This is a genomic window from Salibaculum sp. (genome assembly GCF_035270045.1).
GTDB lineage: Bacteria > Pseudomonadota > Alphaproteobacteria > Rhodobacterales > Rhodobacteraceae > Salibaculum.
Map to the genome: position 1 here is coordinate 1 of NZ_DATFIP010000030.1, position 55,118 is coordinate 55,118.

Consider the following 55,118-nt stretch of genomic DNA (forward strand, 5'->3'; position numbering starts at 1 on the left):
TTCTTCGCTTTCGCCGGTGCGGCGGCTGGTCAGTTCGACCACGCCGTTCTTGAGCCCGCGCGGCCCCACGGTGATCCGCCAGGGCAGGCCGATCAGGTCCATCGTGGCGAACTTGCCGCCGGCGCGTTCATTGCGGTCGTCGTAAAGCGGTTCCAGCCCCAGGGCGGTGATGGCGTCATGCAGGCTTTCGCAGGCGGCATCGGCCTCTGCATCCCCCTGCTTGAGGTTGACGATCCCGCAATGGAACGGCGTGACCCCCTCGGGCCAGATGATGCCGTTGTCGTCATGGCTGGCCTCGATGATGGCGCCCAGCAGGCGGCTCACACCGATCCCGTGCGATCCCATGTGCACCGGCACCGGCTTGCCGTCATGGCCCTGCACGGTGGCGCCCATGGGCTCGGAATACTTGGTGCCGAAATAGAAGATCTGGCCGACCTCGATGCCGCGGGCAACGCGGCGGCGCTTTTCGGGGACTTCGGCAAACTTGGTCTCGTCATGGGTTTCGTCGGTGCGCGCATAGCGGCTGGTGAATTCCTCCAGAACCGCGCGGCACTGGGCCTTGTCGTCGTAGTCGATCTCGCGGTTGCCGAACTTCAGCTCGGTGATCTCGCTGTCGTAGAACACCTCCGATTCCCCGGTCTCGGCCAGCACCAGGAATTCATGGGTGTCATCGCCGCCGATCGGGCCGCTGTCCGCACGCATCGGGATCGCCTGAAGGCCCATGCGTTCGTATGTGCGCAGGTAGCTGACCAAATGGCGGTTGTAGGCGTGCAGCGCATCCTCGCGCGTCAGGTCGAAGGTATAGCCGTCCTTCATGTAGAATTCGCGGCCGCGCATGACGCCGAAGCGGGGGCGGACCTCGTCGCGGAACTTCCACTGGATCTGGTAGAGCGTCAGCGGCAGGTCCTTGTAGCTGCTCACGTGCGCGCGGAAGATATCCGTGACCATCTCCTCGGCGGTGGGGGTATAAAGCAGGTCGCGTTCGTGCCGGTCCTGCATCCGCAGCATTTCGCGGCCATAGTCATCGTAGCGTCCGCTTTCGCGCCACAGGTCCGCCGGCTGCAGGATCGGCATCTGCAGCGCGATATGCCCGGCGCGGGCCTGTTCCTCGTGGACGATGTCCTCGATCTTGCGCAGCACCTTGAAGCCCAGCGGCAGCCAGGAATAGATGCCCGCCGCCTGTTGCCGGATCATGCCCGCGCGCAGCATCAGGCGGTGGCTGACGATCTGGGCCTCCGACGGGGTCTCTTTCAGGACGGGCAGGAAATAGCGGGTCAGGCGCATCGGTCTCTCCGGGTCTTGGTCCCTCGCCCATACGCCAAGCGCCAGACCCGGACAAGGGCGGCGGCTTTATCCGGAGCCGGCTTTGGCCCATAGTCGCCCGGACGGGCACAGACCGCGCAAAGGAGGGACATGACAGACAAGACCCCGCCCAAGGACCTGCTCGACTGGCTCGGCGTCACCAATGCGCCACGCTGGACCCGCAGCCGATGGCTCGGAACGGCAACCTCGGTCTTTCTGGCGCTGCTGATCGGCGGCGCGTATCTCGCCGCCCTGGGGCTGATCTACGGCGTCCTGTTCGGCGGGCAAGAAGCCGGCTTCGGCACCGGTACAGTCATCGTCGCCCTGCTCGGCGCGCCGTTTCTGGTCTGGTCCACGCTCATCAAGCAGGAGACGGTGAAATACCAGAAAGAAGGCCACATCACCGAGCGCATCTCGAAGGCGGTGGAGCAACTGGGCGAGGAAAAGACCGTCAAGCGCAACGGGGGCGAGGTCACCGTCCCCAACATCGAGGTGCGCATCGGCGGGCTGCTGTCGCTCGAACGCATCGCCCAGGACAGCACGCAGAACGACAAGGGCCGCGACCACGTGCGGGTGATGGAAGTCCTCTGCGCCTATGTGCGGGAGAACGCCCCGGCGGGCGACGCGCGCGACTTTCCCCTGCCGGAGTGGGAGTCCTTGCCCGACGACGCGACCGAGGCGGCGCGCGCGGTGCATGAGGCATGGCGGAAAACGCGCTTTGGTGATCCAGCCGATCCCTTCACAAACCCCAACGCCCGCGACTGGGCGCAAAGCCTGCCCGGCCCCCGCGCCGATATCGCGCTGGCTCTGCAGATCATCGGCCGCCGCACCCCGGATCAGCGGCAGGTCGAGGCCCGTTGGGGCGCCACCGCCTCGCCAACGGCAGACTGGGTCTTCAACACGCCCTGCCCGGAATTGGCCGAGCCAGAGAACGAAGCCCGCCACGGCAAGGAGACGCTCGACGCCTACATGGCCGAGTTGGCCGCGTGGAAGCGCCAGATCGCCGGCTATCAAGGCTACCAACTCGACCTGCGCGGCACCAACCTGCAAGCCGCCGACCTCCGGGCCCTGGCCCTCTCCGGGGCGAACCTCAGCGAGGCGCGGATGGAGGGGGCGGACCTCTTCCAGGCGCGGATGGAGGGGGCGATCCTCTGGAAGGCGCGGATGGAGGGGGCGGAAAATCTGACCGCAGCCTTGCTGCGCGCCGCTGCGCTCAGGTTTTTCGATTATAGTAGCGTGCCCTTCACGCAAGAGCAGGTCAACGCCATGTTCGGCGATGCCAGCGTGACCCTGCCCGAGGGGATCGCCCGCCCTGACAAATGGCCGGCGTGCGAATTGCCTTGGGGTGGCGAGCACGCCTTCGACACCGAATGGCGCAAGTGGCGGGCCGACCCCGACGGCTACACCCCGCCGCCGTCGCCCGGGGGCTGACGCGGGCGATCACGCGGTCTGACGGCTGCGTGAGCGGGGTGAGCCGGATCGCCGCACCCCGCGTATCCCGGGCGTTGTCACCAAGGCAGCGACCAACCAAAGGGACCGATACCATGACATTCCTCAAGACAACCGCCCTGGGCGCCGTGGCCGCCCTCGGCCTCGCCGCCTCCGCCAGCGCCCAGTCCATCGTCGAGATCGCCGCGGGCGACGACCGCTTTTCCACGCTCGTCGCCGCCGTTCAGGCCGCCGACCTGGCCGAGACGCTCTCGGGCCCCGGCCCCTTCACGGTCTACGCCCCGACCAACGCCGCCTTCGAGGCGCTGCCCGAGGGCACCGTCGAGACCCTGCTGGAGCCCGAGAACAAGGACCAGCTGACCAACGTCCTGCTCTATCATGTCGATGACCGCGACCTGCGCTCCTCGGGCTTCGCGTCCGGGCCGAACTACTACAAGCCGCTGCTGACCTCTCAGCGGCTGTGCATCACCCCCGGCGCCGACGGGGTGACCATCGCCGACGGCACCGGAGAAACGGCAAATGTCGTCACCGCCGACATCGCCGCCGACAACGGCGTGATCCACGTGATCGACAAGGTTTTGCTGCCCGGCACGCGCCCGGCCTGCCACTAGGCGATCAGTCGCCACACCCGGCCCCGGCGCAGCCCCGCGCCGGGGTCTTTTTCTTGCAACGCGCCGCATGAACCGCCAAGTAGTCGGCCAACGACCCAGTGGATCATGATCGGAAGCTGCCATGGCGCTCGCCCCCCGCGAACAGGTAAAGTACTGGAGCATCGCCGCAGCGGTTTTCATCGCCGTCCTGTGGTTTCTTGGCGATGTGCTGCTGCCCTTCGTGCTGGGTGGGGCGGTGGCCTATTGCCTTGACCCCATCGCCGACCGGCTGCAGCGCGCGGGGCTGAGCCGCATCGCCGCGACCATCCTCATCACCCTTGTCGCGTTGATCATCTTCGTGGTCGGCCTTCTGCTGATCCTGCCCTCGCTGATCAACCAGGCCGGGCAGCTGATCCAGCAGATCGGCCAGCTGATCCAGAACGCGCCTCAACTCTTCGACCGATTTGAGGCCTGGCTGACCACTCAGTTCCCCGCCATAGACCTGGAATCCGAGGCCATCCGCAAGCAGCTTGGCAACCTCGGGAACGCTGTGCAGGCCTCGGGCGGGACAGTGCTCAACTCGATCCTGTCATCGGCGCTCAACCTCATCAACCTGGCCGTTCTGGTGGTGATCGTGCCCGTGGTCACATTCTACCTGCTGATGGACTGGGACCGCATGGTGAACCGCATCGACGAGTTGCTGCCGCGCGACCATGCCCCCATGGTGCGCAACCTGGCGGGCGAGATCGACCGCACGCTGGCCTCTTTCATCCGCGGACAGGGCACGGTCTGCCTGGTGCTGGGCACCTACTATGCCGTGGCGCTCATGCTGGCGGGGCTGAACTATGGCCTTATCATCGGTTTCGTGGCCGGGCTCATCTCCTTCATCCCCTACGTCGGCGCGCTGGTCGGCGGAGTGCTGGCCATCGGCGTGGCCCTGATCCAGTGGTGGTCGGGCACCGAGGTCGTGGACGGCGAGACCGTCCAGACCGGGATCAACTGGCTACGCATCGCCATCGTCGGGGCGATCTTCATGTTCGGCCAATTCTTCGAGGGGAATATCCTGACGCCGAACCTGGTCGGCCAGTCCGTGGGTCTGCACCCGGTCTGGCTGATCCTGGCGCTGTCGATCTTCGGATCGCTCTTCGGGTTCGTGGGGATGCTGGTGGCTGTGCCGGTGGCCGCCATGCTGGGCGTTGTCGCGCGCTTCCTGATCGCGGAATACAAGGGCGGGCGGCTCTACCAGGGGCTATCGGGCAGGGACGAGTGATGGCCGAACAGCTTGCCTTCGACTGGCCCCGGCAGGACCGCATGGGGGCCGATACCTTCTTCGTGTCCGAGGCGAATGCCGAGGCCCACGCCCTTGTCACCATGCCCGCCGCCTGGCCCGAGTCCAAGCTGGCCCTGAGCGGCCCGCGCGGGGCGGGCAAGACGCACCTGGCGCGGCTGTTCGCCGATCGCAACGGGGCACCCGTACTGAATGCCCCCGATATCGATCCCGCTGCCCCCTTGCCCGATGGCCCTCTGGTGATCGAGGATGGCGACCGGCTGCCGCAATCCGCCCAGGAGTGGCTGTTTCATACCCACAACCACATGCGCGCCCGCGCCCTGCCGCTCCTGTTGACCGGACAGACACCGCCCAACCGCTGGCCGATCACCCTGCCCGACCTGGCCTCGCGTCTGTCGGCGACCACCTGCGTGGCAATCGCCGACCCGGACGAGCGCCTGCTGGACGCGGTGCTCATGAAGCAGTTCCAGGACCGCCAGATCGCCCCCACGCCCGAGGCCGTGACCCTGCTGCGCAAGCACATCGACCGGTCCTTCCAGGGCGCCATCGAGGCAGTGGCCGCGCTGGACCGGGCCGCAATGGACGAAAGGCGCGCCGTCAACCGGGCACTCGTCCAGCGCATCATGGACATCGCCCCGCGGTCGGGGTGATAGTGTCATCCTTCTGTAACCCCGACCCGTCACAAGGCCCGCATGACTCAGGCAGATTTCCTCCGCTCCGATTTTCCGGCCCCCGTCACCCCAGAAGGCGAGGTGACCGGCCCGGACCGGTTCTACAACCGCGAACTCAGCTGGCTGGGCTTCAACTGGCGGGTGCTGGAAGAGGCCGAGAACCGCCGCGTCCCGCTTCTGGAGCGGCTGCGCTTCCTGTCGATCTCGGCCACCAACCTGGATGAATTCTACACCGTCCGCGTTGCCGGCCTGCGCGAACTGGTGCGCGGTGGGCACCAGACCCCCTCGGTCGACGGGCTCACCCCGACCGAGCAACTGGCCCTGATCGACCTGGACGCGCGCCAGTTGCTGGCTCGCCAGCAGACGGTTCTGGAAGACCTGCGCGCCGAGATGGAAACCGAGAAGATTGCCATACTGGCGCGCAAGGACCTGACCAAGGCCGATCGTGCCTACCTGCGGGATGTCTTCCTGAACAAGGTCTTCCCGGTGCTGTCCCCCCTGGCCATCGACCCCGCGCACCCCTTCCCCTTCCTGCCAAACGAGGGCTTTGCGCTTGCGCTGGAACTGGAACGCGACGCGGACAAGCGTCCGCTGCGCGCGCTGCTGCCCGTGCCGCACCAGATCGACCGGTTCGTGTCCCTGCCCGCCGAGGACGGCCACCGATTCCTGCCGCTCGAAGAGGTGCTGCTGGAAAACCTGGCCAGCCTTTTTCCCGGCTACAGCTTCAAGGGGTCCTGCGCCTTTCGCGTGCTGCGCGACAGCGATCTCGAGGTCGAGGACGAGGCAGAGGACCTGGTGCGCGAATTCGAGGTGGCACTGAAACGCCGCCGCCGCGGCGAGGTGGTGCGCATGAAGATGTCGGCCGGCGCCCCGGCGACGCTGAAATCGCTCATCATGCGCGAGTTGCATGTCACCGAGGGCGAGGTCGTCGAGGTCGACGGCGTCATCGGCATAGGCGACCTGAGCGAACTGGTGCTGGACGAACGCCCCGATCTGCTTTGGAAACCCTTCTCGCCGCGCGTGCCCGAACGGGTGACGGATTTCGACGGCGACATGTTCGCGGCGATCCGGCAGAAGGACATGCTGCTGCACCACCCCTATGAAACCTTCGACATGGTGGTGCGCTTCCTGACGCAGGCCGCGCGCGATCCGGACGTGGTCGCCATCAAGCAGACCCTTTACAGGACCTCGCGAAAATCGCCCATCGTCGAGGCGCTCTGCGAGGCCGCCGAGGACGGCAAGTCGGTCACCGCACTGGTGGAGCTGAAGGCGCGTTTCGACGAGGCCGCGAACATCCGCCAATCGCGCAGGCTGGAACGGGCCGGGGCACACGTCGTCTATGGCTTCCTCGACCTCAAGACCCATGCCAAGATTTCCACCGTTGTCCGGCGCGAGGGCGACCAGCTTGTCACCTATACCCATTACGGCACCGGCAATTACCACCCGATCACCGCCAAGATCTACACCGACCTGAGCCTGTTCACCTGCGATGCCGCGCTGGGGCGCGATGCGACCAAGGTGTTCAATTACCTGTCGGGCTACGTCCAGCCGGAGAACCTGGAAAACCTCGCCATCTCGCCCACGACGCTGAAACCCCGCCTGATCGAGATGATCCGGGCCGAGGCCGAACACGCCCGCAAAGGCAAACCGGCGGCGATCTGGGCCAAGATGAATTCGGTGATCGAGGAGGACGTGATCGATGCACTTTACGAGGCCAGCCAGGCCGGCGTGAAGATCAGCCTTGTCGTGCGCGGCATCTGCGGGCTGCGCCCCGGCATCGAGGGGCTGTCCGAGAACATCCGCGTCAAGTCCATCGTCGGGCGCTTCCTGGAGCATTCCCGGATCGTCTGCTTTGCCAACGGTGCCGGGCTGCCGCATGACAAGGCGCGGGTCTTCATGTCCTCGGCCGACTGGATGGGGCGCAACCTCAATCGCCGGGTCGAGACCCTGGTCGAGATCACGAACCCCACGGTGAAGTCGCAGATCGTCGGCCAGATCATGGCCGCAAACCTGGCCGACATCGCGCAAAGCTGGGTGATGAAGCCCGACGGACACTTCGTACGCGCCGAGAAAACCGAGGGCGCATTCGCCTTCAACTGCCACCGCTTTTTCATGGAGAACCCCTCGCTGTCGGGGCGGGGATCGGCGGGTGCCGGTGACGTGCCGAAACTGACACATGCCGAGGATTGACGCGGAATTCAATTTTTATGTAATTTTATCAAATACTTGATATATACCTCATCCCCGGCCCCCTTGATGATTTCACGGCCGGTACGCAGATTCGAACGGAGGGCGGCGCCCTTCAGGCGCGGCCTAGACGAAAGGAGGTCCGATCATGCTTGGATGGGCCCTTACATTCCTCGTGGTGGCGATTATCGCCGGCGTGCTCGGTTTCGGGGGCGTTGCGGTGGTTTCCGCAGAGATCGCGCAGATCATCTTCGTGGTGTTCCTCGCGCTTTTCATCGTCGCCATGATTTCCCGCGCCGTGCGCGGCCGACCGCCGCTCTAGGCGTTTCACGACACCGCCAATCGAAAACAACGCTCCCGCCAGCGGGAGCGCACCCGAAAGGAGCGAGAAATGGCTTCCAAGGAAGAGCTTGAAGAGCAATTGCAGACTGCGCGCCAAGACATTGCGACCCTGACCGCCATGGCCGGTGAAACCGCCCGGGACCAGGTGCGCAACGGGGCCGACCAGGCCCGCGCGCAGGTCGACGGCCTCTCGGCCGAGACCCGTGCACTGTACGACTCGGCCCGTGGCGAGGGCGCCCGCCTGCGCCGCAATACCGCGGAACAGGTCCAGTCGCATCCGCTCGCCTCGACCGGGCTGGCCTTTGCCGCCGGTGTGGTGGTGGCCGGACTTCTGGCGCGGCGATGACCCCCCTCTCCGAGATGGCCCGCGCCGGGACCGACATAGTCGGCCGTTCGGCGCGCGAGGCGGCCCGTCGCACGGCCATCGCGGCATTTCTCTGGGGGGCGGCATTGGTGATTCTCGCCATCGCCATGGGCTTTGGCGCGATGGGGTTGTTCCTGCTGCTAGAGGCTTGGCACGGTCCGGTCACCTCCGCCTTCGGCGTGGCGACTGCCGGATTGGTGTTGGCCGCACTGCTGGCCTTTTTCGCTGCCAGGCCCCTTCGCGATGCCCCCTCGCGGCAGACACCGTCGCAGCCCCGGAGCCAACCAGAAGCCGAGCCGCGCGGACCCTCTCCCGAGACGACGGCGGCGATGATCGGCGCCGGATTCCTGACAGGGATTTTCACCGGGCGGCCGTGACATGCGCCGGCGGCCGCCCCCCCCGGAGAGATTGACGCTGCCGCCGCGACGGGGTCATAACGGTGTGACGACCAGGCAGGGGGATCCATGGACGGGACATCCGACAACGCGCCCGGCGCCATGGCCGGCGATCACGGCCCCTTCGGGCGACCGCTTTTCGACGATCCCAAGGCGCGGGCCCTGTCCCGCGTGGGTGTGATCGACGTCGGATCGAATTCGGTCCGGCTGGTGGTCTTCGACGGCGCGGCTCGCAGCCCCGCCTATTTCTACAATGAAAAGATCATGGCCGGCCTCGGCGCGGGCATGTCCCGCACCGGCCACCTGAACCCAGAGGGGCGCGAGCGCGCCAAGGCCGCGATTCGCCGCTTCGTGGCGCTGGCCGACGGGCTGGGCATTTCGCCGCTCACGGCCGTCGCCACGGCGGCCGTGCGCGACGCCACCGACGGCCCCGCCTTCCAGGCCGAGATCGAACGTGAAACCGGCCTGAAGCTGTGGGTCATCGACGGCCAGGAAGAGGCGCGCCTGTCCGCGCAGGGCGTGCTGCTGGGCTGGCCCGGCTCTTACGGGCTGGTCTGCGATATCGGCGGGTCGTCGATGGAACTGGCCGACCTGCAGGACGGCCGGGTGGGCCACCGGGTGACCTCGCCGCTGGGGCCGCTGAAACTGCAAGAGGTCAAGGGCGGCAAGAAGGGCCGCAAGGCCTTCATCAAGGACACCGTCAAGGCACTGTTCGAGGACATGGGCGAAAGAACGGGCCAACGCCTGTTCCTGGTGGGCGGGTCCTGGCGGGCCATCGCCCGGATCGACATGGAACGCCGTGGCTATCCCCTGTTCGTGCTGCACGAATACCGCATGACCCCGCGCCGGGTGTCCAAGACGCTGCGATACATCGAGGACAGCGATCTGGACGAATTGCGCGGCCGCTGCGGTATCTCGGGCCGCCGGATGGAGCTTGTCCCTCTGGCCATCCACGTTCTGCGCGAGGTTGTCGCCCGCTTCAAGCCCAAGGACATCGCGGTATCATCTTACGGCATCCGCGAGGGGATGCTCTATGAACAGATGCCGCAGGACCTGCGCGACCGCGATCCGCTGATCGAGGCCTGCCGTTTTGCCGAGGCCAAGGATGCCCGCCTGCCCGGTTACGGCAACACGCTCTACGATTTCGTCATGCCGCTTTTCCCGCGCTGCGGTTGGCAGAGGAAGCGCCTCATCAAGGCCGCCACCCTGCTGCACGATGTCAGCTGGCGCGCGCATCCCGATTACCGGCACGAGGTCGTCTTCGACAATGCCACCCGCGCCAACCTGGGCGGGCTGAAGCATTCCGAACGGGTCTTCCTGGGGCTGGCCCTGCTGCACCGCTACTCCAACAAGCGCGAGGGCACACGGTTCGAACCGTTGTACGGGCTCTTGGACGACCGCGACCGGAGCGATGCAGAGGTCCTGGGCAAGGCCATGCGGTTGGGCGCGATGCTCTGGCTGAAGGATGCCAGCGATCCGCCGGGCACGCTGCGTTTGTCGCCCAAGGGCAAGACGCTGGAACTGGTGCTGGACCCGCAGGCCGGGCCGCTGTTCGGCGAAGTGGCCGCGGCGCGCCTGAAATCCTTGGCCCAATCGCTGGGGGTATCCCATTCCGCCCGGGTCAAGGGCACGCGACGCGACCGCCCTGCAGAGGGCTGACCAGCGACCGCGCGGCGCGCTTCAAAGATCTATTTCGGCGCCCGGTTCATACATGGGGCTGTCAGGGTCATAGGGCGGCGCATCCTCGCGGCGGCGGATGATGATGTCACCGTCGGGGAGAACCTCGGGTGCCGTGTAATGGCGCACGTCGTCCAGCTTGCCCATGAGCTCGATCAGCGCGGGGCCCATTTCGCTCGCAAGCATGTCCAGCGCCGGGCGGATCTTGCGGGCCATGCCCTCGACATCCTCCATCGCCGGTTCCATCTCGCGCAGGATGCCGCGAAACATCAGCCGTGCCCCCTCTTCCATCAGGGAAAAGCCCTCCCCGATCTCGCCTTCGGGGGTGTCGGATTGGGCAGTGACCGTCAGGGGTGTGAGGGCCAGCAGCCCGGCAACAACAATCTGTTTCATGCGAACAATATAGGGATCATCGGCCGATTCCCAAGATCAATCCTTGAAATCCAGCGTCACAGGGAAATGGTCCGAGGCCGTCAGAAGCGCCATTCGCAGCGGAGCGTTGCCATAGCAATCCGGATCGTCGAAGGGATGCCAGATGCACCAGTGCGGGTCGGCCTCGCGCAGTCCTTGCGACACCATTATGTAATCCAGCAGCACCGACAGGAACCGCCCGTCGGGCGGCACCTTGAAACGCGCCGAAACCGGGGCAGCCGCAATGCGCTGCGACAGGACCTGCCGGGCATGCGGATCGAACAGCGGCACGCCGCCATCCTCGCCCAGCACGATCTCGACGCCGGAGCGGCCGAACAGTTTCTCATATTCGTCCAGGCCCGGACCGTCGTTGAAATCGCCCAGCACCACCAGGTCGTCGCCCCGGCCCAGGTGCTCTTCCACGCGATGGCGCAACCAGATGCACTGCGCCAGCTGCTTGCGGCGGTTCTCGATCGACAGGCGCATGATCTCTTCGTGGGTCCGCGCGCCATGCGGCGCCTTGGATTTCGCGTGCACTCCGATAAGCCGCAATCGGCGGCCCCCCTTGGTGTCGAGGGCCACCTCCAGCGGCGGCTTGGACCATCGGATCACCTCGGGCGCGCGGTCCACGTCGAGGTCCAGCTTGAAGGACTTGTCGAAACGCGGCACCGCGTCACTCTCGCGCGGGTCGTGCCTGGCGGTCACGTGGTCGGGGTCATGCAACAGGATGATCTCCTGCTGGGTGTCGTTGACGAAACCGATCAGCGCCTTGCGCGCCCGCAGGCAGAAGCGTTCGGCGAAATGCTCAAGGGCCCTGCCCCCGTCACGGCGCCTGTGGCTGTCGGGGGCCTCGATCACCATGACGGCGTCGGCGTCCAGCGCCTGGAACACAAGGCCAAGTGCCGCGGTCTGCTGAGCGCGTGTAATGTCGCGCCGCCCCGACCAGCCACCATCGTCGAAAAGGACCCCCTGGTCATCGAACAGGTTATCGAACCATTCGACGTTATAGGTCGCCAGCCGCATCAGGCGCGCTCCGATATCTCGTCCCAGGCCTGGTTGATCGCGATCATGCGTTTCTCTGCCAGTTTCACGGCCTCTTCGGGCACGCCGCGGGCCAGCATGGCGTCGGGATGCGTGTCGCGCACCAGCCGGCGCCAATGCTTGCGGATCTCCTCCAGCGGCATGTCGGGATCAACGCCCAGCACCTCGTAGGGGTCGCGGTCGGCGCCGGGCACGAACTGCGCGCGCACATTCTTGAAACGGCGGTCATCCAGCCCGAAGATCTCGGCCACCCTGGACAGGAATTCATCCTCGCGCGGGTGGTACTGCCCATCAGCCATGGCAATGTGGAACAGCCCTTCCAGCAATTCGCACAGCGGCGCCTTCTCGTCGTCGCCGTACATGTTGCGGATCTTCCGGGCATAATCCTCGAAGCCGGCCACGTCCTGCCGGGCCAGGTTGAACAGGCGGGCGGTGTTCTTTTCCTCTCGAGCGGGAATGTGAAAGACCTCTCGGAAGGCGGCCACCTCGTTGCGCGTGACCTGCCCGTCGGCCTTGGCCATCTTGGCGCCCAGGGCGATCACGGCAATGGCAAAGGCCACCGTCCGCTCCGGCGGTGTCCGCAGCTTTCCAAAGACGTCGGACAGGCTGTCGCCCTTGCGCAGCGCGGCGATGGCATCGGATATGCGGGCCCAGATCGACATGCGCCAACCTTACCCGTGACGCCGGGAAATGTCAGAGCCGTTTTTGCATCAGGACAAGGTCCATCCAGCGCTCGAACTTGTAGCCAACCTCGGGCAGGCGCGCCACCTCCGTGTAGCCCAGGGCGCGATGAAAGGCGATCCCGGCCGGATTCTCGCCGCTGACCCCGGCCAGCAGGGAATGCGCCGCCGATCCCCGTGCGCACGCCTCCAGCGCGGTCATCATGGCACGCCCCAGGCCCCGTCCCGTCACGCCCGGGGCAACCAGCACCGTGTGTTCCATCGTGTGGCGATAGCCGACCCCGCCACGAAACTGAAAACAGGTGGCAAATCCGGCAACGCGCCCCTCGGCCCCGGCCACGAGGAAGCAGGGGTTGGCGGCGATCGCGGCGGCGACCTCCTGGCCGGTCTTTTCCACCGAATTGAAGGTGGCCGCGGTTTCGCGGATGTAATTGTTCCAGATCGTGGCGACACCCGCTGCGTCCACCTCCCGGGCCACGCGTGGCGTCACAGGGTGATCTCGCCGCGCGGCGTGTCGAACCGGGCCGACAGTCCCGGCACCGCCCCGGTGCGGTAGGTCACGCCCGGCACCTCGACCCGGTCGGCCAGCGCGCCGGCCTGCGGATGAGTCACCTCCAGCCCCAGGAACCGCACAGCGCTGTCCGGCAGGCTGTCACCCGGGGGCTTGGCGACCTGCCATTGCAGCAGGGTGGGCAAAGCGCCGTCCAGCGGCAGGCTGCCATCCGTGGGAACCGATATCCGCCACCGCAGGGCGTCTCGCGCCAGGTCCACCGCCGCGCCACATTCGGGAAAATCCACCAGCGCCGCGTCCAGATCCGGTACCCGGCAGATCCAGTTTCCAAGTCGCGGGTGCAGGGGCGGCGATTCCAGCCCGAACCAGCGCGGGCCCTCCACCGGGGCGTCCGGGTCCGGTGCGATCACTTCCAGGTAGAGCCCTTCGCCCAACCCCAGCAGCCGGTTGTGCGTGCCAAAGCGCGCGTGCCGCCCGGTCGCGCCAAGCGCGACACCAAGCCGGGCCTCGGCCCAGGCCACGCCGGTGTCGAGGTCGGCGGCACAGATGGCGAGATGGTCAAGCTGCATGGCGTTATTCCTGGTCCGCACTGGCTGCCCTTGAGAGGATGCCTGGGACAGGCGTCGCTTCAGAAGGCGGACGGGAAGGGCAGAACCCCAAAGATGGCAGATGCGGTCTTTTGAAGCAGAGCCTGGGAACGCTCACGGCCCCGTCTACCCCGAGCGACCTTCCAGCGCCTCGATCCGGGCCTTGAGCGCCTCGTTCTCCTCGCGGGCCTTCTGGGCCATGACGCGCACGGCCTCGAATTCCTCGCGCGTGACCAGATCGCGGTCTGCCAGCCAGCGGTCGACCATGGAACTCATCGCGGTCTGCGCTTCGTCCCTGGCGCCTTGGGCAACCCCCATCGCGTTGGTCATGAGTTGCGAAAAGTCGTCGAGCACCTTGTTGCGGGTCTGCATGTCTGCCTCCGATCACGTACATGCAATATATGGGCGGCACCCGCCGGCTTGGCAACCCTGCGCCCGGCTTGACTTCATGCGTTCCGCGCCCCAAGCACAGCCCCATGACCACTGGCATTCCCTTCCCCGACATCAGTCCCGTGATCTTCACGATCGAGTTGTTCGGCGCCAGTTTTGCCCTGCGCTGGTATGCCATGGCCTACATCGTGGGCATCCTGCTGGGCTGGCGCCTGGCGGTGATGGCGGTGACGCGGCCACGGCTCTGGGCCGGGGAAAGCTCGCCCATGACCCGCGATCAGGTCGAGGACCTGCTGACCGCGATCATCCTGGGGGTCATCATCGGCGGCCGGCTAGGCTACGTGCTGTTCTACCGGCCGGGCTACTACCTGCAAAACCCGCTGGAAATCGCGATGCTGTGGCAGGGGGGCATGGCCTTTCACGGCGGGTTCCTCGGCGTCGTCCTGGCGGTCTGGCTGGTGGCACGCAAGCACGGCCTGCGCCTGGGGGATATCGCCAACCTCGTGGCCCTGGCGGCGACGCCGGCCATCTTTCTTGTCCGCATCGCCAATTTCATCAATGCCGAGCTTTGGGGCCGGCCCACCGACCTGCCTTGGGGCGTGATCTTTCCCGGCGCTGCGGCGCAGGAGTGTCCCGGCGTCGAGGGGTTGTGCGCACGCCATCCCAGCCAGCTTTACGAAGCGGGTCTGGAGGGGCTGCTGCTGGGCCTGTTGCTGGTCTGGCTGGCGTTTTCGCGGGGCTGGCTCAAGCGGCGGTGGTCGCTGGCCGGACTGTTCTTTGCGGGTTATGGCGTGGCCCGCTTCCTGGTCGAATTCGTGCGTCAGCCCGATGCGCAATTCGTCGGCCACGGCAACCCGGTCGGCCTGGCATTTCACATCGACGGCGTCGGCCTGACGATGGGCCAGGCCTTGTCGCTGCCGATGATCGCGGTGGGCCTGTTGGTGATGCTCTGGTCTCGGCGCGGCGGCGCGCGGGAGAAGGCATGACGCCGCTGACCGATCTCCTGGTGCGGCGGATCGCGGCCGCCGGGCCGATGCCGCTGTCCGACTACATGACCGACTGCCTGCTGCATCCCGAACACGGCTATTACAGCACCCGTGACCCGCTGGGCAAAGCGGGCGATTTCATCACGGCCCCCGAGGTCAGCCAGATTTTCGGGGAACTGATCGGCCTGGCGCTGGCGCAGGCCTGGCTGGACCAGGGCGCGCCCGCACCGTTCACTCTGGCCGAGCTTGGACCGGGCCGCGGCACGCTGATGGCCGATGCCCTGCGCGCGACGAAGGGGGTGCCGGGGTTCCACGAGGCCGCCCGGGTGACCCTTGTCGAGGCCTCGGCCCCGCTGCGCGCTCTACAGGCCGAGCGGCTGCCCCAGGCCCGGCACATCGACAGCCTTGATGACCTGCCCGAGGCGCCGCTCTTCCTTGTGGCCAACGAATTCTTCGATGCCCTGCCCATACGGCAATTCCAGCGCGATGCGGACGGCTGGCGCGAGGTATTGGTTGGCCTGGACGGCGAGGCGCTGTGCCTTGGCCTGTCGGACCCTGCCCCGCTGGCGGCTCTGGCGAATCGGCTGGCTGACACCACGCCGGGCGACATCGTCGAGACCTGCCCCGCCCTGCCCGGGATCGCGGCGCGGATCGGCGGGCGCATCGCGCGCCACGCCGGCGCCGCGCTGATCGTGGACTACGGCGACTGGCGCGCGCTGGGCGACACTTTTCAGGCGGTTCAGGACCATAGGCCGGCCGATCCGCTTGCCGCGCCGGGCCGCGCCGACCTGACGGCCCATGTCGATTTCGAGGCGCTGGCCGCGGCCGCCGCCCCTGCCGCCCACACGCGGCTAACGCCGCAGGGGGTCTTTCTGGAGCGGCTTGGCATTGCCGATCGCGCCCGCGCACTGGCGCGAGGACTGGACGGCGCCACTCTCGACGCGCACATCGCCGGCCATCGCAGGTTGACGCACCCCGACGAGATGGGTCACCTCTTCAAGGTGATGGGGCTGTTCCCCGAGGGCAGCCCACCGCCACCGGGACTGGAGACATGACCCTCGACATAATCACCGCGCCAGGCCTTGCACCACTGAGCCACGGGTTCTTCACGCGCCGGGGCGGGGCCTCTTCGGGGGTCTTTGCGGGGCTGAACTGCGGCCATGGCAGTTCCGACCAGCACGAGGCGGTGACGATCAACCGCAGCCGCGCGGCCCACGCACTGGGGGTGTCGCCTGAGGCGTTGATCGGCGTGCACCAGGTGCATTCGGCCCGCGCGACCACAGTGACAGAGCCGGGCATGGAACCGGTCAAGGCGGATGCGCTGGTGACCGCCCGGCCCGGGCTTGCGCTGTCGGTGCTGGCCGCCGATTGCCAGCCTGTGCTTTTCGCGGACCACCTGGCCGGCGTCATCGGTGCGGCGCACGCGGGCTGGCGCGGAACGCTGGAGGGGGTCCTCGAAGCCACGCTCGACGGGATGGAGGCGCTTGGCGCCGACCGCGGTTCGACCGTGGCGGTCATCGGACCCTGCATCAGCCAGGGCAACTACGAGGTCGGGCCCGAGTTCCTCGACGATTTCCTGGCCGACGCGCCCGAGAACGCCCGCTTCTTCGCCAACGGCACCGGCGACCGGTATCTCTTCGACCTGCCGGGCTTCGGGCTGCACAGGCTGCGCGCGGCGGGGATCGGCGAGGCGACATGGACGCGCCACTGCACCTACGCCGACCCGGAACGGTTCTTCAGCTATCGCCGCAGCACCCACGAGAGAGAGGCCGACTACGGCCGCTTGATCAGCGCGATCCGCCTTTGAAAACGGCAAGATAACGGCGACGAAGTGCCAGATTTCTGCCGCACAATCCGTGAAACAATCAAAGCTCACACTCCGGGATTGTCGCGATAGCAGCCAAAACCTCATGTTTTGAAGCCCCGCAGTCGGGCAGGCCCCGTGGGTAGACCCTGCCAGGTTTCACGGCCGCTGGGCCACCGTATTTTCCGCAACCGGTCAAACTGATGCCCCTTTGGTCCGTCACAAAAGTGCTCGAGCAGACAAGACACAACGAGTTTGGCGAGGACAGGATCATGGCAATCAAGAAACGCTGGATGGCGGGCATCATCGAGGAAGCCGGGAAATGCACCACGAGAATGCCCTGGGACCGCGGGCTGCGCCGCGAGGCCTTCATCGCCAGCCGCAGGGCGGTCAGCTCCCTGCGCGACCGCGACGTCCGCACCCCGCGCCCTGCCGCCTGAGCACGGATCGGCGCGATTCGCCCGCACAAACGGGCGGAGCCGCCCCCGAATTATGGCAACATCATCCACGCCCGGCGAACAATCGCCGGGCGTTTTCTGTATTGGACACCAAACCGGCACTGATGCGCATGAAATGCATCGAAAGATTGACGGAACCGAGCCGGCAGGACCAGTATACATCTGACCGTAACGTTCCTCAGATGTTGTTCGGTGGGGGCCGACAGATGATGTGACCAACCGCAAGGTGATCGCATGAGACGGACCCCGCTACAGGCTGCTGGTCTCGCAGCCGAACCAATGATCCCCCCGGTTCGTTCGGACCGGGTCGCTCGACCAGAAGGGCAACCTCGGCGCAGATCGCCTCTCATGCGCCGCTACGAGGTTGCCCATCTGCGCCCCAACGGGGACCTGCACGAGTTTCACCGCCTCGCCCCCGCCATTCCGGCCTTCGAGGACGGATTTGCCGCGCTTGCCCGCGGCTGCCTGTTGTCCACCGACCGCGGCACTGTCGCTATCGAGGACATCCTGCCGGGCGACCGGGTTCGAACCATCACCAATGGCTTCCAGACCGTGCTATGGCGCGGCTCGATCACTGTGATGCCCGGCAAGACACCGGATACCAGTGGGGCGGGTCGGCTGGTCCGGGTCTCGTCGGATGCGCTGGGGATCGGACGCCCAATGCCCGACCTTCTGCTTGGGCCCTCGGCGCGGCTCTATTACCGGACCCCCACCATCGCGCATATCACCGGGCACGAGGCGGCCTTTGTGCCGATCACGGATTTCATCGACGGCAATGCCATCTTCGAAGTCACGCCGCCCGGCGCCGTGCCTGTCTACCAGCTGGGTTTCGCCCGGCACGAACGCATACTGGCAAACGGCGTGGAACTGGACAGCCATAACCCGGGCACCCGGCACGAGACCGGCCTGCGCCGCGAAATGCTGGAGCTTTACCTGAGCCTGTTTCCCCATGTGAACCGGCTCGACGATTTCGGCCGGCTCATGCACCCGCGCATGTCTCTGCGCGATATCGATGTTTTCGACGTGGCCTGACGTCTGCGACAGGGCGCCCGTCCGGACCGCAGAGCGCGCGTCAGGCCTCCCTGGCCAAGCGGGCCTCCAGAACCTCGAAGGGCACGCCGGGCTCGTCCTTGGCCCCGCGAATGACCAGCGAGGTCTTGACGCTTGCGACATTGGGTGCCGCCGTAAGGTCCTCGGTCAGGAAAGTCTGGAAAGACCGCAGGTCGGGGGCCACGCACTTGAGGATGAAATCCACCTCGCCGTTGAGCATGTGACACTCGCGCACCAGCGGCCAGCCGGCGCACTTCTCCTCGAAGGCGGTCAGGTCCTTCTCGGCCTGGCTGACCAGCCCGACCATGGCAAAGACCTGGACCTCGAAGCCCAGTTCGCGCGCGTCCACCTCGGCATGATAGCCGCGGATGAAGCCCTGCTCCTCAAGCGTGCGCACCCGCCGCAGACAGGGCGGCGCCGAGATTCCCACGCGCCGTGCCAGTTCAACGTTGGTCATGCGACCGTCCGACTGCAACTGGGCCAGGATCATGCGGTCGATCTCGTCCAATCGGGTGCTGGGCATGGGCGGGCCATCCTTATCCGGGGTGATTTGCGAGACGATACGCTCAAAGCCCTCTGGGCGCAATAATATTTCGCCGTAACGCAAGATCGTTTCACCTGCTTTTTGCGACGATCGGCCCCTTTCGCCCGACGCCCGGCCCCCCTATACCGGGGCGCGTGTCACGTGAAGGGAATAGCGCCATGACTGAGCAACGCCGCTCCAAGGTTTTGATCATCGGCTCGGGTCCGGCGGGCTATACCGCCGCCGTCTACGCCAGCCGCGCCATGCTGAAACCGATCCTGGTGCAGGGCATTGAACCGGGCGGCCAGCTGACCACCACCACAGACGTCGAGAACTGGCCCGGCGAAACGGAAATCCAGGGCCCCGACCTGATGGTCAACATGGAGGCCCATGCCAAGGCGGTCGGAACCGAGATCATCGGCGACATCATCACCTCGATCGATTTCGACACCCGCCCCTTCGTCGCGCAATCCGACAGCGGCACCGAATATGTGGCCGACGCCATCATCCTGGCCACCGGCGCCCGCGCGAAATGGCTGGGCCTGCCGTCGGAAGAGAAATTCAAGGGCTTCGGCGTCTCGGCCTGTGCCACCTGCGACGGGTTCTTCTATCGCGGCCAGGACATCGCGGTGATCGGCGGCGGCAACACCGCCGTGGAAGAGGCGCTGTTCCTGACCAATTTCGCCAGCAAGGTGACGCTGATACACCGCCGTGACGAGCTGCGCGCGGAAAAGATCCTCCAGGACCGGCTTTTCAAGCACCCCAAGGTCGAGATCATGTGGGACCATCAACTTGACGAGGTGCATGGCGCCGACGACCCGTTGGGTGTGGAGGGGATCAAGGTTCGGAACGTGAAAACCGACGCGACGACCGATCTGGCGGTCAAGGGCGTTTTCGTGGCCATAGGGCACGCGCCGGCCAATGAACTGGTCAAGGACGCGCTGGAAACGCACATGGGCGGCTATGTCGTGACCAAGCCCGACAGCACCGAGACCAGTATCCCCGGCATCTATGCCGCCGGCGACCTGACCGATCACAAGTATCGCCAGGCCGTGACCTCGGCGGGCATGGGGTGCATGGCGGCCCTCGAGGCGGAACGCTGGCTGGCCGAACAGGAAGACGCCGGCGAACCGGCCCCCGAGGTCGCCAACGAACCCGAAAGCGCCTGAGTTCAAGCGACCAAGGTGGCCTGACGCGCGCTGATCACGCGGAGCGCTTATGCTCGCCCTTCGCCGGACCGCCCGTCCGGCGCGCAATGGCGCGGCTTTTCGGCAACAGGCCGGCGGGACGGCCCGAACAGGGTTTTTTTCACCTGCAATGCGTGTAATTCGTTCATCCGTGAACAAACCATGAGTCGTGCCGTGCCCACCCAGACGACACCCCCGATGACGGACGAGGAAGACGCGCTCTTCCGGCTGTTACGCCAGGTCGACCTGGCGCCCGACGCCTCGCAGCGCGCGACGGCCGAGGCTGTCGGCATGTCCCTGGGCAGCGTGAACGCCCTGCTCAAGTCGGCGATCAACGCCGGGTTCATCAAAACCGGCGATCCTCCGGGCGGCGACCGGCGCAAACGCGTCTCCTACATGTTGACCCACAAGGGCGCCACGGAACACGCCCGTCTGACGGATCGCTTTCTCGCCCGCAAATTCGCCGAGTATGACGCGCTCCACGCGGAACTCACAGGCTCTACCAGCGGTCACTATCCGCCCAGTACCAGGACTACATTGATGCAAAGCAACCTCGCCCCGATTCCCGAACTATTCGTGTCCTACGACAGCGCTCAGAAGCTCAAGGCCGACGCCGCCGAGTTGACGAGCTGGGACCTCAGCCCACGCCAGATCTGCGATCTTGAGTTGCTTATGAACGGCGGGTTCAACCCCCTCAAGGGGTTCCTGCCGGAAGACGATTACAACAGCGTCGTCGAGACCATGCGCCTGGCAGACGGCACGCTCTGGCCAATGCCGATCACGCTGGACGTGAGCGAGACCTTTGCCGACAGCATAGAGATCGGCCAGGACATCGCGCTGCGAGACCAGGAAGGCGTGATCCTGGGCACCATGACCGTGACCGACCGCTGGACGCCCGACAAGGCGCGCGAAGCCGAGCATGTCTTCGGCGCCGACGACAGCGCCCACCCGGCCGTCAATTACCTGCACAACACCGCCGGCAAAGTCTACCTGGGCGGGCCGGTCACTGGCATCCAGCAGCCGGTCCACTACGATTTCCGCGGCCGCCGCGACACCCCGAACGAGTTGCGCGCGCTCTTTCGCAAGCTGGGTTGGCGCCGCGTCGTGGCCTTCCAGACGCGCAACCCGCTGCACCGCGCGCACCAGGAACTGACCTTCCGCGCCGCAAAGGAGACCCAGGCCAACCTGCTGATCCACCCTGTCGTGGGCCTGACCAAACCCGGCGACGTGGACCATTTCACCCGCGTGCGCTGCTACGAGGCGGTGCTTGACAAGTATCCGCAATCGACCACCACCATGTCGCTGCTCAACCTGGCCATGCGCATGGCCGGCCCGCGCGAGGCTGTCTGGCACGGGATCATCCGGCGCAATCACGGCTGCACGCACATGATCGTGGGCCGCGATCATGCAGGACCGGGCAAGAACAGCCAGGGCGAGGATTTCTACGGCCCCTACGATGCACAGGAGTTGTTCCGCGCGCTCCAGGACGAGATCGGCCTCGAGATGGTCGACTTCAAGCACATGGTCTACGTGCAGGAACGTGCCCAGTACGAGCCGGCTGACGAGATCGCGGACCGCGACAACGTCACCATCCTGAACATCTCGGGCACCGAGCTGCGCCGCCGCCTCGCCGAAGGGCTCGAAATCCCCGATTGGTTCTCGTTTCCCGAAGTCGTGCAGGAGCTGCGCCGCACCCGTCCGCCCCGGTCCAATCAAGGCTTCACCGTCTTCTTCACCGGCCTTTCCGGGTCGGGCAAGTCGACCATCGCCAATGCGCTCATGGTCAAGCTGATGGAGATGGGGGGCCGCCCGGTGACGCTTCTGGACGGGGACATCGTGCGCAAGAACCTGTCCTCGGAACTGGGCTTTTCCAAGGAACACCGCGACCTGAACATTCGCCGGATCGGTTATGTCGCCAGTGAAATCACCAAGAACGGCGGCATCGCCATCTGCGCCCCGATTGCCCCCTACGCGGCCACCCGCCGCGCTGTGCGCGAGGAGATCGAGCAATATGGCGCGTTCCTCGAAGTCCATGTCGCGACCACCCTGGAGGAATGCGAACGCCGCGACCGCAAGGGGCTTTACAAGATGGCGCGCGAGGGAAAGATCAAGGAATTCACCGGGATTTCCGATCCTTACGATGTTCCCGAGAACCCGGAACTGCGTGTCGAAACCGAGAACGTCGACGTCGACAACTGCGCGCACCAGGTGGTCCTGAAGCTGGAAAGCCTGGGGCTGATCGCCGGGAACTGACACCAGACGAAGGACGCGGAACGGTCTTCGCCGGGCATCCTGCGGGAACCGTGGCCGCAACAGTGCCGGGGGGCCTTTGGCCGTCCTGGCGCCGCATTGCGGCTGTGATTGGCGACATCAAACGCTTGTCGGCGCGGGCCGAAACGCAATGCGTTTCGGCCTAGATAATCTCGTCCTCGTCGAAAATGGGCGATGCCTCCAGTTGACTGGACAGTTCTTCGACGGTGTCGGCTGCACGTTCATGAGGGGTATCGGCGATGTGGAATAGCGCGTCACCCTCGTTGACCACCGGCAGCACCGCGCGGCCGACGATGATCCCGCCGCCGGGCGCGAGAACCTCGGTCTCGACCTCGCCGAAGGGGTCGGCAACGGCGGCGATCACCTCGCCCTCTTCCACCACGTCACCATCCGCGCGAAAACTGCGCAGAAGACCGCCCGCCGGCGCGCGCACCCAACTGCTTGAATAGGAAAACAGCGGCTTGCGGCGGGCCTTGGCGATACCCTTGGCCGGCAGCATGTCCATCGCGCGCAGCACCCGCAGGATACCGGCGACCCCAGCGCGCGCGGCCATTTCATCAAAGCGCAGCCCCTCGCCCGCCTCGTAGAGCAGCACGTCGATTCCGGCCCGCTTGGCCTCGGCACGCAATGACCCGTCGCGCAACTCCGAGGTCAGCACCACGGGCGCGCCGAAAGCCTCGGCCATGGCGACCATGCGCTCGTTGCCGCGGTTGATGCGCACCTGCGGCAGATTGGTGCGATGTACCGCCGCCGAATGCAGGTCGATCCCGAGGTCGCAGCGTTTGACCACGGTATCGAGGAATATCTCGGCCAGTCGCGAAGCCAGCGACCCGCGCGCATAGCCCGGAAAACTGCGGTTCAGGTCGCGCCGGTCCGGCAGGTAGCGCGACCTGTTCTGAAAGCCGAAGGAATTGACGATGGGCACGACCAGAAGCGTCCCGCGCAGCCGCGACAGCAGCGGCGATTGCAGCAGCCGGCGACAGATTTCCACGCCCACCACCTCGTCCCCATGGACGGCGGCGCTGACGAAGACCGTGGGGCCCTTGCGACGCCCATGAATGGCATGGACCGAGAGGTTGACCGGCGTGTGATCCGACAAGAGGCTGACAGGCAGTTCCACCGTCGCCCGCGTCCCGGGGGCGATGACATGCCCGTTGAGCTTGAATCCCTTGCGTTTCGCCATGCCGATCCTCTCTCGGTTGGTCCGTCCAGAAAAGGCATATCGGTCGACAAGGCAACCCCTTGCACAGCTTGCACCGGGCTGGAACGCTTGCGCCCATGCTGACGGTGGCGCTTACATCCATTCCCCCGCGCTTTGCCGGGCTGGAGGCGACCTTGGACAGTCTGCTGGTCCAGACGGAGGTGGACAGGGTCGTCCTGACCTTGCCGCGCCATTACACGCGGTTCCCCGGACCGGTGACACCCCCGCACTTGCCGGACGGGATCACCCTGAACTGGACCGATACAGACATCGGCCCTGCCACCAAGGTGCTGCCACTGGCCGCGCGCATGGCCCCGCACGATCCGATCCTGATATGCGACGACGACTGGGCCTACGGACCCGGCTGGGCAGCGGGGTTCGCGGCTGCCCATGCGGCTGACCCGACTGTAGCACTTTCGGCCCAGCCCTTCGAGGCGCACCGCGTCGGACGCCCCCGGGGAACGATCGCACAGGGGTTCGCCGGGCTGCTGTTGACCCCGCGCATGCTGGCGCCTCTCGCGCCGCCGCCCGCGCGTTTCAGGGCGGTCGACGATATCTGGCTGTCCGCGCTGCTGGGCGCCAACAGCGTGGACATCCGCGCCCTGCCCCATTTGCGGCCCCTCGCGCGGCCGACCGGGAACGAGGCTTCGCCGCTTCAGGCCAGCACGGACCGTGCCGCCCTCAACCGGGCCTGCGCGGCCTACTGTGGCGATCGTTTCGGGATCTGGGGCCGGGACCCCACGCTCAGTGCACGGTGACCGGCGTCATGTCGTGCTGCCGTGCCAGCGCGAAAGCCAGCGCGCGATTCGCGACAAGGGCCAATTGCTGGCCATCACTGTCATGGACGGCATAGACATGCTCCATCCCGTCGGAGTGCTCGCGCACCTCGTCGGGCAGATCAGCGACCGCCACCGGCTTGACATAGACAAGCCGATCACCCGGCGCATCGAAATCGTATTTCGTGTTCATGGGTCAGCTCCTGCGGATGTTGATGGTTTGGACAACGCTTTCTGGCACGGACCGGGTCAGGTCCACGTGAAGCAGGCCGTTTTCCATCACGGCCTCCCCCACGTCGACCCCGTCGGCCAGCACGAACGCGCGCTGGAATTGCCGCGCCGCGATCCCGCGGTGCAGAAAGACCCGCCCCGCGCTGTCGTCGGCCTGTTTTCCGCGGATCACCAGCTGGTTGTCTTCCAGCGTGATCGACAGGTCATCCTCGCGGAACCCGGCCACGGCCAGCGTGATCCGGTAGGAGGTCTCCGAGGTCTGTTCGATATTGTACGGAGGATAGCCGTCGTTGCCGGTTTTGGCGGTGCGTTCCACCAACCGCTCCAACTGCTCGAATCCCAAAAGGAACGGATGTGTTCCCATCGCCAGTTTCGTCATGTGACATGCCCTTTTTCTAAGCGACCGTCCATCGCGGGCCCCGCAAAGGCGGCCCGACAGGAAAAACATGGGGGGTCCGAGGGCCCTTGGCAAGACCTCCACCCGCGGGTTTCACTTTGAAAATCGGGGGGCAGCCCTTATCTTGCGGCTACCCTGACACATGGAACGGCGGATTCGCCCATGAACAGTTCTGCCCGCATGGAGGAACGCGACGTCCTGCGCGTCGAACTCGAGGTGCTGCGCCAGGAGCATCGCGACCTCGACGAGGCGATCCGTGCCCTTCAGGAGGACGGCAGGGGTGACATGTTCACGATCAAGCGGCTCAAGAAGCAGAAACTCGGCCTCAAGGACCGTATCGCCCAGATCGAGGATCGGCTGTTTCCCGACATCATCGCCTGATCCGCCCGTGCCGCGTTGCACGGCAGGCTGACATGGCTATAGTGCCGCTTTCCTTGGCATAGGGAACGGATCATGACCCAAGCACGCGTTGGTATCATCATGGGCAGCCAGTCCGACTGGCCCACCCTGCGCGAGGCCGCGGATGTGCTGGCAGATCTGGACGTGGCCTTCGAAAAGAAGATCGTCTCGGCACATCGCACGCCCGACCGGCTGTGGGATTATGGCAAGACGGCGGTCGAGCGCGGCTTGCAGGTCATCATCGCAGGCGCCGGCGGAGCCGCGCATCTGCCTGGCATGATGGCCTCCAAGACCCGCGTGCCGGTGATCGGCGTGCCGGTCCAGACCAAGGCACTGTCCGGTGTCGACAGCCTTTATTCAATCCTGCAAATGCCCCGCGGTTTTCCCGTGGCCACCATGGCGATCGGTGCGGCTGGCGCGAAGAATGCCGGCCTGATGGCTGCGCAGATACTCGCCTTGCAGGACCCCGCCCTCGCCACGCGCCTTGACGATTGGCGCACTGCTCTTTCCGCATCCATCCCCGACGAGCCCAGCGATGACTGACCCCCTGCAAACCGGCGCCACCATCGGCATTCTCGGAGGCGGCCAGCTTGGCCGCATGCTGTCGGTCGCCGCCTCGCGCCTTGGCTTCAAGACCTGCATCTATGACCCCGCCGGCGATTGCCCCGCCAGCCATGTCAGCAATTACCACGTCAAGGCCGCCTACGAGGACGAGGCCGCCCTGCGGGCCTTCTCCGAGGCTGTGGATGTCATCACATACGAATTCGAGAACATTCCCACATCGGCGCTCGACCTGCTGGAGGCAGGCACGCCGATCCGGCCCGGGCGCCGGGTGCTGGCCGTCTCGCAGGACAGGCTGACGGAAAAGGCATTCCTGAGCGAACAGGGCCTGGGCACCGCCCCCTTCGCCGCGGTGGATGACGAGGTCGACCTGGCCGAAGCGATCGAGGAAATCGGCACGCCCGCGATCCTCAAGACCCGGCGTTTCGGCTATGACGGCAAGGGTCAGGCCCGCATCACCTCCCCCGACCGGGCCGGGGCGGCGCTGGAAACCATGGCCGGCGCCCCCGCGATCCTGGAGGGCCAGGTCGATTTCACGCGCGAGGTCTCGGTGATCGCGGCGCGCGGGCTGGATGGTTCGATCGCCTGCTTCGACCCGGGCGAGAACATTCACCGCGACGGTATCCTGCATTCGACGACAGTCCCTGCCGCGCTGTCCCCCGCCCAGCGCAGCGACGCAGTTCTGGCATCGGCGAATATCCTAAACGCACTGCATTACGTGGGCGTCATGGGCGTCGAGATCTTCGTCACCCCGCAGGGTCTGCTGGTCAACGAGATCGCGCCCCGGGTCCACAATTCGGGACACTGGACACAGAACGGCTGCCTAATCGACCAGTTCGAGCAGCACATCCGCGCGATTGCGGGCTGGCCGCTCGGCGACGGGTCGCGCCATGCCAACGTGATGATGGAAAACCTCATCGGCGCGGACCTCTCGCGCGTGCCGGACCTGGCGGGCACCAACACGGCGATTCACCTCTACGGGAAGACCGCGATCAAGCCGGGCCGCAAGATGGGGCACATCAACAGGATCACCGGACCTGCGAGCTGACGGAAACTCCGCGGTTTGCTTCGCCCCGGGTTTTCGGCCGGTCAGTCCAGCCCGAAGAGCACCGCGCGCAGGGTCAGGTCGCGGTCGAACCGCCCGGTGTCCAGGAACGCCTGGACCTGGGCCATGACCAGCGGGTTGGTCATCATGAAGGTATGGGTGACCGGCAAGATGATATGATCGTCCATCCCCTCGATACGGGTGGACTCGACCGAAACCTTGCCGTCATCGGCCCCATCGATGACGTTGGAATAGATCGGGTTCAACGTACGGTCGCCCGCGATCACCCCGAGCTCGAAATCCGGCAGCGGCAGCGCCTCGGGCACGCCATCGGTACCAAGTTGCAGGCCGGCCGGGCCGTTGACCCAGCGAAAGGGTTCGTAGCCGCCAAAGACATCCACCAATTGCGACCCGTGGTTGGGCGGCCCCAACATCACGACGCGGCCAAGGTTCGCCGGCCGCCGATCAGCCAGCCAGGCGCGCACAAGGATGCCGCCCATGGAATGGGTGACGAAATGAACCGTCCTGTCGCCGCACTGAGCCACCTGGCCCGGCAACGTTGCGGCCACGAGATCTCCGATGTTGGCCTTGGTCGAGGGGTAGCCCTCGTTCACGACCATATAGCCCTCGTCCTCGAGGATTTCCTCCAGCGCCAGAAACGAGGTCTCGGTGCGGGCCAGACCGTGCAGCAACACGACACAGTCCGCCCCCCGAGCGGGCAGCGGAGTCAACAGGACCAGGACACTCAGAATCGCGGCTTGCATAGGGCTTCATATAGGCATCGGCACGCCATGCAACAGGTGGCGCTTGCCTTGCCTCGGGTCCCTTGCCAGTCTCGCCCGCATGACACGCCCCGTCCGTCTTGCCGTGCGCGGCCTGCTTATGCAGGGCGACAAGCTGTTGCTGGTCAATGCCTATCCTGGGCGTGGCGACCTGTGGTGCGCGCCGGGTGGCGGCGTGGACCCGCACCAAAGCCTGCCAGAGAACCTGGCCCGCGAGATCTACGAGGAAACCGGTCTGACGGTTGGTGTGAATGCCCCCTGCCTGGTCAATGAATTTCACGACCCCCAAGGCAGCTTTCACCAGGTCGACATCTACTTCCACTGCACGCTGGTTTCAGGGGCCTTGTCGGGCGACTGGCAGGACCCGGAACAGGTCGTCAGCCTGCGTCGCTGGGTCTCACGGTCGGAGTTGGCCGGGCTGCGCGTGAAGCCTGACAGCCTGGCCGCCGTGGCCTGGGGCGACCCGGGTGCCCCCTCCTATGACCCGCTGGAGCCGATCCTGCGCTAGGCGGCCGGGAATCGACGTCATTCCGTGACTGAAAAGGGCGCCCCGCTGGGGCGCCCTTGGTCTTGGTATCCTGGTTGGCATCCGGAAAACACGGGCGGTCGAGATTCGGCTTTTCCGCCTGTCTGCACCCGTGTTCCGGAAGTCGATTTCCCGTCGGGAAATCTCGACTTACATCATGCCGCCCATGCCGCCCATGTCGGGCATGCCGCCGCCGGCACCGCCGCCGCCGTCCTTGGACGGCTTGTCGGCGATCATGGCCTCGGTGGTGATCAGCAGGCCGGCAATCGACGAGGCATCCTGCAGCGCGGTGCGCGCCACCTTGGCCGGGTCGATCACGCCGAACTTGAACATGTCACCATATTCGTCCGTCTGGGCGTTGTAGCCAAAGGACTTGTCGTTGGACTCGCGGATCTTGCCAGCCACGACCGAACCGTCCACACCGGCGTTCTCGGCGATCTGGCGCAGCGGGGTCTCGAGCGCCTTCCGCACGATGTCGATGCCGCGGGTCTGGTCGATATTCTCGCCTTCCAGCCCTTCGAGCGCCTTGGCGCCCTGCACCAGCGAAACGCCGCCGCCGACAACAATGCCTTCCTGCACGGCCGCGCGGGTTGCGTTCAGGGCGTCATCGACGCGATCCTTGCGTTCCTTGACCTCGGTTTCGGTCATGCCGCCGACACGGATCACGGCGACGCCACCGGCCAGCTTGGCCACGCGTTCCTGAAGCTTCTCGCGGTCGTAATCGCTGGTGGTTTCCTCGATCTGGGTGCGAATCTGGGAAACGCGGGCCTCGATCTCGGCGGTGTCACCGGCGCCTTCGATGATCGTGGTCTCATCCTTGGTGATGTCGATCTTCTTGGCCTGGCCCAGCATGTCCATGGTGACGTTTTCCAGCTTCATCCCGAGATCTTCGGAGATGACCTGACCACCGGTCAGGATCGCGATGTCCTGCAGCATGGCCTTGCGGCGGTCACCGAAGCCCGGCGCCTTGACGGCGGCGATCTTGAGGCCGCCACGCAGCTTGTTCACGACCAGGGTGGCCAGGGCTTCGCCCTCGACGTCCTCGGCGATGATCAGCAGCGGTTTCTGGGACTGGATGACCTGCTCGAGCAGGGGCACCATGGGCTGCAGGCTGGACAGCTTCTTCTCGTGCAGCAGCACCAGGCAGTCTTCCAGCTCGGCGACCATCTTATCGGAATTGGTCACGAAGTAGGGTGACAGGTAGCCACGGTCGAACTGCATGCCCTCGACCACGTCGGTCTCGGTCTCGGTGCCCTTGTTTTCTTCGACGGTGATGACACCGTCATTGCCGACCTTCTGCATGGCGTCGGCGATCATCCGGCCGATCTCGGCTTCGCCGTTGGCCGAAACGGTGCCAACCTGGGCCACTTCCTCGGAGTTCTCGACCTTGCGGGCGGCGGCCTTGATGGCTTCGACGACCTTGGTGGTGGCCAGGTCGATGCCGCGCTTGAGATCCATGGGATTCATGCCGGCGGCCACGGCCTTGGTGCCTTCCTTGACGATGGCCTGGGCCAGGACGGTGGCGGTGGTGGTGCCGTCGCCGGCCTCGTCATTGGTGCGGCTGGCCACTTCCTTGACCATCTGGGCGCCCATGTTCTCGAACTTGTCTTCCAGCTCGATTTCCTTGGCGACGGAGACACCGTCCTTGGTGATGCGCGGGGCGCCGAAGGATTTTTCCAGGACCACGTTGCGGCCCTTGGGGCCGAGGGTCACCTTCACTGCATCGGCCAGCAGGTTCACGCCGCGCAGCATGCCGTTGCGGGCATCGGTATCGAATTTGACGTCTTTTGCGGACATTGTCGCGTTCCTCGTCTTTTTGGTTGTTGTCGGGGGAAAAGCTCAGCCTCAGGCGATGATGCCGAGGATGTCGCTTTCCTTCATGATGAGCAGATCTTCACCGTCGACGGAGATCTCGGTGCCGGACCACTTGCCAAAGAGGATCTTGTCACCCTCGGACACGTCCATCTTGATGCGGTCGCCATCGTCGTCACGGGCGCCTGCGCCAATGGCCACGACCTCGCCCTCCTGGGGCTTTTCCTTGGCGCTGTCGGGGATGATCAGGCCCCCGGCGGTCTTGTCGTCGCTTTCCACGCGGCGCACGAGCACCCGGTCATGAAGCGGTTTGAAAGCCATATCAGTAGCTCCTCAGCTAGACTTGTTCTCATTCGTTCCCATCGGGATATTAGCACTCACTTCGAGTGAGTGCTAACAGAAGGGAGTTAGGCAAGCGCGGGACTGGTGTCAACGGGCCGCAGCGACAAAATCGCACTGCGGACGGCCACCGGCCCGGGCGGGGCGTCGAATCCCGGTTTCACCAGCGACACTGGCGCAGTAGCATCCGTGCAAAGCCCTGTCACACCCCCGCTCTGGAGGCCCCATGTCGCATGTCCTGCTTGCCGCCCTGATGGCCTGCCTGGCCCTGCCGCTGGCCGCCCAGTGCAACGGCCCGGGACTGGAGGCGCGGCTGACCGCGGCCGAGACCGCCCGGATCGAGACCCTGGTCGCCGAGACGCCTTTCGCCGAGGGGCTGTACTGGCAAGCCGAGCACGAGGGCCGTGTCGTGACCCTGCTGGGCACGATCCACCTGCCTGATCCGCGGCTCCGGCCTCTCATGTCCCGGGTGCGCCCGCGGCTGGAGGCGGCCGATCTGTTGCTGGTCGAGGCCACCACCGAGGACCAGGCCGCAGTGCAGGCCCATATCTCCGCCAACCCCGCGCGCTATACGATTACCGAGGGGCCCGGCCTGATCGAGCGGCTGGACGGCCCCACCTGGGAGGCCGTCGCACAGGCGGCCCGCGCACGCGGCGTGCCGCCATTCATGGCCGCGCGTATGCAGCCATGGTTCCTGTCCATGACGCTGGCCATGCCGCCCTGCGCCGTCCCGGCCATGAGCGATGGCCAGGCGGGGCTCGACAACCTGATCCTCGCCGAGGTCGAGGACCGGACGCCGGTCCGTGCGCTGGAGGATTGGCGCGTTGTGCTGGATCTGCTTCGGGCGGGCACGTTCGAGGACCAGCTCGAGGCCTTGCGCCTGGGCCTGGTGGCGCCGGGGGTCATGGATGCGCTGGTGGCTTCGATGCTGGACGGCTACTTCGACCGCCGCCCGGCCTACAGTTGGCACATCAACCGCGCGGTGGGCCGCTTTGCCACGGGCCTGAGTCCGGGCGACTTCGAAGCCGAGATGCGCGCGATGGAGCAGGCCCTGCTGATCGACCGGAACCACAGCTGGATTCCGGTGATCGAACAGGCCGCAACCGATCATGACAGGGTCTTCGCGGCCTTCGGCGCCGCCCACCTGATCGGAGATCAGGGCGTGCTGGCGTTGTTGCAGGACCGGGGCTGGCGCGTGACGCGGTTGGATCGCTAGATCCTGCGGGGGCGGGCACGACATCGTGCCTGCCTGATACTCCCTTACCAGTGCCGAAGACCTCTCCGGTCCCGCCGCGCGGGCCTTCAACAACCCGGCGCAGACACCCAGATCGGATGGGTCAAGCTCCGCAAGAAAGGGAGGCCACCATGAACCCGACATCCAACCGCACCGTGCCCGTGAACCTGCGCCAGAGCGGCGCACCGCGTGTCGACATGCTGATCGGCACCCGGGTGCGCAAGTCACCCTTCTGGCACAAGTCGGTCGAGCACGGGGCGCGCGCCGTCACCGTCTACAACCGCATGTATCATCCGCGGCTCTACTTCTCGCAGGACGAGGGCGGTCTTCTCGGCGAATACGACTACCTGAAACGGCACGTGACACTGTGGAACGTGGCCGTCGAGCGCCAGATCCAGATCAAGGGCCCCGACGCGACCGCCTTCGTGGACTTCCTCGTCACCCGGGCCATGACAGGCGACAAGGAACTGTCCACGGGCAAGGCGCGCTACGTGATCCTGTGCAACCGGGACGGGGGCATCGTCAACGACCCGGTCCTGCTCAGGATCGCCGAGGACGAGTACTGGCTCTCGATCTCGGATTCCGATCTTGCGCTCTGGGCGCAGGGGGTGAATGTCGACGGTCGGTTCGACGCCACGGTAAGGGAACTCGACGTCGCACCGGTGCAGTTGCAGGGGCCCGATAGCGCCTCGGTTCTGCGGGACGCCGGGGTAGCGGACGTCAAGACGATGAAATTCTTCAACCTGAGGGAAACCACGCTCTTCGGCTGCGACGTCGTCATCTCCAAGACCGGGTTCTCCGGCGAGGAAGGGTTCGAGATCTACCTGCGAAACGCCACCCGTGATGCGGACGCGCTCTGGGACGGGCTGGTCGCGGCAGGGGAGCCCTATCACCTGCGGGTGATCGCCCCCAACCACATCAGCCGCATGGAGGCCGGCATCCTGTCCTATGGCCAAGATATGGATTTCGAGACCACGCCCTACGAGGTCGGGCTGGACTGGCAGGTGAACCTGGACAAAGCCGACTTCATCGGCAAAACGGCCCTCGAAGAGGTCGCGGCGCGCGGTGTCGCTCACAAGCTGGTGGGGCTGACCTTCGGCGGTCGCCAGATCGATTGGTACAACGCCGATTTCTGGCCCGTCCTGGACCCGGAAATGCAAGAGGAGATAGGCTACGTCACCTCGGCCTTCTATTCGCCGGGGGTCGGCGCCAACATCGCCTTTGCCCGCGTGCCGGTGGCGCGCGCGACACCGGGTCGGCGGCTGCTGGTGCGAACACCGGCATCGGTCGAACCGATCCCGGCCGAGACCTGCGCGACGCCCTTCACCATGCCCGAACGCGGGCTGAACCGGCCGGTCGGGATGGGTGACGCGCACGGGACCGATTGATCGCGCAGTGGCCAAGGCCCGCCTGGCCGTTCCGGCTCATTCGGAGACCTTGGCGTCCATGCGGCGCGAAGAGGGCCGCGCCCGCCCGGCGTGATCGCCGGGCGGAACAGGCGAGCGGCGTGCCGAAGAAAACGACGCGTTGGCGGCTCCCGCAAAAGATCATCTTTCGGCGGCCGACCCGCGTGCCCGGCTCAGGCATCCCCCCAGTCGGTCAGGCCCCTTCGACCATGGTCGCTCAGTTCGTAGACCCCGCGGGCGACGCGATCAAACCAGCCGTAATGATTGTCGGCCATGATCCGCGTGGCACCCGGCACCTCGGTCCAGTCCGCGACGACAGCGCCGCGCGACGGGCCATGCACGGCCAGAAACCGCGCGCAGGCCAAGGCATCCTGGCGGTAGCCGGTCACGATGCCATGCCGCGTGGCCCCTCCAGCGTTGGGATCGCCCCGCAACCGGTCGAAATCGCGCAACAGCCGGGCCGATTTCTTCTTCGACTTGCGCGGGCGGTAGGGGCCGGGATCGGCCAGAACCTCGACGAATCCGTCGCGGGGCCGCACAAACAGCACGCCGAGCCCCAGCATGCGGGCGAGTTTGACGTTGTCCTGTGCCGCCTTCTTGGGCTTCGGCACGGCAATATAGACAAGTTCGCTGGCCGCCTGCCGGGCGATGGCCTGATGAAACAGCGCCAGCGAGAACCCGGTCTTCAACTCGACGATCACCGGTTCTTCGTCGCCAAGCCGTGCCACAATGTCGGCGGCCCCGACCTCTCCCTTCACCTCGTAGCCCTGCGCCTCGAGGTGGGCTTTCACCGGGGGGTAAAGATCGCTTTCACGCATGGCCGAGCGGTCTTGTGCCATCCGCATGCCAGCCCTGACACTGTGTCACGTGACAGTCCATACCATGCCCCCTATAAGGCCCGCGAATTCACCTGAAAGACGGACTCATCAATAATGACCACACTCGTTTTCGGCCACAAGGCCCCCGATACCGACTCCACCGGCTCGCCCCTTATCTGGGCCTGGTACCTGTCGCAGGTCAAAGGCCAGGATGCCAAACCCGTCCTGCTGGGCGCCCCCAATACCGAGGCCGCCTTCGTCCTCAACCGCTGGGGCTATGACACGCCCGAGATCATCGAGGACGTGGCCGACGACCAGGCTTGCGTGGTCGTGGACACCAACAACCCCGCCGAACTGCCCGCGAATATCAACGGCGCCGACGTGCAGGCGATCATCGACCATCACAAGCTGGTCGGCGGGCTGGAAACCAGGGGTCCGATCAACATCACGATCCGACCGCTGGCCTGTACCGCCACCATCATGCACAACCTGATGGGGCCCAATGCCGACAAGCTGACCGATCCGGTCAAGGGGCTGATGCTGTCCTGTATCCTGTCCGACACGCTGGAATTCCGCAGCCCCACCACCACCGAACAGGACAAGGCGCTGGCCGAAAGCCTCGCCGCCGATCTTGGCCTGAACCTGACCGATTACGCCGCCGAGATGTTCGCGGCCAAGTCCGACGTGTCGGCCTTCTCCGATGCTGAGCTGATCCGCATGGACAGCAAGGAATACGAGGTGTCAGGCACCAAGTTCCGCGTCTCCGTCCTGGAAACCACCGCACCCGAGATCCCGCTGGGCCGCAAGGACAGCCTGATGGCCAGCATGAAGGATGTCGCGGCCGAAGATGGCGTGGACGAGGTTCTGCTGTTCGTCGTCGACATCCTGCGCGAAGAGGCAACGCTGCTGGTGCCCAACGACACCGTGAAAACCGTGGCCGAGAAGAGCTTTGGCGCGACCGTCGACAGCGACACCGTCGTGTTGCCGGGGGTCATGTCGCGCAAGAAGCAGATCATCCCGAACCTGGCGCTGTAAGCCACGTCTGCTGATTCAGCCCCCGTCGCGACACCGCGCGGTGGGGGTTTTCTGTTCTGCGCGCCCGGGCTATATCAAGCCTCGAAAAGGGGTTTTTCATGCAGCATTCGTCCGATTTCAAACCGCAAGCCGAAGCCATCGCCCGGCTGTTCGAAGCGACCTTCAGCGCGTCCGAAGGCCCCGACGAAGGCGCCCTGATCGGCAAGCTGGCGCGCGACCTGCTGTCTGACACGTCGGACAGCGATCTGCATGTCTTCACCACGTGGGACGGCAGCACGCTGGCCGGAGCGATCATCTTTTCGCGCCTGCATGTGCCCGACGATCACCGCGGCGTTTTCCTGCTGGCCCCGGTGGCGGTGGCACCCGATCAACAGGGGCAGGGCGTGGGGCAATCGCTGCTGCAATACGGCCTTTCCGAGATGCGGCGCGTGGGCGCGGACGTGGCCGTGACCTACGGCGACCCGGCGTATTACGGCAAGGTCGGGTTCCAGCCCGTCACGACCGAGACGGTTCCGGCACCGCGCCCCCTGCAAATGCCCGAGGGCTGGCTGGCGCAATCGCTGACCGACGCGCCGCTGCACCCGATCAAGGGGCCGGCACATTGCGTGCCGGCGATCGATGACCCGGCCTATTGGTGACGCGGGTCAGACCGCGCTGGCCCATTCGCCCTTGCGGAAGACCGGCACACGGGTGCCGTCGGGCTTGATCCCGTCGATGTCGGTCTCGGGCCCACCGATCATCCAGTCCACGTGGATCAGGCTGCTGTTGCCGCCGCCGGCCGAGACCTTGTCAGGGTCGCTGGCGATCTCGTCCACGAAGCAATCGGAATAGCACTGGCCCTGCGCGATATGGCAGGCGGCGTTCTCGTCGTAGAGCGTGTTGAAGAACAGCAGTCCAGATTGCGAAATGGGCGAGCCATGGGGAACCAGCGCCACCTCGCCCAGGCGCGCCGCGCCCTCGTCGGTGTCGATCAGCTTCTTCCAGGTCGCCTCGCCCTCGCTGGCGCTTGCCTCGACGATACGGCCGTTTTCGAACCGGACCTCGATATTCTCGATGGGCGTGCCCTGGTAAACCAGCGGTTTCGACGCGCGGGCCACGCCATCCACCCGGTCCTTGTGCGGGGTGGAAAAGACCTCTTCGGTGGGAATGTTCGGATTGCAGGTGATGCCGTTCTTGGCCTGAGACGCGCCGCCTTTCCATTCGTGCCCGTCGGCCAGACCCACTTTGAGATCGGTGCCGCCACCGGTGAAGTGCAGGGCACTGAAGGCCTGCGAATTGAGCCACTCGGTGCGCGCGCGCAGCTTCGCATTATGGGCCTGCCACTCGGCCACGGGGTCGTCCCGGTCCACGCGGCTGGCGGCAAAGATCGCATCGGCCAGTTTCGCCACTGCCTGCGCCTCGGCAAGATCTGGAAAGACCTGTTTCGCCCAGGCCCGGCCCGGATAGCTGACGATGTTCCAGTTGATGTCGAAATTGGCGATCTTTTCCAACGCGGGCTTGGAGGCCGCGGCATTGGCCTTGGCCGCGCGCGATGTCCTTTCAGGGTCCTGATCCTTGAGCAGCATCGGATTGTCGGCGGAAATCGCCAGCCGCGCGGCGTTGTTCGCAAAGGCCTCGGCCATGCCGCGATAGAGCCAGTCCGGCGCCGAATCGAAGGCCACATCCGTCCCATGTATGAAGCGCGCCAGTGTCACCGCCTCGTCCGACAGGATCGGGGTCACGTTGGCCGCCCCGGCGCGATAGGCCGCCGCCGCGATGCGCCGCACCAGCGGCAGCGCCTCGACCGGGGCGGTCAGGACAAGGTTCTGGCCGGGTTCGAGACCCAACCCCACATGCACGGCCACCTCGGCCAGCTTGTCCAGCATCGCGGGGTCGAAAGGCAGGTCTGCGTCGCTCATGGGGGGCCTCATTCTGACGGGTTCGCGGCCGAACATATGCAGCGCGGCGAAACAGTCCACCCCCGCCTCTTCCCCCCGGTCTCCAAAACGCGCTATCTGGGCATGATAATCCTGCCTGAAAGCACCACAATGACCGAGATCATCCAGACATTCGCCGACATCTCCGACCGGTACGACGTGGCTTTCGTCGATCTCTGGGGGTGCATGCACGATGGCGTGCGGGCCTTTCCGGACGCCGTGGCGGCCATGCAGGGGTTCCGCGCGCACGGCGGCAAGGTCGTGCTGGTCACCAATGCCCCCCGGGCCCGTGGCCCTGTCGAGGCGCAGATCGGCAGCCTGGGCATTCCTGACGACGCCTGGGACAGTATCGCCACCAGCGGCGACAGCGCCCGCGCGGCCATGTTCCGTGGCGCAGTGGGCCGCAAGGTCTGGTTCATGGGCGAAAAGCACGACAGGTCCTTCTTCGAACCGCTGCGTATCATCGAGGAGCCGGTCGAGATCGAGGTGGTGGAGCTGGACCAGGCCGAAGGCATCGTCTGCTGCGGACCGTTCGATCCCCATGCCGACCCCGGGGTCAACCGGCCGCAGTTCCTATATGCCAAGCAGAAAGGGCTAAAACTGCTCTGCGCCAATCCGGACATGGTGGTGGACCGCGGCGGCGCGCGGGAATGGTGCGCCGGGGCGCTGGCCGCGCTCTATACCGAGATGGGGGGCGAGAGCCTCTATTTCGGCAAGCCACATCCGCCGATCTACGACCTGGCCCGGCGTCGCTACGGTGCCTTGAACGGAGCCCTCGACGACCCGCGTATCATCTCCATCGGCGACGGGATTCACACCGATATCCTCGGTGCCCAGCAAGAAGACATAGACAGCCTTTTCATCACCGGAGGACTGGCCGCGAAGGAAACCATGACCGGCCATGCTCCCGATCCGCAGGCGCTGACGACCTATACGGAGCGGGAAATGGTGCATCCGACCTATGCGATCGGATTCCTGCGCTAGGCAAATTGCCGCTTGAGTTTTCTGCGTTCGCGAAGTAACAAAATTACACACCACGACAAGTGGGGGATTTTTTGTTGCCCGAGGAGCGTGAAATGCTCGACAACCTGCCGCGCGGAACGATCTGCATCGAGGATATCGAGATCGGCATGACCCGGTCCCTGTCCAAGACCATCACCGACCAGGATATCGAGATGTTCGCGGCCGTCTCGACCGACCACAACCCCGTGCACCTGGACGACGCCTACGCCCGCGACACGATCTTCGAGGGGCGCATTGCCCACGGGATGCTGACCGCCGGGCTGGTCTCGGCGGTGATCGGCGAACAGTTGCCCGGCCACGGCACTGTGTACCTCGGCCAGACGATGAAGTTTCTCGGCCCCGTCCGTCCCGGCGACCGCGTCACCGCCGAGGTCGAGGTAACCGGGATAGAACCGGCAAAGCGCCGCGTGACGATGGAGACCCGCTGCCTCGTGGATGGCAAGAAGGTCCTGACCGGGGAAGCCAAGGTCCTGGCACCGTCGGCCAAGTTCGACTGACACCGCCGGCGGCGACCCGATCCGGCCTCGTGGGCCGAGCCGGTTTATCTTCAGGTCCCCAAGGATCGACCGGCGCTTGCCACCGTCGCCGCGCCGCGCTACGCGTCGCGCATGCGCATCACCCGCGACATAGATTTCGTCCCGCCCGAGGACAAAGGCGCCTCGGTCGCGATCGGCAATTTCGATGGGGTGCACCTGGGCCACCAGGCCGTTATCGACCTCGCCCGCCACGCGGATGCGCCGCTGGGCGTGCTGACCTTCGAACCGCACCCCCGCGAGGTCCTGCGCCCGGAGATCCCGCCGTTTCGCCTGATGAACGCCGAGACCCGCGCGCACCGGCTGGAAGAGATCGGGGTTGAGCACCTGTACGAGTTGCCCTTCACCGCCGCGATTTCCGAACTCAGCGATCGGGCTTTTGCCGAACACATCCTGCGCGACAGCCTGGGCGTGGCCAATGTGGTCGTCGGGCAGGATTTCTGTTTCGGCAAGGGGCGCACAGGCAATGCCGACAGCCTGCGCCGCTTCGGGTCCGAGATGGGCTTTGGCGTAACCGTCGCGCCGATTCTGCGCACCGCCTCGGGCGCGGCCTCCTCCACAGCGATCCGCGCCGCGCTCAGTGACGGCAAACCCCGTATCGCCGCCGAGATGCTGGGCCACTGGCACCGCATAGACGGCCCGGTGATCCAGGGCGACCAGCGTGGACGCGACCTGGGTTTTCCCACCGCCAACATGTCCATAGACGGGCTGTACCCACCGAAATTCGGCGTCTACGCCGTGCTGGTCAAGGTTCTAGACGGCCCTTACCGTGGGCAGTATCAGGGCGCCGCCTCGATCGGGGTGCGCCCGACCTTCGGGGTCAACGCCGCCAATTGCGAAACCTATCTGTTCGATTTCGCGGGCGACCTTTACGGCGCGCACCTGAGCGTGGCCCTTGTCGAGCACCTGCGCGGCGAAGAATGGTTCGACGATGTCGATGCCCTGATCGCCCAGATGAACGCCGATTGTGCCCGGGCCCGGGGCATTCTTGCCCATGTCTGATCCGATCAAACGCGACGGGCTGCGACCCGAATACTGGGCGCGTGTGCCGATGCGAAAGATGACCGAGGCAGAATGGGAAGCGCTCTGCGATGGCTGCGGCAAGTGCTGCCTGAATAAGCTGGAGGATGCCGACACCGGCGAGGTCGCCCTGACCCGTGTGGCCTGTCGCCTGCTGGACGATGCCACCTGCCGCTGCACCCAGTACGACATTCGCCATCAGTTCGTGCCCGATTGCATCCGCTTGACGCCGGAGACCATCGAACAGCACATGTACTGGCTGCCGCAAACCTGTGCCTACCGGCTGGTTCATGAAGGGCGGGAATTGTTTCACTGGCACCCCCTGATCTCGGGCGACCCCCGGACGGTACATGACGCGGGCGTCTCGGTGCAGGACCTGACGGTCAGCGAATTCGAAACGCCGGACGACGAATGGGAAGACCATATAATCGAGGAGCCACTCTAGATGTTCTTTGCCTCCGACAATGGCGGCCCGGCCCATCCCGCGGTCATCGACGCTCTGGCCCGCGCCAACGAGGGCTATACCAGTGCCTATGGCGCGGAACCGGCCATGGACAGGGTGCGTGACCGCCTGCGCGATGTGTTCGAGGCGCCGGACGCATCGGTTTACCTCGTGGCCACGGGCACGGCGGCCAATGCACTCGCTCTGGCCACCATGTCGAACCCCTGGGACACGGTCTTCTGCACCGCGATGGCCCATATAAACGAGGACGAATGCAACGCGCCGGAGTTCTATTCCGGCGGCGCCAAGCTGACCCTTGTGGGCGACCGGGACGCCAAGATGGACCCGCACGCTCTGCAGGCGGCCATCGCAGCCGAGGAAAGCCGCGGCGTCCACGGCCCCCAGCGCGGGCCGGTCTCCATCACCAACGCCACCGAAAAGGGCACGGTATACACCCCTTCGGAGATTGCCGCGCTGACCGGGATCGCCCGCGATTTCGGGCTGAAGACCCACCTTGACGGCGCGCGCTTTGCCAATGGGCTGGTCGCGCTGGGCTGCACGCCGGCGGAAATGACCTGGAAGGCGGGGATCGACGCGGTCAGCTTCGGCGGCACCAAGAACGGGTTGATCGGGGCCGAGGCGGTAATCCTGTTCGACCCGGAAAAGGCATGGGAATTCGAGTTGCGCCGCAAGCGCGGCGCGCACCTGTTCTCAAAGCACCGCTACCTGTCGGCCCAGATGGAAGCCTACCTCGGCGATGACCTCTGGCTGGAGATGGCGCGCCGCGCCAACGCGACCTGCGCCCGGCTTGCCGACGGCTTGCGGCAGCAAGGCAGCGTAGAATTCCTGCATCAACCGGACGCAAACATCATATTCGCACGTTTTCCGCGCCGCCTGCACAAGCGGCTTCTCGACGCGGGTGCCTACTATTACGTCTGGGACGGGGACCCGCACGAGGGCTCTCCGGAGGACCCCCTGACCGCACGGCTGGTTTGCGACTGGTCCATCGGCCCCGAGGGCGTCGACGCGTTCTTGTCGGTCATGCGGGGCTAGAGCTTGCCCGCCAAGTACAAATCCAGGTCTTCCAACCGGTCCTGGCCCCAGAAAAGCTCATCCCCAACGGCATAGAAGGGCGAGCCGAAAACGCCACGCGCGACAGCCTCTTCGAGGTTGGCCGCATAGGTCTCGGCCCCGCTCAGAAGACCGCTGTCCGCGAGCCCCGGATCGAATCCGTTCTGTTCCAGTGCCGCGCGGATGACGCCATCATCGGCCACGTCCTTTTCCTCGGCCCAGCAGGCCCGAAGAATCGCATGGACCAGTCCGCCCAGATCACCGCCCCCTGCATTTTGCGCGGCGATGATCGCGTAGGAGGACGGCGCCGGGTTGGCCGGGAAATGCGCGGGCTTGAGGGTGATCGGCATCCCCGCTCGCGCCGCCGACCGGCGCATGTCCTGCAAGCGGTACGCCTGTCGGTTCGGGTGACGCTCGGCCGGGGGCGTGCCACCGGTGCGCGCGAACAGTGCCATGATGTCGAGCGGCTTGTAGGTGATCCGGGCGCCGTGACGCCCGGCGATTTCTTCCAGCCGGGTCCCCGCCAGATAGGTGAATGGCGAAATCGTCACGAAGTAGTAGTCAATCTGCAGCATTTGCCCCGCACCCCCTGCCTGCTTTCTTTGCGGCAGGTTAGACCCATGCTAAGCGGTGTCAACGTCACGAATCTGTCACCTCGGGGTCCCGCCACATGCCGAATATCGTCGAGCCCAAGCTCATCTCGGGCAATGCCAACATGCCACTTGCCCAGTCCGTCGCGCGGCGGATGTCCATGCATCGCGGCATCAACGTCGAGCTGGTTGATGCCCGGGTCGAACGGTTCAACGACGGCGAGATTTTCGTCGAGGTCTTCGAAAACGTACGCGGCGAGGACATGTTCGTGATCCAGCCGACATCGAACCCCGCGAATGACAACCTTATGGAACTGCTGATCATGTGCGACGCGCTGCGCCGGTCATCCGCCGCGCGGATCACGGCAGTGATCCCCTATTTCGGCTATGCCCGCCAGGACCGCCGCACCAAGGCGCGCACGCCCATTTCGGCCAAGCTGGTGGCCAACATGCTGGTCAGGGCCGGGGTGGAACGCATCCTGACAATGGACCTGCACGCGGCCCAGATCCAGGGCTTCTTCGATATTCCCGTGGACAACCTCTATGCCAGCCCCATCTTCGCCTTGGATATCCAGCACAATTTCAAGGGTGCCCAGGACGTGATGGTGGTCAGCCCCGACGTGGGCGGCGTGGCCCGTGCGCGCGAGCTGGCCCAGCGTATCAACGCACCGCTTGCCATCGTCGACAAGCGGCGCGAGAAACCCGGCGAGATCGCAGAAATGACTGTGATCGGCGACGTGCGCGGCAAGAAATGCATCATCGTCGACGACATCTGCGATACCGCCGGAACGCTGTGCAAGGCCGCCGAGGTGCTGATCGAACACGGCGCCACCGAGGTTCATTCCTACATCACTCATGGTGTGCTGTCCGGTCCGGCCGTCGAACGGATCACCAATTCGGTCATGAAGTCGCTGGTGATCACCGACAGTATCCAGGCCACCAAGCCTGTGCAGGATTGCCCAAATATCCGCGTCGTGCGTACCGCGCCGATGTTTGCCCAGGCGATCCTCAACATCTGGAACGGCACCAGCGTGTCCTCGCTTTTCGACCACGAGACCCTGACGCCGATCTACGAGGGAATGTATACCAGCCTCTGATCGGGCGACGTCGGCGGCCGCGTCAAGGGTCAGTAGAGATCCCAGTCATCGACATGGCGCAATTCGCCAATGGCGGTCCAGCTGACACGTATCCGCGCGATCTTGGTGTCGCCCCAGGTGGTAAAGGCGATGACAAAGCCCTCTTCGGTCACTTCCTCGGCGCGCAGGTCGACCCGTGCGAAGGCGGTGTTCGATATGTCCCACATTGACGGTGCGAGCTGTACCGCAGGTGGTTTGCGATAGCTTTCCGAGAAGTCGATGCGCGCGCGCATGCGCCGCTCGCCCTCGCCGGTCCACATTTCGCCGTCCGTCTCGAAATCCGAGAACAAGACGAAATCGCCTTGTTCGACGCCGATCAGATGGTTTCGAAACCGTTTCATCCGCTTTTCCCTGGAGGCCGCTCCGGCGGCTCTCTGTCACAGTTCCGGCATCTTCGGCGCACGGCACGCGCCTTGCAACCGGAATGATCGCAGGCTGCCTTGCCTGTCTTGGGTCCCGCGCTCGGCAGCCGTGGCGGTCAGCCTTGGGCGCCAGAAACGACAAGGGCGCCCGAAGGCGCCCCAATCCCGGATCAAACCTGCCCGCTTACAGGTTAGGCTGCCTCGGGGTCAGCCCGATATGGCCGCCGATGGCCACCATGTCGGCAAGCAGCTTGGCCGCATCGTCGACGGGACCGGGTTCGTTCTTGAAGGTCTCCTTGGCTTTGTCATAGGCCTGCTGCGCCTCGTCGACGAGGCGTTCGTAGACCTCTTGGGTCATCTCGCCCCGCGGAAGCGCCTTTTCGGCCAGAACCGTGATCCCTTCGGCATTGATCTCGGCAAAGCCGCCCGAGACCACGTAATCGTCAGAGCCGCCATCATGCGTCACGGTCAGCAGACCAGGGCGCAGTGTTGTGATCGTCGGGGCATGATCGGCCATGGCCGTCATCTCCCCGTCCGCACCGGGGATGCGGATCTCTGTCGCCTCAAGCTGCGCAAGGCGCCGCTCGGGGCTGACGAGATCGAAGTGAAGCGCGTTTGCCATGAGGACTCCTTATGCCGCGTCTGCGGCCATTTTCTCGGCCTTTGCGACCACGTCCTCGATACCGCCGACCATGTAGAAGGCGCCTTCGGGCAGGTGATCGTATTCACCGGCAACCACCGCCTTGAAAGACGCGATGGTATCCTCGATCGACACCTGGATGCCGTCGGACCCGGTAAAGACCTTGGCCACGTCGAAGGGCTGGCTCAGGAAACGCTCGATCTTGCGGGCGCGGGCCACGGTCAGCTTGTCGTCCTCGCTCAGTTCATCCATGCCAAGGATGGCGATGATGTCCTGAAGCGCCTTGTAGCGCTGAAGAATACCCTGCACGTCGCGGGCCACCTCGTAGTGCTCCTGGCCGACGATCTGCGGGTCCATCAGGCGCGAGTTGGAGTCGAGCGGGTCAACGGCCGGATAGATACCCTTTTCCGAGATCGCACGGTTCAGAACCGTCGTCGCGTCCAGGTGGGCGAAGGTCGTGGCCGGGGCCGGGTCGGTCAGGTCGTCCGCAGGCACGTAGACGGCCTGGATCGAGGTGATTGAACCGGACTTCGTCGAGGTGATGCGTTCCTGCATCTGGCCCATGTCGGTGGCCAGTGTCGGCTGGTAGCCCACCGCCGAAGGAATGCGACCCAGCAACGCTGAGACCTCGGAACCGGCCTGCGTGAAGCGGAAGATGTTGTCGACGAAGAACAGAACGTCCGTTCCGGACTGGTCGCGGAACTGCTCGGCCAGGGTCAGGCCGGTCAGGGCGACTCGGGCACGGGCCCCCGGCGGTTCGTTCATCTGGCCATAGACCAGCGCGACCTGGCTTTCGCTCAGATTGTCAGGCTTGATGACGTTGGATTCGATCATCTCGTGGTAAAGGTCATTGCCCTCGCGGGTGCGTTCCCCGACACCGGCGAAGACCGAGTAGCCCGAGTGCACCTTGGCGATGTTGTTGATCAGTTCCATGATCAGAACCGTCTTGCCGACACCGGCGCCGCCGAAGAGACCGATCTTGCCGCCTTTGGAATAGGGCGCCAGAAGGTCGATGACCTTGATGCCGGTCACCAGGATCTCGGACTCGGTGGACTGTTCCTGGAATTCCGGGGCCTTGGCGTGGATCGGGCGCATCTCCTTGGTGTCCACCGGATCGCCCTCGTCCACGGGTTCGCCGATGACATTGAGGATGCGGCCAAGGGTGGCGTCGCCCACCGGCACCGAGATCGGCGCGCCGGTGTCGGTGACTTCCTGCCCGCGGACCAGACCCTCGGTGGCGTCCATGGCGATGGTGCGCACGGTGCTTTCGCCGAGGTGCTGGGCAACCTCGAGAACCAGCTTCTTTCCGTTGTTGTCGGTGGTCAGCGCGTTAAGGATCGCCGGCAGCTCATCGTCGAACTGCACGTCCACGACGGCGCCAATCACTTGGGTGATCTTGCCTTTTGCGTTTGCCATTGTCGTTTCTCCGGTTCTCTTAGAGCGCCTCGGCGCCCGAAATGATTTCAATCAGCTCGTTGGTGATGACGGCCTGGCGCGAACGGTTGTACTCGATCGTCAGCTTGTCGATCATCTCGCCCGCGTTCCGGGTGGCGTTGTCCATCGCGCTCATTCTCGCGCCCTGTTCCGAGGCGCCGTTTTCCAGAAGGGCCGCGAAGATCGCCGTGGCAACGCCACGCGGCAGCAGGTCGGCGAGAATCTCTTCCTCGCCGGGCTCGTAATCATACAGCGTCCCGCCCTCGGCCTCGGTGCCCTCGGGCACCTCGAAGGGGATCACCTGGTGGGCCTTGGGATTCTGGGTAACGACGTTGACGAACTCCGAGTAGAAGATCGTGGCCACGTCGAATTCGCCCGCGTCGAAACGGCCCAAGATGTCCCGGGCGATTTCCCTGGCGTTCTCGTAGGCCACGTGCTTGACCTCGGACAGGTCAACATGACCGATGAAGTGGTCGCCCCAGTCGCGCCGCAGCGCGTCGCGCCCCTTCTTGCCCACTGTCAGGATCTTGACGGTCTTGCCCTGATCGCTCAGCTCCTGGGCACTGGTGCGGGCCAGCTTGGCAATATTGGCGTTGAAGCCCCCGCAGAGGCCACGCTCGGCGGTCAGGACCACCAGCAGCTGGGTCTGGTCGTCGCCGGTGCCGCGCAGCAGCACGGGCGCGCTGTCGCTGTCGCCCACGCTGGCCGCCAGTCCCGCCATCACCGCGTTGAAACGGTCGGCGTAGGGCCGTGCCGCCTCGGCCGCGTCCTGGGCCCGCCGCAGTTTCGCGGCGGCCACCATCTGCATGGCCTTGGTGATCTTGCGGGTCGACTTGACCGACTCGATCCTGTTCTTCAGGTCCTTGAGACTTGGCATAAGCCTTCGTCCTTTCCGGTTCGGTTCAAGTCAGATCAGGCGAAGTCCTTGGCGAACTCGTCAATCGCGGCCTTGAGCTTCTCCTCGGCCTCACCCTTGATCTTGGGATCGTCCTTGGTGATGTAGTCCAGCACGTCCTTGCGCTTGGTGCGCAGGAAATGAAGCATGTCATGCTCGAACCGGCCCACGTCTGACACGGCAAGATCGTCCAGATACCCCTGCGTCCCGGCATAGATGACGCAGACGATTTCGGCATTCGTCAGCGGCGAATACTGCGGCTGCTTCATCAACTCGGTCAGGCGCGCGCCACGGTTCAGAAGCTTCTGCGTGGCGGCATCGAGGTCCGAGCCGAACTGCGCGAAGGCGGCCATCTCGCGGTACTGGGCCAGCTCCAGCTTGACCGGGCCGGCGACCGACTTCATCGCGCCGGTTTGCGCCGATGACCCCACCCGCGACACCGACAGGCCGGTGTTCACGGCCGGACGAATGCCCTGGTAGAACAGCTCGGTCTCCAGGAAAATCTGGCCGTCGGTGATCGAAATCACGTTGGTCGGGATGAAGGCCGACACGTCGCCGCCTTGGGTTTCGATGATCGGCAGCGCTGTCAGCGACCCCGAGCCGTTGTCCTCGTTGAGCTTGGCCGAGCGCTCAAGCAGGCGCGAGTGCAGGTAGAACACGTCGCCCGGATAGGCTTCGCGCCCCGGCGGACGGCGCAGGAGCAGCGACATCTGGCGATAGGCCACGGCCTGCTTGGACAGGTCGTCGTAGACGATCAGCGCGTGGCGGCCGTTGTCGCGGAAATGCTCGGCCATGGCGGTGGCGGCATAGGGGGCCAGGAACTGCATCGGCGCCGGGTCGGAGGCGGTCGCGGCCACGACGATGGAGTATTCGAGAGCGTCGTTCTCTTCGAGTTTCTTGACCAGCTGGGCCACTGTGGACCGTTTCTGGCCGACCGCCACGTAGACGCAATAGAGCTTCTTGCTCTCGTCGTCGCCGGCGGCGTCGTTGTAGGCCTTCTGGTTCAGGATCGTGTCCAGCGCCACGGCGGTCTTGCCGGTCTGGCGGTCGCCGATGATGAGTTCGCGCTGACCGCGGCCGATCGGGATCATCGAGTCCACGGCCTTGAGGCCCGTTGCCATGGGCTCGTGCACCGACTTGCGCGGGATGATGCCGGGGGCCTTGACGTCGGCCTCGCTCCGGGTTGTCGTCTCGATCGGGCCCTTGCCATCCAGCGGATTGCCCAGACCGTCGACAACGCGGCCCAGAAGCGCGTCACCGGTGGGCACGTCCACGATGGCATTGGTCCGCTTGACCGTGTCGCCTTCCTTGATGGCCTGGTCCGACCCGAAGATCACGACGCCGACGTTGTCGCTTTCCAGGTTCAGGGCCATGCCCCGGATGCCACCGGGGAACTCGACCATTTCGCCGGCCTGGATGTTGTCCAGCCCGTAGACGCGGGCGATCCCGTCGCCAACCGACAGCACGCGGCCAACCTCGGCCACCTCGGCCTCCTGGCCGAAATTCTTGATCTGGTCCTTGAGGATCGCAGAAATCTCTGCAGCTTGGATCGCCATTACCGGGCCTCTTTCATGGTGTTCTGGAGTGCGGAGAGCTTGGCCTTGATCGAGGTATCGATCATCTTCGAGCCCACCTTGACAACAAGACCGCCGATGAGGCTTTCATCGACGGTCGCATTAATCCGGACGTCCGCGCCGACACGCTCTTTCAGCGTCTTGGCTAGCGCGTCGGACTGTTTCTGGGTCAGCGCCTTGGCCGTGACCACCTCGGCGGTCACCTCGCCCTTTTCCTCGGCCAGCATGGCACGCAGGGCCGCCAGCATCTGCGGGACGACGAAAAGACGACGCTTGCCGGCCATCAGGGCGAGCGTGTTGGTCATCGTGTCGGACAGGGACATCTTTTTGGCGACGGCCGAGATCGCCTTGCCCTGATCGGCACGCGAATGGATCGGGGACGCGAGCAAAGCGCGCAGATCGGCACTGTCTTTCAGTGCTGCCGAGAGGGCATCAATGTCGGTTTCGAGGGCCTTGAGGCCGCCGGCCCCACCCTCCTTGCTGAGGTCGAAGACGGCTGTGGCATAGCGCTCGGCGATGCCGGTCGAGATCGAAGCTGGTTCGGACACGTCCACCCTTCCGATTTCAAGGCCCGCACGGACCACCCGTCATGTTGTCGGGGGTGTGAAGGCAGCGAGACTTACCCGAGCGGAATGCAGCGGGCGCGAGATCAGGCCGGGATGTAGCAGAGGGCTTTTGGTGGGGCAACCTTCTTGCGCGGCTTTTCGCGCTGGGCTTCGGCGCCTTTTTCAAGGGCGTCGCACCGGGGTGCGACGCTTTGCGCCATATCCTGCACCGAGGTCCGGTCGCCAGCCGCACACAATGGCATACTGCCGCATACACCCCGCGGCACCGCCAGCACCTCGGGATCCGGCCGGCATCCATCCCGCAGCCACCGCCCGGACGCACCGGCCGGCTGCGGACGGCCCTCCAGCACGCGCAACGGCCGCCGCACCCGTTCGGCCAGCCCCGGGCTCGAGGGTGCGATGACCTGCTTGCTGGCCTCGACCATCAGCACGCCGCCCGCGGCAAAGACCGGCAGATGGCGGCCGACTGTTTCCAGCACCCGGCCGAACCTGCGCCAGGTGCGACGGCGCGACGGCGGCTGGTAGAGCGTCGAGAGCGCCCGTTCAGGCACGAAGCCCGCGCCGCGGAGCTGCGCCTCGAGCTGGGAAAGGGAATAGGGGCGCCCATAGCCGAAGGGCGTGCGATCCGACCGCGACCATAGCCCGCCGCGATTTGGCACGATGAAGACCACCCGCCCACCGGGACCAAGCACGCGGTAGCACTCGGCCAGTACCGCGGCTGGCCGGTCCGAGGTCTCCAGCCCGTGCAACAGCACCAGCTTGTCGACGCTGCCCGTGGCCAGCGGCCAGAGGTGCTCCTCGCACAGGACGCTGATATTGGGCTGGCCCGCCGGCCAGGACATCACGCCCTGGGGGCCGGGCATCAGTCCGATGACTCGCCGCGCCTCGCCCAGGAAGGGCCGCAGAAGGGGCACCGCGAAGCCAAAACCGGCCACGTTCTGGCCCTTGGCCTCGGGCCAGAGACGTTGCAGTTCACCCCGGATCACGCTCTGTGCCGCGCGGCCCAGGGTGCTGCGATAGTAGAAGTCCCGGATGTCGTGCACGTCCAGATGCATTGCAGCACTCGCCCGCCTCGGTCACACTCGTACCGAGTTTATCAAGGAGAGGAGAAAACGCCATGCCCCTGGAGCTCGTGACCGTCCCTTGCCGGCAGGACAACTACGCCTTCCTCCTGCATGACCCCCAGGACGGCCGGACGCTTCTCGTGGACGCGCCGGAGACGGCGCCGATACGCACCGCGCTGGAAGCCCGCGGCTGGCGGCTGACCGACCTTCTGATAACCCACCACCACGGCGACCACGTCGAGGGGGTCGCCGACCTGCGCGCCGGGGCCCGGGTGATCGGGGCCGCCGCCGATGCACACCGCCTGCCCCCGATGGACCTGGAGGTCGCCGAGGGCGATACCTTCACCACTTGCGGGGCCGAGGCGCGTGTGCTCGACGTCTCGGGACACACCCAAGGGCATATCGCGGCATACGTGCCCGCCGCAGCGGCGGTCTTCACCGCTGACAGCCTGATGGCGCTGGGCTGCGGTCGCCTGTTCGAGGGCACCGCCGCGCAGATGTGGCAAAGCCTTCTGAAATTGCGCGCGCTGCCCGACGAAACGCGGGTCTGCTCGGGTCATGAGTATACCGAGACGAACTACCGCTTCGCGCTGACCGTAGATCCGGACAACCCAGACCTGCTGGCGCGAGGCGAGGCCATCGCCGCCGCGCGGGCCGAGGGACGCCCCACCGTGCCCTCGACCCTGGCCGAGGAAAAGGCGACCAATCCCTTCCTGCGCGCCGACCAGCCCGACCTGAAAGCGGCGCTCGGGATGCCCGAGGCCAGCGCGGTTGACGTCTTTACCGAGGTCCGCGCCCGCCGCGACCGGTTCCAGTAAAGGGGGCCTGCGTCATGTCCGCCCGGGTCCGGGGCATTGATAAAGGGCCGAATCTGAAGGCATCGCGGCACATTGCGGATAAAGTGAATGGCTCGGGGGCAGATTTTGCTTGAAACCTGCGCCATGGAACCAAAACTTAAAGGTATGAGGCCACGGTCGTATACGGGGCCATCCCCCGACGACCCCCGACAGAGGAGCACGCAACGTGCCATCTTTTTCAACGACACTTGAGCAGTCCATCCACGGAGCGCTGGCGCTGGCCAATGCGCGGCGCCACGAACTGGCCACGCTGGAGCACCTTCTGCTGGCCCTGATCGACGAGCCGGACGCCGCGCGGGTGATGAAAGCCTGTTCGGTCGACCTCGACGCGTTGCGCAAGACGCTGGAGGAGTTCATCGAGGACGACCTTTCCACTCTCGTGACCGAGGTCGAGGGGTCCGAAGCGGTGCCGACGGCGGCCTTCCAGCGCGTCATCCAGCGCGCCGCGATCCATGTCCAGTCCTCGGGCCGGACCGAGGTTACGGGTGCCAACGTCCTGGTCGCGATCTTCGCCGAACGCGAATCGAACGCTGCCTATTTCCTGCAGGATCAGGACATGACCCGCTACGACGCGGTCAACTTCATCGCCCATGGCGTGGCCAAGGACCCCGCCTACGGCGAAAGCCGCCCGGTCACGGGCGCCGAACAGGTCGACGAGGACAGCACCCGCGCCGCACCCGAGGACAGCAAGGACGAATCCGCGCTGGCCAAGTACTGTGTGGACCTCAACGCGAAGTCCCATGCGGGCGAGGTGGACCCGCTGATCGGTCGCGGCCACGAGGTGGAGCGCTGTGTGCAGGTTCTGTGCCGGCGCCGCAAGAACAACCCGTTGCTGGTGGGCGACCCCGGGGTCGGCAAGACGGCCATTGCCGAGGGCCTGGCGCGCAAGATCGTTAATAACGAGGTGCCCGAAGTGCTTCGAGGTGCGACGATCTTCTCGCTCGACATGGGCGCTCTGCTGGCCGGCACCCGGTACCGCGGCGATTTCGAGGAACGCCTCAAGGCCGTGGTTCAGGAACTGGAAGACCATCCCGACGCGGTGCTCTTTATCGACGAGATCCACACCGTGATCGGTGCCGGCGCGACCTCGGGTGGTGCGATGGATGCCTCGAACCTGCTCAAGCCGGCCCTGCAGGGCGGCAAGCTGCGCTGCATGGGCTCGACCACCTACAAGGAGTTCCGCCAGCACTTCGAGAAGGACCGCGCCCTGTCGCGCCGGTTCCAGAAGATCGACGTGACAGAACCCACGGTCGAGGACGCGATCAAGATCCTGCAGGGCCTCAAGCCCTATTTCGAGAATCACCACGCGATCCGCTATACTCATGACGCCATCAAGACCGCGGTGGAACTTTCCGCGCGCTACATCAACGACCGCAAACTGCCCGACAAGGCCATCGACGTGATCGACGAGGCCGGGGCCGCGCAACACCTCGTGGCCGAAAGCAAGCGGCGCAAGACCATCGGCCCGAAAGAGATCGAGGCGGTGGTCGCCAAGATCGCCCGTATCCCGCCCAAGAACGTCTCCAAAACCGATGCCGAAGTGCTTCGGGATCTCGAGGGGTCGCTCAAGCGCGTGGTCTTCGGCCAGGACAAGGCGATCGAGGCGCTGTCCAGCGCGATCAAGCTGGCCCGCGCGGGTCTGCGCGAACCGGAGAAGCCCATCGGCAACTACCTCTTCGCGGGTCCTACCGGCGTCGGCAAGACCGAGGTCGCCAAGCAGCTGGCCGATACCCTGGGCGTCGAGATGCTGCGCTTCGACATGTCGGAATACATGGAAAAGCACGCCATCAGCCGCCTGATCGGCGCGCCCCCGGGCTATGTCGGGTTCGACCAGGGCGGGCTGCTGACGGATGGCGTCGACCAGAGCCCGCATTGCGTGCTGCTGCTCGACGAGATCGAAAAGGCACACCCGGATGTCTACAACATCCTGTTGCAGGTGATGGACCACGGCCAGCTCACCGACCATAACGGGCGCACCACGGACTTCCGCAACGTGATCCTGATCATGACATCGAACGCAGGCGCTGCCGAACAGGCACAGGAAGCCGTCGGCTTTGGCCGAGACCGTCGCGAGGGCGAGGACACCGCCGCGATCGAGCGGACTTTCACGCCGGAATTCCGCAACCGGCTCGACTCCGTCATTTCCTTCGGCGCCCTGCCCAAGGATGTGATCCTTCAGGTGGTCGAGAAGTTCGTGCTTCAACTCGAGGCGCAGCTCATGGACCGCAACGTTTCCATCGACCTGACGCCCGAGGCCGCGGAGTGGCTGGCCGAAAAGGGCTACGACGACAAGATGGGCGCGCGTCCGCTGGGCCGAGTCATCCAAGAGCACATCAAGAAGCCCCTGGCCGAGGAGTTGCTCTTCGGCAAGCTGTCCAAGGGCGGACTGGTGAAGGTCGGCGTCAAGGACGGTGCACTGGACCTGAGCTTCGAGCCGCCGCAGAACCCGCGTCTGGGCGGCGACAAGCCGCGGCTGTTGACCGCGGAGTGACCGCCGCGAAGACCGGGGTTTGACCTGATGACCAAGTCAAGCGCCCCCGCCCTCGGCGGGGGCGTTCCTGTTTGTCCTGTCGACAAGGTGGGCGACGCGGACAGTCCATGGCCCGGGCCGGACCAGACCCGAAAGCACCCGCACCCATCGACAAGACCGCTGCAAGGGCGGCAACTGGCCCCTCCAAAGGCCTCAGGGCCGCAGCAAAGGCGCCGGGCCCATCGTCAGCGGGCCCAGCCGCGCCTGCCCCTCTTCCATGACCAGCGTGAGCGTCAGCGTCTCGGCGATCTGCGGGGTCTCGTCCAGCGCCGCGCCCATGGAGGCCAGCGTGCCATCGAACCCCTCCTCCAAAAGGCCGACCCGGGTGGCCATCTCCAGCGCCTGGCGCCAGCCCGTGACCGAGAGCGTCAGGCTGCCGGTGGCGCGGCCCAGGGCATCCGCCGTCACCTCGCCGATGACCGAAAGCGCCACGTCACCCCACTGCGCGCCGAATTCCCGCACCGACAGCGCCTCGACCGCCACCGGGGTCTCCCCCCCCGCGAAGCGGTCCAGCGGCTGGTCGAACCTGGCCGTGGCGTCCATGCGCAGTTGCCGGATCAGTGGCGGCAGTGCGCCGTCGGGGTCGAGCATCTCGCGCCAGCCCGCAGGCAGCACGACGCTCTGCGCCTCCAGGAAAACGTCGTATCCGTTGGCGACCTCGGGCGCCGAACGCATCGCCGCCAGAAGACGCGCCATGGCCAGTTCGGACCCGTCGGCAAGCCCCTGCAGCCGCGGCGCGTCGACCTCGAGCGTGGCACGATGAAAGGACAGCGCCGCGTTGGTACGCACACGGGCGCTCGCGCGCATACGCGCCGTGCTCAACGCCATTTCGTGCCCGTCCACCACCAGCGTCTGGGTCTCGGGCCAGACCGCGATAACCTCGTTTGGCCTGTAGGACAGCGCGAAGACCTGGAACCAGGGCGCCTGCCACGCCAACCCGGTGGCCGGGTCCTCGATCCGGAGATCATCGAACGTGGTATCGAAGCGCGAGGGAAACCCGGCCGTCGCCCAGCCCGAATGGCTGATCTCGACCCGTCCCGTTGCCTCGGCCTCGGCCAGGGCCTCGGTGATCGCATCCTCCACCGCGCCACGGGTATAGAACCAATAGCCCCCGTAGAGCGCCGCCAGACCCGCCACGATGATCGTCAGCCAGCGCATTGCTTGCCCTTTCGCCTGTCTTCGGCTTGGTGTTTACAGGGACCGCGCAACAAGAACCAGAGACCAGATCATGTGGGTGTTCGGATATGGATCGCTGCTGTGGAACCCCGGGTTCGAGCCCGTGGACCAGGTCACTGCCGTGCTGGCGGATTACCACCGCAGTTTCTGCATGCTCTCGATCCATCACCGCGGCACCCAGGAAACGCCCGGCCTCGTTCTGGCATTGGACCACGCCCCGGGGGCGCAGTGCACTGGCGTCGCCCTGAAGGCGGCCCCGCACGAGGCCGAGACGGTCCTTGCCTACCTGCGTGAACGGGAACTGGTCTCGGCCGCCTATATCGAACGGCACGTGCCACTGCGCCTGGCCGACGGCCGCGCGGTCGAGGCGCTGGCCTATGTCATCGACCCGCACCACCGGCAATACGTTGACTTCCCGCTGGAAACCCAGGCGCAGATGATCGCACGCGCCACCGGCGGGCGCGGGCCGAACCGGGATTATCTGCTCAACACCCATGCCCATCTGCACCAGATGGGAATCCGCGATCCGGACATGGATTGGCTGGCCAAACGCGTGCCCCGGATCGCCGGATAACCCCTTTTTCATTTGGGTTTTCGCCGGTGACACCCTATGGTCCCGCGAAAGAACAACACCGGTGCTATTCATGGCGACACGGGACCCAGAGGCCGAGCCACATTTCTCTCAACCCGTGCGGCAGATCATCTCGATGCTGATCGTGCTCGGACTGGTCTCCGCAGGGGCCGTCTTTGCCTATCCGCGGGTCTCGGGCGTGTTCCTGGCCAATCCCTACCTGAACGGTTTCATCGCGCTGGTCTTCGTGATCGGTGTGCTGTCCTGTTTCGGGCAGGTCTACCAGTTGATCGGCTCGGTCCGCTGGATCGAGGGGTTCGCCCTGTCCCGCCCGGGGCACGAGGTGATCCGCGCGCCACAGTTGCTGGCGCCGCTGGCAACCCTGCTGCGCTCGCGCGGGGCACGGATGCAGCTGTCGTCGTCATCGTCGCGCTCGATCCTGGAATCCGTGGCCCAGCGGATCGACGAGGATCGCGAGATCACGCGGTACATCGTGAATACGCTGATCTTCCTCGGCCTTCTGGGTACCTTCTACGGGCTGGCCACCACGGTGCCCGGGCTTGTCGAGACGATCCGATCCCTCAACCCCGAAGAAGGCGAGAGCGGCGTCGACATCTTCACCCGCCTGCAACGAGGTCTCGAAGCCCAGCTTGGCGGCATGGGCGTCGCCTTTGCCTCGTCGCTGCTGGGGCTGGCCGGATCGCTGGTGGTGGGCCTGCTGGAGTTGTTCGCGGGCCACGGGCAGAACCGCTTCTACCGCGAACTGGAAGAATGGCTTTCGTCGATCACCCGGGTCGGCATGGCCGATGACGACGGCAGCGAGACCAGCGCGCTGGCGAGCATCGTCGATCAGATGTCCGACCAGATGGAAACACTCCAGCGGATGCTGATCCAGACCGACGACGGGCGCGCCCGGGTGGACGATCGCCTGCAGGTGCTGACCGGAACGGTCGAACGGCTGGCCCATCGGCTGGAACAGGACGACACCGCAA

General features: G+C 65.6%; 59 protein-coding genes and 1 pseudogene (1 of these 60 running past the window's edge). 35 read left to right on the forward strand and 25 right to left on the reverse strand.

The window, feature by feature from the left end:
- Positions 1–1,284 (reverse strand): proline--tRNA ligase (gene proS, locus VJ897_RS04460; protein ID WP_324053640.1); only part of this gene is annotated, 1,284 nt, incomplete at its 3' end.
- 129 nt (positions 1,285–1,413) lie between these two features.
- Here proS and VJ897_RS04465 point away from each other — a divergent pair.
- The 9 genes from VJ897_RS04465 to VJ897_RS04505 all read left to right on the forward strand — a co-directional run bounded on the left by VJ897_RS04465 (position 1,414) and on the right by VJ897_RS04505 (position 10,247).
- On the forward strand, positions 1,414–2,733 hold the full coding sequence (locus VJ897_RS04465) for a pentapeptide repeat-containing protein (RefSeq protein WP_324053642.1): 1,320 nt from the start codon (positions 1,414–1,416) through the stop codon (positions 2,731–2,733).
- Positions 2,734–2,846: 113 nt separating this feature from the next.
- On the forward strand, positions 2,847–3,362 hold the full coding sequence (locus VJ897_RS04470; protein WP_324053644.1) for a fasciclin domain-containing protein: 516 nt from the start codon (positions 2,847–2,849) through the stop codon (positions 3,360–3,362).
- A 121-nt stretch (positions 3,363–3,483) separates the two neighbouring features.
- A complete protein-coding gene (locus VJ897_RS04475; RefSeq protein ID WP_324053646.1) occupies positions 3,484–4,611 on the forward strand; it encodes an AI-2E family transporter in 1,128 nt (375 codons plus the stop codon).
- Entirely contained in the window at positions 4,611–5,279 is a 669-nt protein-coding gene (locus VJ897_RS04480) for a P-loop NTPase family protein (protein ID WP_324053648.1), read from the forward strand. Before VJ897_RS04475 ends, VJ897_RS04480 begins: the two co-directional genes overlap by 1 nt.
- Before the next feature lie 42 nt (positions 5,280–5,321).
- Complete coding sequence (locus VJ897_RS04485) at positions 5,322–7,490, forward strand: RNA degradosome polyphosphate kinase (RefSeq protein ID WP_324053651.1); 2,169 nt, start codon at positions 5,322–5,324, stop codon at positions 7,488–7,490.
- 145 nt (positions 7,491–7,635) lie between these two features.
- On the forward strand, positions 7,636–7,809 hold the full coding sequence (locus VJ897_RS04490; protein ID WP_324053652.1) for a DUF1328 domain-containing protein: 174 nt from the start codon (positions 7,636–7,638) through the stop codon (positions 7,807–7,809).
- 69 nt (positions 7,810–7,878) lie between these two features.
- The gene (locus VJ897_RS04495; protein ID WP_324053653.1) at positions 7,879–8,175 is read left to right on the forward strand and encodes an ElaB/YgaM/YqjD family protein; all 297 of its coding nucleotides are present in this window, start codon (positions 7,879–7,881) and stop codon (positions 8,173–8,175) included.
- Positions 8,172–8,570 (forward strand): phage holin family protein, encoded by a 399-nt coding sequence (locus tag VJ897_RS04500; RefSeq protein ID WP_324053654.1) that lies wholly within the window; start codon positions 8,172–8,174, stop codon positions 8,568–8,570. The genes VJ897_RS04495 and VJ897_RS04500 overlap by 4 nt, the downstream gene beginning before the upstream one ends.
- Before the next feature lie 87 nt (positions 8,571–8,657).
- Positions 8,658–10,247: a Ppx/GppA family phosphatase gene (locus tag VJ897_RS04505; protein ID WP_324053655.1), complete on the forward strand. Its 1,590-nt coding sequence runs from the start codon at positions 8,658–8,660 to the stop codon at positions 10,245–10,247.
- A gap of 21 nt (positions 10,248–10,268) precedes the next feature.
- Here VJ897_RS04505 and VJ897_RS04510 read toward each other — a convergent pair whose 3' ends face one another.
- From VJ897_RS04510 to VJ897_RS04535, 6 genes are all read right to left on the reverse strand, one after another.
- Positions 10,269–10,658, reverse strand: a complete 390-nt coding sequence (locus VJ897_RS04510; RefSeq protein ID WP_324053656.1) for a hypothetical protein — start codon at positions 10,656–10,658, stop codon at positions 10,269–10,271.
- 36 nt (positions 10,659–10,694) lie between these two features.
- Positions 10,695–11,699 (reverse strand): endonuclease/exonuclease/phosphatase family protein, encoded by a 1,005-nt coding sequence (locus tag VJ897_RS04515; RefSeq protein WP_324053657.1) that lies wholly within the window; start codon positions 11,697–11,699, stop codon positions 10,695–10,697.
- The gene (locus VJ897_RS04520) at positions 11,699–12,379 is read right to left on the reverse strand and encodes a TerB family tellurite resistance protein (RefSeq protein WP_324053658.1); all 681 of its coding nucleotides are present in this window, start codon (positions 12,377–12,379) and stop codon (positions 11,699–11,701) included. Before VJ897_RS04520 ends, VJ897_RS04515 begins: the two co-directional genes overlap by 1 nt.
- 31 nt (positions 12,380–12,410) lie before the next feature.
- Positions 12,411–12,875 (reverse strand): GNAT family N-acetyltransferase, encoded by a 465-nt coding sequence (locus VJ897_RS04525; protein WP_324053660.1) that lies wholly within the window; start codon positions 12,873–12,875, stop codon positions 12,411–12,413.
- Positions 12,876–12,883: 8 nt separating this feature from the next.
- Positions 12,884–13,477: a VOC family protein gene (locus VJ897_RS04530; RefSeq protein WP_324053662.1), complete on the reverse strand. Its 594-nt coding sequence runs from the start codon at positions 13,475–13,477 to the stop codon at positions 12,884–12,886.
- 144 nt (positions 13,478–13,621) lie between these two features.
- Positions 13,622–13,867: an accessory factor UbiK family protein gene (locus tag VJ897_RS04535; RefSeq protein ID WP_324053663.1), complete on the reverse strand. Its 246-nt coding sequence runs from the start codon at positions 13,865–13,867 to the stop codon at positions 13,622–13,624.
- Between the two features lie 104 nt (positions 13,868–13,971).
- Between VJ897_RS04535 and lgt the strand changes: the two genes are divergently transcribed.
- The 5 genes from lgt to VJ897_RS04560 all read left to right on the forward strand — a co-directional run bounded on the left by lgt (position 13,972) and on the right by VJ897_RS04560 (position 18,165).
- Positions 13,972–14,871 (forward strand): prolipoprotein diacylglyceryl transferase, encoded by a 900-nt coding sequence (gene lgt / locus VJ897_RS04540; protein ID WP_324053664.1) that lies wholly within the window; start codon positions 13,972–13,974, stop codon positions 14,869–14,871.
- The gene (locus VJ897_RS04545) at positions 14,868–15,926 is read left to right on the forward strand and encodes a class I SAM-dependent methyltransferase (RefSeq protein WP_324053665.1); all 1,059 of its coding nucleotides are present in this window, start codon (positions 14,868–14,870) and stop codon (positions 15,924–15,926) included. The genes lgt and VJ897_RS04545 overlap by 4 nt, the downstream gene beginning before the upstream one ends.
- On the forward strand, positions 15,923–16,678 hold the full coding sequence (pgeF, locus tag VJ897_RS04550) for a peptidoglycan editing factor PgeF (RefSeq protein ID WP_324053667.1): 756 nt from the start codon (positions 15,923–15,925) through the stop codon (positions 16,676–16,678). The genes VJ897_RS04545 and pgeF overlap by 4 nt, the downstream gene beginning before the upstream one ends.
- A 269-nt stretch (positions 16,679–16,947) precedes the next feature.
- On the forward strand, positions 16,948–17,115 hold the full coding sequence (locus VJ897_RS04555; protein ID WP_324053668.1) for a hypothetical protein: 168 nt from the start codon (positions 16,948–16,950) through the stop codon (positions 17,113–17,115).
- Positions 17,116–17,481: 366 nt separating this feature from the next.
- Positions 17,482–18,165 (forward strand): Hint domain-containing protein, encoded by a 684-nt coding sequence (locus VJ897_RS04560; RefSeq protein ID WP_324053670.1) that lies wholly within the window; start codon positions 17,482–17,484, stop codon positions 18,163–18,165.
- A gap of 40 nt (positions 18,166–18,205) precedes the next feature.
- On the opposite strand, the gene VJ897_RS04565 is transcribed toward VJ897_RS04560, so the two are convergent.
- Positions 18,206–18,706 (reverse strand): Lrp/AsnC family transcriptional regulator, encoded by a 501-nt coding sequence (locus VJ897_RS04565; protein WP_324053671.1) that lies wholly within the window; start codon positions 18,704–18,706, stop codon positions 18,206–18,208.
- Positions 18,707–18,885: 179 nt separating this feature from the next.
- Between VJ897_RS04565 and trxB the strand changes: the two genes are divergently transcribed.
- Positions 18,886–19,875 (forward strand): thioredoxin-disulfide reductase, encoded by a 990-nt coding sequence (gene trxB / locus VJ897_RS04570; RefSeq protein WP_324053673.1) that lies wholly within the window; start codon positions 18,886–18,888, stop codon positions 19,873–19,875.
- A 180-nt stretch (positions 19,876–20,055) separates the two neighbouring features.
- The gene (locus VJ897_RS04575) at positions 20,056–22,146 is read left to right on the forward strand and encodes a bifunctional sulfate adenylyltransferase/adenylylsulfate kinase (protein WP_324053675.1); all 2,091 of its coding nucleotides are present in this window, start codon (positions 20,056–20,058) and stop codon (positions 22,144–22,146) included.
- A 160-nt stretch (positions 22,147–22,306) separates the two neighbouring features.
- Here the strand turns inward: VJ897_RS04575 and VJ897_RS04580 are convergent, their stop codons facing one another.
- Positions 22,307–23,347, reverse strand: coding sequence for a succinylglutamate desuccinylase/aspartoacylase family protein (locus VJ897_RS04580; RefSeq protein ID WP_324053677.1), 1,041 nt, complete (start codon positions 23,345–23,347; stop codon positions 22,307–22,309).
- Between the two features lie 95 nt (positions 23,348–23,442).
- Between VJ897_RS04580 and VJ897_RS04585 the strand changes: the two genes are divergently transcribed.
- Entirely contained in the window at positions 23,443–24,123 is a 681-nt protein-coding gene (locus tag VJ897_RS04585) for a hypothetical protein (RefSeq protein WP_324053679.1), read from the forward strand.
- Here VJ897_RS04585 and VJ897_RS04590 read toward each other — a convergent pair.
- Positions 24,110–24,334, reverse strand: a complete 225-nt coding sequence (locus VJ897_RS04590; RefSeq protein ID WP_324053681.1) for a DUF1150 family protein — start codon at positions 24,332–24,334, stop codon at positions 24,110–24,112. The genes VJ897_RS04585 and VJ897_RS04590 overlap by 14 nt on opposite strands.
- A 3-nt stretch (positions 24,335–24,337) precedes the next feature.
- Complete coding sequence (locus VJ897_RS04595; protein ID WP_324053683.1) at positions 24,338–24,751, reverse strand: Hsp20 family protein; 414 nt, start codon at positions 24,749–24,751, stop codon at positions 24,338–24,340.
- A 180-nt stretch (positions 24,752–24,931) separates the two neighbouring features.
- On the opposite strand from VJ897_RS04595, the gene VJ897_RS04600 reads away from it, so the two are divergent.
- The 3 genes from VJ897_RS04600 to VJ897_RS04610 all read left to right on the forward strand — a co-directional run bounded on the left by VJ897_RS04600 (position 24,932) and on the right by VJ897_RS04610 (position 26,777).
- Positions 24,932–25,150 (forward strand): YdcH family protein, encoded by a 219-nt coding sequence (locus tag VJ897_RS04600; RefSeq protein WP_324053685.1) that lies wholly within the window; start codon positions 24,932–24,934, stop codon positions 25,148–25,150.
- A 72-nt stretch (positions 25,151–25,222) separates the two neighbouring features.
- On the forward strand, positions 25,223–25,711 hold the full coding sequence (gene purE, locus VJ897_RS04605) for a 5-(carboxyamino)imidazole ribonucleotide mutase (protein WP_324053687.1): 489 nt from the start codon (positions 25,223–25,225) through the stop codon (positions 25,709–25,711).
- A complete protein-coding gene (locus VJ897_RS04610; protein ID WP_324053689.1) occupies positions 25,704–26,777 on the forward strand; it encodes a 5-(carboxyamino)imidazole ribonucleotide synthase in 1,074 nt (357 codons plus the stop codon). The genes purE and VJ897_RS04610 overlap by 8 nt, the downstream gene beginning before the upstream one ends.
- 41 nt (positions 26,778–26,818) lie before the next feature.
- Here the strand turns inward: VJ897_RS04610 and VJ897_RS04615 are convergent, their stop codons facing one another.
- Positions 26,819–27,538: an alpha/beta hydrolase gene (locus VJ897_RS04615; RefSeq protein WP_324053690.1), complete on the reverse strand. Its 720-nt coding sequence runs from the start codon at positions 27,536–27,538 to the stop codon at positions 26,819–26,821.
- Positions 27,539–27,617: 79 nt separating this feature from the next.
- Here VJ897_RS04615 and VJ897_RS04620 point away from each other — a divergent pair, with 79 nt between their 5' ends.
- Positions 27,618–28,064 carry an NUDIX domain-containing protein gene (locus VJ897_RS04620; protein WP_324053692.1) on the forward strand — a complete coding sequence of 149 codons (447 nt, stop codon included), beginning with the start codon at positions 27,618–27,620 and terminating at the stop codon, positions 28,062–28,064.
- 168 nt (positions 28,065–28,232) lie between these two features.
- Here VJ897_RS04620 and groL read toward each other — a convergent pair whose 3' ends face one another.
- A complete protein-coding gene (gene groL / locus VJ897_RS04625; RefSeq protein WP_324053693.1) occupies positions 28,233–29,879 on the reverse strand; it encodes a chaperonin GroEL in 1,647 nt (548 codons plus the stop codon).
- Positions 29,880–29,927: 48 nt separating this feature from the next.
- The gene (groES, locus tag VJ897_RS04630; protein WP_324053695.1) at positions 29,928–30,215 is read right to left on the reverse strand and encodes a co-chaperone GroES; all 288 of its coding nucleotides are present in this window, start codon (positions 30,213–30,215) and stop codon (positions 29,928–29,930) included.
- Between the two features lie 244 nt (positions 30,216–30,459).
- On the opposite strand from groES, the gene VJ897_RS04635 reads away from it, so the two are divergent.
- On the forward strand, positions 30,460–31,449 hold the full coding sequence (locus tag VJ897_RS04635) for a TraB/GumN family protein (RefSeq protein ID WP_324053696.1): 990 nt from the start codon (positions 30,460–30,462) through the stop codon (positions 31,447–31,449).
- Between the two features lie 149 nt (positions 31,450–31,598).
- A complete protein-coding gene (locus tag VJ897_RS04640; RefSeq protein WP_324053698.1) occupies positions 31,599–32,855 on the forward strand; it encodes a glycine cleavage T C-terminal barrel domain-containing protein in 1,257 nt (418 codons plus the stop codon).
- 191 nt (positions 32,856–33,046) lie between these two features.
- On the opposite strand, the gene VJ897_RS04645 is transcribed toward VJ897_RS04640, so the two are convergent.
- Entirely contained in the window at positions 33,047–33,712 is a 666-nt protein-coding gene (locus VJ897_RS04645; RefSeq protein WP_324053700.1) for a DUF2161 domain-containing phosphodiesterase, read from the reverse strand.
- Positions 33,713–33,805: 93 nt separating this feature from the next.
- On the opposite strand from VJ897_RS04645, the gene VJ897_RS04650 reads away from it, so the two are divergent.
- Both VJ897_RS04650 and VJ897_RS04655 read left to right on the forward strand, forming a co-directional pair.
- A complete protein-coding gene (locus tag VJ897_RS04650; protein ID WP_324053702.1) occupies positions 33,806–34,726 on the forward strand; it encodes a manganese-dependent inorganic pyrophosphatase in 921 nt (306 codons plus the stop codon).
- A gap of 98 nt (positions 34,727–34,824) precedes the next feature.
- The gene (locus tag VJ897_RS04655) at positions 34,825–35,364 is read left to right on the forward strand and encodes a GNAT family N-acetyltransferase (protein WP_324053704.1); all 540 of its coding nucleotides are present in this window, start codon (positions 34,825–34,827) and stop codon (positions 35,362–35,364) included.
- A gap of 6 nt (positions 35,365–35,370) precedes the next feature.
- On the opposite strand, the gene VJ897_RS04660 is transcribed toward VJ897_RS04655, so the two are convergent.
- Positions 35,371–36,624 carry an aminopeptidase gene (locus VJ897_RS04660; protein WP_324053705.1) on the reverse strand — a complete coding sequence of 418 codons (1,254 nt, stop codon included), beginning with the start codon at positions 36,622–36,624 and terminating at the stop codon, positions 35,371–35,373.
- A 129-nt stretch (positions 36,625–36,753) separates the two neighbouring features.
- On the opposite strand from VJ897_RS04660, the gene VJ897_RS04665 reads away from it, so the two are divergent.
- The 5 genes from VJ897_RS04665 to VJ897_RS04685 all read left to right on the forward strand — a co-directional run bounded on the left by VJ897_RS04665 (position 36,754) and on the right by VJ897_RS04685 (position 40,713).
- Positions 36,754–37,626, forward strand: coding sequence for a TIGR01459 family HAD-type hydrolase (locus VJ897_RS04665; protein WP_324053707.1), 873 nt, complete (start codon positions 36,754–36,756; stop codon positions 37,624–37,626).
- Positions 37,627–37,718: 92 nt separating this feature from the next.
- Entirely contained in the window at positions 37,719–38,162 is a 444-nt protein-coding gene (locus VJ897_RS04670) for a MaoC family dehydratase (RefSeq protein WP_324053709.1), read from the forward strand.
- Positions 38,163–38,273: 111 nt separating this feature from the next.
- The gene (locus VJ897_RS04675) at positions 38,274–39,200 is read left to right on the forward strand and encodes a bifunctional riboflavin kinase/FAD synthetase (RefSeq protein WP_324053711.1); all 927 of its coding nucleotides are present in this window, start codon (positions 38,274–38,276) and stop codon (positions 39,198–39,200) included.
- The gene (locus tag VJ897_RS04680) at positions 39,193–39,663 is read left to right on the forward strand and encodes a YcgN family cysteine cluster protein (protein ID WP_324053713.1); all 471 of its coding nucleotides are present in this window, start codon (positions 39,193–39,195) and stop codon (positions 39,661–39,663) included. The genes VJ897_RS04675 and VJ897_RS04680 overlap by 8 nt, the downstream gene beginning before the upstream one ends.
- Complete coding sequence (locus VJ897_RS04685) at positions 39,664–40,713, forward strand: threonine aldolase family protein (RefSeq protein ID WP_324053715.1); 1,050 nt, start codon at positions 39,664–39,666, stop codon at positions 40,711–40,713.
- Here VJ897_RS04685 and VJ897_RS04690 read toward each other — a convergent pair.
- A complete protein-coding gene (locus tag VJ897_RS04690; protein WP_324053718.1) occupies positions 40,710–41,306 on the reverse strand; it encodes a 2-hydroxychromene-2-carboxylate isomerase in 597 nt (198 codons plus the stop codon). The two genes, VJ897_RS04685 and VJ897_RS04690, sit on opposite strands and share 4 nt — an antisense overlap.
- A gap of 95 nt (positions 41,307–41,401) precedes the next feature.
- Between VJ897_RS04690 and VJ897_RS04695 the strand changes: the two genes are divergently transcribed.
- Positions 41,402–42,418, forward strand: a complete 1,017-nt coding sequence (locus tag VJ897_RS04695) for a ribose-phosphate pyrophosphokinase (protein WP_324053720.1) — start codon at positions 41,402–41,404, stop codon at positions 42,416–42,418.
- A 29-nt stretch (positions 42,419–42,447) separates the two neighbouring features.
- Here the strand turns inward: VJ897_RS04695 and VJ897_RS04700 are convergent, their stop codons facing one another.
- The 7 genes and pseudogenes from VJ897_RS04700 to VJ897_RS04730 all read right to left on the reverse strand — a co-directional run.
- Positions 42,448–42,798 carry an H-type lectin domain-containing protein gene (locus VJ897_RS04700; protein ID WP_324053722.1) on the reverse strand — a complete coding sequence of 117 codons (351 nt, stop codon included), beginning with the start codon at positions 42,796–42,798 and terminating at the stop codon, positions 42,448–42,450.
- 205 nt (positions 42,799–43,003) lie between these two features.
- Positions 43,004–43,441: a F0F1 ATP synthase subunit epsilon gene (locus VJ897_RS04705; RefSeq protein ID WP_324053723.1), complete on the reverse strand. Its 438-nt coding sequence runs from the start codon at positions 43,439–43,441 to the stop codon at positions 43,004–43,006.
- Between the two features lie 9 nt (positions 43,442–43,450).
- Positions 43,451–44,875 (reverse strand): F0F1 ATP synthase subunit beta, encoded by a 1,425-nt coding sequence (atpD, locus tag VJ897_RS04710; protein ID WP_324053724.1) that lies wholly within the window; start codon positions 44,873–44,875, stop codon positions 43,451–43,453.
- 19 nt (positions 44,876–44,894) lie between these two features.
- The gene (locus VJ897_RS04715) at positions 44,895–45,770 is read right to left on the reverse strand and encodes a F0F1 ATP synthase subunit gamma (RefSeq protein ID WP_324053726.1); all 876 of its coding nucleotides are present in this window, start codon (positions 45,768–45,770) and stop codon (positions 44,895–44,897) included.
- A gap of 35 nt (positions 45,771–45,805) precedes the next feature.
- Positions 45,806–47,344: a F0F1 ATP synthase subunit alpha gene (atpA, locus tag VJ897_RS04720; RefSeq protein ID WP_324053728.1), complete on the reverse strand. Its 1,539-nt coding sequence runs from the start codon at positions 47,342–47,344 to the stop codon at positions 45,806–45,808.
- A complete protein-coding gene (locus VJ897_RS04725; protein ID WP_324053730.1) occupies positions 47,344–47,916 on the reverse strand; it encodes a F0F1 ATP synthase subunit delta in 573 nt (190 codons plus the stop codon). The genes atpA and VJ897_RS04725 overlap by 1 nt, the downstream gene beginning before the upstream one ends.
- A 320-nt stretch (positions 47,917–48,236) precedes the next feature.
- Positions 48,237–48,983, reverse strand: a pseudogene (locus VJ897_RS04730) (methyltransferase domain-containing protein); the annotation flags it as partial.
- A 62-nt stretch (positions 48,984–49,045) separates the two neighbouring features.
- On the opposite strand from VJ897_RS04730, the gene gloB reads away from it, so the two are divergent.
- Together gloB and clpA are read left to right on the forward strand one after the other, a co-directional pair.
- Positions 49,046–49,810, forward strand: a complete 765-nt coding sequence (gene gloB, locus VJ897_RS04735) for a hydroxyacylglutathione hydrolase (protein ID WP_324053732.1) — start codon at positions 49,046–49,048, stop codon at positions 49,808–49,810.
- 205 nt (positions 49,811–50,015) lie between these two features.
- The gene (clpA, locus tag VJ897_RS04740) at positions 50,016–52,340 is read left to right on the forward strand and encodes an ATP-dependent Clp protease ATP-binding subunit ClpA (protein ID WP_324053733.1); all 2,325 of its coding nucleotides are present in this window, start codon (positions 50,016–50,018) and stop codon (positions 52,338–52,340) included.
- A gap of 192 nt (positions 52,341–52,532) precedes the next feature.
- Here the strand turns inward: clpA and VJ897_RS04745 are convergent, their stop codons facing one another.
- Positions 52,533–53,537 carry a DUF2125 domain-containing protein gene (locus VJ897_RS04745; RefSeq protein ID WP_324053735.1) on the reverse strand — a complete coding sequence of 335 codons (1,005 nt, stop codon included), beginning with the start codon at positions 53,535–53,537 and terminating at the stop codon, positions 52,533–52,535.
- A 70-nt stretch (positions 53,538–53,607) separates the two neighbouring features.
- Between VJ897_RS04745 and VJ897_RS04750 the strand changes: the two genes are divergently transcribed.
- Positions 53,608–54,129 carry a gamma-glutamylcyclotransferase gene (locus VJ897_RS04750; protein ID WP_324053737.1) on the forward strand — a complete coding sequence of 174 codons (522 nt, stop codon included), beginning with the start codon at positions 53,608–53,610 and terminating at the stop codon, positions 54,127–54,129.
- Positions 54,130–54,199: 70 nt separating this feature from the next.
- Positions 54,200–55,118, forward strand: partial view of a biopolymer transporter ExbB gene (locus tag VJ897_RS04755; RefSeq protein WP_324053739.1) — the 5' portion only. The gene runs 260 nt beyond the window's last position; only the first 919 of its 1,179 coding nucleotides appear in the window; the start codon lies at positions 54,200–54,202; its stop codon lies beyond the right edge, outside the window.

Coding starts and splice junctions, on each gene's coding strand:
- VJ897_RS04465 (WP_324053642.1), top strand. CDS start 1,414: ATGACAGACAAGACCCCGCCCAAGGACCTGCTCGACTGGCTCGGCGTC.
- VJ897_RS04470 (WP_324053644.1), top strand. CDS start 2,847: ATGACATTCCTCAAGACAACCGCCCTGGGCGCCGTGGCCGCCCTCGGC.
- VJ897_RS04475 (WP_324053646.1), top strand. CDS start 3,484: ATGGCGCTCGCCCCCCGCGAACAGGTAAAGTACTGGAGCATCGCCGCA.
- VJ897_RS04480 (WP_324053648.1), top strand. CDS start 4,611: ATGGCCGAACAGCTTGCCTTCGACTGGCCCCGGCAGGACCGCATGGGG.
- VJ897_RS04485 (WP_324053651.1), top strand. CDS start 5,322: ATGACTCAGGCAGATTTCCTCCGCTCCGATTTTCCGGCCCCCGTCACC.
- VJ897_RS04490 (WP_324053652.1), top strand. CDS start 7,636: ATGCTTGGATGGGCCCTTACATTCCTCGTGGTGGCGATTATCGCCGGC.
- VJ897_RS04495 (WP_324053653.1), top strand. CDS start 7,879: ATGGCTTCCAAGGAAGAGCTTGAAGAGCAATTGCAGACTGCGCGCCAA.
- VJ897_RS04500 (WP_324053654.1), top strand. CDS start 8,172: ATGACCCCCCTCTCCGAGATGGCCCGCGCCGGGACCGACATAGTCGGC.
- VJ897_RS04505 (WP_324053655.1), top strand. CDS start 8,658: ATGGACGGGACATCCGACAACGCGCCCGGCGCCATGGCCGGCGATCAC.
- VJ897_RS04510 (WP_324053656.1), bottom strand. CDS start 10,658: ATGAAACAGATTGTTGTTGCCGGGCTGCTGGCCCTCACACCCCTGACG.
- VJ897_RS04515 (WP_324053657.1), bottom strand. CDS start 11,699: ATGCGGCTGGCGACCTATAACGTCGAATGGTTCGATAACCTGTTCGAT.
- VJ897_RS04520 (WP_324053658.1), bottom strand. CDS start 12,379: ATGTCGATCTGGGCCCGCATATCCGATGCCATCGCCGCGCTGCGCAAG.
- VJ897_RS04530 (WP_324053662.1), bottom strand. CDS start 13,477: ATGCAGCTTGACCATCTCGCCATCTGTGCCGCCGACCTCGACACCGGC.
- VJ897_RS04535 (WP_324053663.1), bottom strand. CDS start 13,867: ATGCAGACCCGCAACAAGGTGCTCGACGACTTTTCGCAACTCATGACC.
- lgt (WP_324053664.1), top strand. CDS start 13,972: ATGACCACTGGCATTCCCTTCCCCGACATCAGTCCCGTGATCTTCACG.
- VJ897_RS04545 (WP_324053665.1), top strand. CDS start 14,868: ATGACGCCGCTGACCGATCTCCTGGTGCGGCGGATCGCGGCCGCCGGG.
- pgeF (WP_324053667.1), top strand. CDS start 15,923: ATGACCCTCGACATAATCACCGCGCCAGGCCTTGCACCACTGAGCCAC.
- VJ897_RS04555 (WP_324053668.1), top strand. CDS start 16,948: ATGGCAATCAAGAAACGCTGGATGGCGGGCATCATCGAGGAAGCCGGG.
- VJ897_RS04560 (WP_324053670.1), top strand. CDS start 17,482: ATGCGCCGCTACGAGGTTGCCCATCTGCGCCCCAACGGGGACCTGCAC.
- VJ897_RS04565 (WP_324053671.1), bottom strand. CDS start 18,706: ATGCCCAGCACCCGATTGGACGAGATCGACCGCATGATCCTGGCCCAG.
- trxB (WP_324053673.1), top strand. CDS start 18,886: ATGACTGAGCAACGCCGCTCCAAGGTTTTGATCATCGGCTCGGGTCCG.
- VJ897_RS04575 (WP_324053675.1), top strand. CDS start 20,056: ATGAGTCGTGCCGTGCCCACCCAGACGACACCCCCGATGACGGACGAG.
- VJ897_RS04580 (WP_324053677.1), bottom strand. CDS start 23,347: ATGGCGAAACGCAAGGGATTCAAGCTCAACGGGCATGTCATCGCCCCC.
- VJ897_RS04585 (WP_324053679.1), top strand. CDS start 23,443: ATGCTGACGGTGGCGCTTACATCCATTCCCCCGCGCTTTGCCGGGCTG.
- VJ897_RS04590 (WP_324053681.1), bottom strand. CDS start 24,334: ATGAACACGAAATACGATTTCGATGCGCCGGGTGATCGGCTTGTCTAT.
- VJ897_RS04595 (WP_324053683.1), bottom strand. CDS start 24,751: ATGACGAAACTGGCGATGGGAACACATCCGTTCCTTTTGGGATTCGAG.
- VJ897_RS04600 (WP_324053685.1), top strand. CDS start 24,932: ATGAACAGTTCTGCCCGCATGGAGGAACGCGACGTCCTGCGCGTCGAA.
- purE (WP_324053687.1), top strand. CDS start 25,223: ATGACCCAAGCACGCGTTGGTATCATCATGGGCAGCCAGTCCGACTGG.
- VJ897_RS04610 (WP_324053689.1), top strand. CDS start 25,704: ATGACTGACCCCCTGCAAACCGGCGCCACCATCGGCATTCTCGGAGGC.
- VJ897_RS04615 (WP_324053690.1), bottom strand. CDS start 27,538: ATGCAAGCCGCGATTCTGAGTGTCCTGGTCCTGTTGACTCCGCTGCCC.
- VJ897_RS04620 (WP_324053692.1), top strand. CDS start 27,618: ATGACACGCCCCGTCCGTCTTGCCGTGCGCGGCCTGCTTATGCAGGGC.
- groL (WP_324053693.1), bottom strand. CDS start 29,879: ATGTCCGCAAAAGACGTCAAATTCGATACCGATGCCCGCAACGGCATG.
- groES (WP_324053695.1), bottom strand. CDS start 30,215: ATGGCTTTCAAACCGCTTCATGACCGGGTGCTCGTGCGCCGCGTGGAA.
- VJ897_RS04635 (WP_324053696.1), top strand. CDS start 30,460: ATGTCGCATGTCCTGCTTGCCGCCCTGATGGCCTGCCTGGCCCTGCCG.
- VJ897_RS04640 (WP_324053698.1), top strand. CDS start 31,599: ATGAACCCGACATCCAACCGCACCGTGCCCGTGAACCTGCGCCAGAGC.
- VJ897_RS04645 (WP_324053700.1), bottom strand. CDS start 33,712: ATGGCACAAGACCGCTCGGCCATGCGTGAAAGCGATCTTTACCCCCCG.
- VJ897_RS04650 (WP_324053702.1), top strand. CDS start 33,806: ATGACCACACTCGTTTTCGGCCACAAGGCCCCCGATACCGACTCCACC.
- VJ897_RS04655 (WP_324053704.1), top strand. CDS start 34,825: ATGCAGCATTCGTCCGATTTCAAACCGCAAGCCGAAGCCATCGCCCGG.
- VJ897_RS04660 (WP_324053705.1), bottom strand. CDS start 36,624: ATGAGCGACGCAGACCTGCCTTTCGACCCCGCGATGCTGGACAAGCTG.
- VJ897_RS04665 (WP_324053707.1), top strand. CDS start 36,754: ATGACCGAGATCATCCAGACATTCGCCGACATCTCCGACCGGTACGAC.
- VJ897_RS04670 (WP_324053709.1), top strand. CDS start 37,719: ATGCTCGACAACCTGCCGCGCGGAACGATCTGCATCGAGGATATCGAG.
- VJ897_RS04675 (WP_324053711.1), top strand. CDS start 38,274: ATGCGCATCACCCGCGACATAGATTTCGTCCCGCCCGAGGACAAAGGC.
- VJ897_RS04680 (WP_324053713.1), top strand. CDS start 39,193: ATGTCTGATCCGATCAAACGCGACGGGCTGCGACCCGAATACTGGGCG.
- VJ897_RS04685 (WP_324053715.1), top strand. CDS start 39,664: ATGTTCTTTGCCTCCGACAATGGCGGCCCGGCCCATCCCGCGGTCATC.
- VJ897_RS04690 (WP_324053718.1), bottom strand. CDS start 41,306: ATGCTGCAGATTGACTACTACTTCGTGACGATTTCGCCATTCACCTAT.
- VJ897_RS04695 (WP_324053720.1), top strand. CDS start 41,402: ATGCCGAATATCGTCGAGCCCAAGCTCATCTCGGGCAATGCCAACATG.
- VJ897_RS04700 (WP_324053722.1), bottom strand. CDS start 42,798: ATGAAACGGTTTCGAAACCATCTGATCGGCGTCGAACAAGGCGATTTC.
- VJ897_RS04705 (WP_324053723.1), bottom strand. CDS start 43,441: ATGGCAAACGCGCTTCACTTCGATCTCGTCAGCCCCGAGCGGCGCCTT.
- atpD (WP_324053724.1), bottom strand. CDS start 44,875: ATGGCAAACGCAAAAGGCAAGATCACCCAAGTGATTGGCGCCGTCGTG.
- VJ897_RS04715 (WP_324053726.1), bottom strand. CDS start 45,770: ATGCCAAGTCTCAAGGACCTGAAGAACAGGATCGAGTCGGTCAAGTCG.
- atpA (WP_324053728.1), bottom strand. CDS start 47,344: ATGGCGATCCAAGCTGCAGAGATTTCTGCGATCCTCAAGGACCAGATC.
- gloB (WP_324053732.1), top strand. CDS start 49,046: ATGCCCCTGGAGCTCGTGACCGTCCCTTGCCGGCAGGACAACTACGCC.
- VJ897_RS04745 (WP_324053735.1), bottom strand. CDS start 53,537: ATGCGCTGGCTGACGATCATCGTGGCGGGTCTGGCGGCGCTCTACGGG.
- VJ897_RS04750 (WP_324053737.1), top strand. CDS start 53,608: ATGTGGGTGTTCGGATATGGATCGCTGCTGTGGAACCCCGGGTTCGAG.